The organism is Ectopseudomonas toyotomiensis (genome assembly GCF_017167985.1).
Taxonomy (GTDB): domain Bacteria; phylum Pseudomonadota; class Gammaproteobacteria; order Pseudomonadales; family Pseudomonadaceae; genus Aquipseudomonas; species Aquipseudomonas toyotomiensis.
Map to the genome: position 1 here is coordinate 4,224,502 of NZ_CP070505.1, position 57,671 is coordinate 4,282,172.

The 57,671-nt window shown below is 62.9% G+C and carries 40 protein-coding genes (2 of these 40 only partly in view); 21 read left to right on the top strand and 19 right to left on the bottom strand.

Annotated features, from left to right (window positions below; genetic code table 11):
- Nucleotides 1-1,197 carry the 3' portion of a hybrid sensor histidine kinase/response regulator gene (locus tag JWV26_RS19660; RefSeq protein ID WP_093049597.1) on the top strand. 552 nt of this gene lie to the left of the window's left edge, so 1,197 of the gene's 1,749 nt are visible here — the last part of the coding sequence; its start codon lies off the left edge, out of view; its stop codon occupies nt 1,195-1,197.
- Here JWV26_RS19660 and JWV26_RS19665 read toward each other — a convergent pair whose 3' ends face one another.
- The 4 genes from JWV26_RS19665 to JWV26_RS19680 all read right to left on the bottom strand — a co-directional run bounded on the left by JWV26_RS19665 (nt 1,198) and on the right by JWV26_RS19680 (nt 4,831).
- Entirely contained in the window at nt 1,198-1,809 is a 612-nt protein-coding gene (locus JWV26_RS19665; RefSeq protein ID WP_206417614.1) for a response regulator transcription factor, read from the bottom strand. It abuts the gene before it with no gap.
- Between the two features lie 63 nt (nt 1,810-1,872).
- Nucleotides 1,873-3,147 carry an OmpP1/FadL family transporter gene (locus JWV26_RS19670; protein ID WP_092374602.1) on the bottom strand — a complete coding sequence of 425 codons (1,275 nt, stop codon included), beginning with the start codon at nt 3,145-3,147 and terminating at the stop codon, nt 1,873-1,875.
- Nucleotides 3,148-3,297: 150 nt separating this feature from the next.
- On the bottom strand, nt 3,298-3,777 hold the full coding sequence (locus JWV26_RS19675; protein ID WP_072424630.1) for a hypothetical protein: 480 nt from the start codon (nt 3,775-3,777) through the stop codon (nt 3,298-3,300).
- Nucleotides 3,778-3,976: 199 nt separating this feature from the next.
- Nucleotides 3,977-4,831: a sulfurtransferase gene (locus tag JWV26_RS19680; protein WP_093049604.1), complete on the bottom strand. Its 855-nt coding sequence runs from the start codon at nt 4,829-4,831 to the stop codon at nt 3,977-3,979.
- A gap of 320 nt (nt 4,832-5,151) precedes the next feature.
- Here JWV26_RS19680 and gdhA point away from each other — a divergent pair, with 320 nt between their 5' ends.
- On the top strand, nt 5,152-6,489 hold the full coding sequence (gene gdhA / locus JWV26_RS19685) for an NADP-specific glutamate dehydrogenase (protein WP_206417615.1): 1,338 nt from the start codon (nt 5,152-5,154) through the stop codon (nt 6,487-6,489).
- A 129-nt stretch (nt 6,490-6,618) separates the two neighbouring features.
- A complete protein-coding gene (locus JWV26_RS19690; RefSeq protein ID WP_206417616.1) occupies nt 6,619-7,299 on the top strand; it encodes a spermidine synthase in 681 nt (226 codons plus the stop codon).
- Nucleotides 7,300-7,437: 138 nt separating this feature from the next.
- Here the strand turns inward: JWV26_RS19690 and JWV26_RS19695 are convergent, their stop codons facing one another.
- Complete coding sequence (locus JWV26_RS19695) at nt 7,438-8,499, bottom strand: SMP-30/gluconolactonase/LRE family protein (protein WP_093049912.1); 1,062 nt, start codon at nt 8,497-8,499, stop codon at nt 7,438-7,440.
- A 131-nt stretch (nt 8,500-8,630) separates the two neighbouring features.
- On the opposite strand from JWV26_RS19695, the gene rnd reads away from it, so the two are divergent.
- The 5 genes from rnd (at nt 8,631) to JWV26_RS19720 (ending at nt 12,904) form a co-directional block, all read left to right on the top strand.
- Nucleotides 8,631-9,764: a ribonuclease D gene (rnd, locus tag JWV26_RS19700; RefSeq protein ID WP_206417617.1), complete on the top strand. Its 1,134-nt coding sequence runs from the start codon at nt 8,631-8,633 to the stop codon at nt 9,762-9,764.
- A complete protein-coding gene (locus tag JWV26_RS19705; RefSeq protein ID WP_072424636.1) occupies nt 9,761-10,054 on the top strand; it encodes a YcgL domain-containing protein in 294 nt (97 codons plus the stop codon). The genes rnd and JWV26_RS19705 overlap by 4 nt, the downstream gene beginning before the upstream one ends.
- 3 nt (nt 10,055-10,057) lie before the next feature.
- Nucleotides 10,058-10,990: a D-2-hydroxyacid dehydrogenase gene (locus tag JWV26_RS19710; RefSeq protein ID WP_206417618.1), complete on the top strand. Its 933-nt coding sequence runs from the start codon at nt 10,058-10,060 to the stop codon at nt 10,988-10,990.
- Nucleotides 10,991-11,126: 136 nt separating this feature from the next.
- Nucleotides 11,127-11,576 (top strand): YcgN family cysteine cluster protein, encoded by a 450-nt coding sequence (locus JWV26_RS19715; RefSeq protein WP_206417619.1) that lies wholly within the window; start codon nt 11,127-11,129, stop codon nt 11,574-11,576.
- Between the two features lie 101 nt (nt 11,577-11,677).
- Complete coding sequence (locus JWV26_RS19720) at nt 11,678-12,904, top strand: gluzincin family metallopeptidase (protein ID WP_206417620.1); 1,227 nt, start codon at nt 11,678-11,680, stop codon at nt 12,902-12,904.
- 35 nt (nt 12,905-12,939) lie between these two features.
- Here the strand turns inward: JWV26_RS19720 and JWV26_RS19725 are convergent, their stop codons facing one another.
- Both JWV26_RS19725 and JWV26_RS19730 read right to left on the bottom strand, forming a co-directional pair.
- On the bottom strand, nt 12,940-13,410 hold the full coding sequence (locus tag JWV26_RS19725; RefSeq protein ID WP_003461669.1) for an RNA methyltransferase: 471 nt from the start codon (nt 13,408-13,410) through the stop codon (nt 12,940-12,942).
- Between the two features lie 47 nt (nt 13,411-13,457).
- A complete protein-coding gene (locus JWV26_RS19730) occupies nt 13,458-13,799 on the bottom strand; it encodes a YajD family HNH nuclease (RefSeq protein ID WP_003461667.1) in 342 nt (113 codons plus the stop codon).
- An 84-nt stretch (nt 13,800-13,883) separates the two neighbouring features.
- Here JWV26_RS19730 and JWV26_RS19735 point away from each other — a divergent pair, with 84 nt between their 5' ends.
- Entirely contained in the window at nt 13,884-14,198 is a 315-nt protein-coding gene (locus tag JWV26_RS19735; RefSeq protein ID WP_064494547.1) for a hypothetical protein, read from the top strand.
- Between the two features lie 71 nt (nt 14,199-14,269).
- Here the strand turns inward: JWV26_RS19735 and JWV26_RS19740 are convergent, their stop codons facing one another.
- The gene (locus JWV26_RS19740; protein WP_206417621.1) at nt 14,270-16,312 is read right to left on the bottom strand and encodes a S9 family peptidase; all 2,043 of its coding nucleotides are present in this window, start codon (nt 16,310-16,312) and stop codon (nt 14,270-14,272) included.
- 105 nt (nt 16,313-16,417) lie between these two features.
- Between JWV26_RS19740 and JWV26_RS19745 the strand changes: the two genes are divergently transcribed.
- From JWV26_RS19745 to JWV26_RS19760, 4 genes are all read left to right on the top strand, one after another.
- Nucleotides 16,418-16,891, top strand: coding sequence for an MFS transporter (locus JWV26_RS19745; RefSeq protein ID WP_206417622.1), 474 nt, complete (start codon nt 16,418-16,420; stop codon nt 16,889-16,891).
- A gap of 63 nt (nt 16,892-16,954) precedes the next feature.
- A complete protein-coding gene (locus JWV26_RS19750; protein ID WP_206417623.1) occupies nt 16,955-17,401 on the top strand; it encodes an HIT family protein in 447 nt (148 codons plus the stop codon).
- A gap of 4 nt (nt 17,402-17,405) precedes the next feature.
- Entirely contained in the window at nt 17,406-18,179 is a 774-nt protein-coding gene (locus JWV26_RS19755) for a class II glutamine amidotransferase (protein ID WP_003461657.1), read from the top strand.
- A gap of 4 nt (nt 18,180-18,183) precedes the next feature.
- Nucleotides 18,184-18,708, top strand: coding sequence for a DUF2937 family protein (locus JWV26_RS19760; protein WP_206417624.1), 525 nt, complete (start codon nt 18,184-18,186; stop codon nt 18,706-18,708).
- A gap of 33 nt (nt 18,709-18,741) precedes the next feature.
- Here JWV26_RS19760 and JWV26_RS19765 read toward each other — a convergent pair whose 3' ends face one another.
- From JWV26_RS19765 to JWV26_RS19775, 3 genes are read right to left on the bottom strand one after another with little or no spacing between them, the layout of a single operon-like run.
- On the bottom strand, nt 18,742-20,085 hold the full coding sequence (locus JWV26_RS19765; RefSeq protein ID WP_074914328.1) for a TolC family outer membrane protein: 1,344 nt from the start codon (nt 20,083-20,085) through the stop codon (nt 18,742-18,744).
- 1 nt (nt 20,086) lies between these two features.
- Nucleotides 20,087-21,433 carry an HlyD family type I secretion periplasmic adaptor subunit gene (locus JWV26_RS19770; RefSeq protein WP_072424646.1) on the bottom strand — a complete coding sequence of 449 codons (1,347 nt, stop codon included), beginning with the start codon at nt 21,431-21,433 and terminating at the stop codon, nt 20,087-20,089.
- A 6-nt stretch (nt 21,434-21,439) separates the two neighbouring features.
- Complete coding sequence (locus JWV26_RS19775) at nt 21,440-23,179, bottom strand: type I secretion system permease/ATPase (RefSeq protein ID WP_074914331.1); 1,740 nt, start codon at nt 23,177-23,179, stop codon at nt 21,440-21,442.
- A gap of 666 nt (nt 23,180-23,845) precedes the next feature.
- Here JWV26_RS19775 and JWV26_RS19780 point away from each other — a divergent pair.
- Together JWV26_RS19780 and JWV26_RS19785 are read left to right on the top strand one after the other, a co-directional pair.
- Nucleotides 23,846-36,151, top strand: a complete 12,306-nt coding sequence (locus JWV26_RS19780; RefSeq protein ID WP_206417625.1) for a peroxidase family protein — start codon at nt 23,846-23,848, stop codon at nt 36,149-36,151.
- Between the two features lie 74 nt (nt 36,152-36,225).
- Nucleotides 36,226-36,894: a response regulator gene (locus JWV26_RS19785; protein ID WP_206417626.1), complete on the top strand. Its 669-nt coding sequence runs from the start codon at nt 36,226-36,228 to the stop codon at nt 36,892-36,894.
- An 11-nt stretch (nt 36,895-36,905) separates the two neighbouring features.
- On the opposite strand, the gene JWV26_RS19790 is transcribed toward JWV26_RS19785, so the two are convergent.
- Nucleotides 36,906-38,369, bottom strand: coding sequence for a sensor histidine kinase (locus tag JWV26_RS19790; protein WP_206417627.1), 1,464 nt, complete (start codon nt 38,367-38,369; stop codon nt 36,906-36,908).
- Between the two features lie 563 nt (nt 38,370-38,932).
- Here JWV26_RS19790 and JWV26_RS19795 point away from each other — a divergent pair.
- The 3 genes from JWV26_RS19795 to JWV26_RS19805 all read left to right on the top strand — a co-directional run bounded on the left by JWV26_RS19795 (nt 38,933) and on the right by JWV26_RS19805 (nt 46,802).
- Nucleotides 38,933-45,112, top strand: coding sequence for a peroxidase family protein (locus JWV26_RS19795; protein ID WP_206417628.1), 6,180 nt, complete (start codon nt 38,933-38,935; stop codon nt 45,110-45,112).
- 214 nt (nt 45,113-45,326) lie between these two features.
- Nucleotides 45,327-46,394 (top strand): DUF2167 domain-containing protein, encoded by a 1,068-nt coding sequence (locus tag JWV26_RS19800; protein WP_206417629.1) that lies wholly within the window; start codon nt 45,327-45,329, stop codon nt 46,392-46,394.
- 21 nt (nt 46,395-46,415) lie between these two features.
- A complete protein-coding gene (locus tag JWV26_RS19805) occupies nt 46,416-46,802 on the top strand; it encodes a hypothetical protein (protein WP_241201233.1) in 387 nt (128 codons plus the stop codon).
- 57 nt (nt 46,803-46,859) lie between these two features.
- Here JWV26_RS19805 and JWV26_RS19810 read toward each other — a convergent pair whose 3' ends face one another.
- The 3 genes from JWV26_RS19810 to JWV26_RS19820 form a co-directional block, all read right to left on the bottom strand.
- On the bottom strand, nt 46,860-48,038 hold the full coding sequence (locus JWV26_RS19810; RefSeq protein WP_072424652.1) for a vWA domain-containing protein: 1,179 nt from the start codon (nt 48,036-48,038) through the stop codon (nt 46,860-46,862).
- A 173-nt stretch (nt 48,039-48,211) separates the two neighbouring features.
- Nucleotides 48,212-49,057, bottom strand: coding sequence for an AAA family ATPase (locus JWV26_RS19815; protein WP_072424653.1), 846 nt, complete (start codon nt 49,055-49,057; stop codon nt 48,212-48,214).
- 144 nt (nt 49,058-49,201) lie between these two features.
- Nucleotides 49,202-50,284 carry a DUF748 domain-containing protein gene (locus JWV26_RS19820; RefSeq protein ID WP_206417631.1) on the bottom strand — a complete coding sequence of 361 codons (1,083 nt, stop codon included), beginning with the start codon at nt 50,282-50,284 and terminating at the stop codon, nt 49,202-49,204.
- 127 nt (nt 50,285-50,411) lie between these two features.
- Here JWV26_RS19820 and cysK point away from each other — a divergent pair, with 127 nt between their 5' ends.
- Complete coding sequence (cysK, locus tag JWV26_RS19825; protein ID WP_206417632.1) at nt 50,412-51,383, top strand: cysteine synthase A; 972 nt, start codon at nt 50,412-50,414, stop codon at nt 51,381-51,383.
- Between the two features lie 217 nt (nt 51,384-51,600).
- Here the strand turns inward: cysK and JWV26_RS19830 are convergent, their stop codons facing one another.
- Nucleotides 51,601-52,491, bottom strand: coding sequence for a DMT family transporter (locus tag JWV26_RS19830; RefSeq protein WP_206417633.1), 891 nt, complete (start codon nt 52,489-52,491; stop codon nt 51,601-51,603).
- Between the two features lie 223 nt (nt 52,492-52,714).
- Here JWV26_RS19830 and aceK point away from each other — a divergent pair, with 223 nt between their 5' ends.
- Entirely contained in the window at nt 52,715-54,433 is a 1,719-nt protein-coding gene (gene aceK / locus JWV26_RS19835) for a bifunctional isocitrate dehydrogenase kinase/phosphatase (RefSeq protein ID WP_206417634.1), read from the top strand.
- Between the two features lie 87 nt (nt 54,434-54,520).
- On the top strand, nt 54,521-54,649 hold the full coding sequence (locus JWV26_RS24565) for a PA1414 family protein (protein WP_017677423.1): 129 nt from the start codon (nt 54,521-54,523) through the stop codon (nt 54,647-54,649).
- A gap of 6 nt (nt 54,650-54,655) precedes the next feature.
- On the opposite strand, the gene JWV26_RS19840 is transcribed toward JWV26_RS24565, so the two are convergent.
- The 3 genes from JWV26_RS19840 to JWV26_RS19850 all read right to left on the bottom strand — a co-directional run.
- Nucleotides 54,656-55,387, bottom strand: coding sequence for an MBL fold metallo-hydrolase (locus JWV26_RS19840; protein ID WP_072424658.1), 732 nt, complete (start codon nt 55,385-55,387; stop codon nt 54,656-54,658).
- 96 nt (nt 55,388-55,483) lie between these two features.
- The gene (locus JWV26_RS19845; protein ID WP_206417635.1) at nt 55,484-56,824 is read right to left on the bottom strand and encodes a purine-cytosine permease family protein; all 1,341 of its coding nucleotides are present in this window, start codon (nt 56,822-56,824) and stop codon (nt 55,484-55,486) included.
- Between the two features lie 155 nt (nt 56,825-56,979).
- Nucleotides 56,980-57,671: the 3' portion of a 5-guanidino-2-oxopentanoate decarboxylase gene (locus JWV26_RS19850; protein WP_206417636.1), read on the bottom strand. It continues 910 nt past the right edge of the window; the window shows 692 of its 1,602 coding nt (coding positions 911-1,602); its start codon lies off the right edge, out of view — the gene reads right to left on this strand; the stop codon is at nt 56,980-56,982.

Consider the following 57,671-nt stretch of genomic DNA (forward strand, 5'->3'; position numbering starts at 1 on the left):
AACCTGATCGGCAGCGTCGGTGTTTATATGCAGGAGCATGGTCAGCGTGGCGCCTGGCTGAACCTGCGCCTGCTCGACCTGGCGCGCCAGCGCGCCGAAGCCGATGACGCGCGCAAGCTGCGTCTGTTGGCTGCTGCCAGTCACGATCTGCGCCAGCCGCTCAACGCCATGGGGTTGTACGCCGAACACCTAGTGGAGCAGGGCGGCGATCAGCAAACCCGGCGCATCAGCGCGCGTCTGGCCGCTTCGGTAGAGCAGTTGGGGCGTCTGCTGCAATCGTTGCTCGACTACACCCGCCTGACCTTGCCCGGTGGCGTGCAGGCCAGGCCACATGTGTTCGCCCTGCGCCCATTGCTCGAGCGGCTGATTGCCGAAGTGCTTCCGGAGGCGCAGCAACAAGGGCTGCAACTAGAGCTGCATTGTGACGAGTGCGGGGTGTACAGCGATCCGCTGTTGCTGGAGCGACTGCTGCGCAATCTGCTCAACAATGCGCTGCTGCACGCACAGGCGCAGCACCTGAAGCTGAGTGCGCGGCATGACGGCGACGCAATCGTGTTGGAGGTGGCGGACGATGGCCGCGGTCTCAGCGAGGCGGAACAAGCGTTGGTGTTCGAGGAGTTTCGTCAGTTGGACAATCCCGGGCGCAATGCCGAGCGCGGACTCGGTCTCGGCCTGGCCATCGTGCAACAGCTGGCCGAGGTGCTGGAGCACCCCTTGCAGTTGCACTCCCAGCCAGGTGCTGGCACACGCTTCGCCCTGCAGTTGCCGCTTGCTGAGGTGCCGGTACAAGCGCCACGTGTCGATGCTGCGCTGGCATTGCGCGGGCGCATCCTGTTGCTCGAAGACGACGCCACTGGGCGCGAAGCCCTGGCCGGCTTGCTGCGTCGCTGGGGTTGCCAGGTGCAGGCTTGCGCCGATCTGGCCGGTGCGCTGCAGGCCTTGCGTCAGGAGGCGCCGCAGCTACTGATCAGCGACTATCGGTTAGCCGAGCGGGGCGACGGGCTGCAGGCCATCGAGCGATTGCGCGAGGCGGCAGGGCAGATGTTGCCGGCGTTGCTGATCACTGCTGATCTGAGCCCAGAACTGCATGAACGCTGCCTGCCGGCGCACGTCATTCCTCTGGGCAAGCCCCTGTTGCCGGCGCGTTTGCGCCAGGTGCTGGCCACTCAGTTGCAGGCACGCCAGGCACTCACCTGATCACAGCCAGCCGCGCTGACGGGCGGCGCTGACGCAGGCGGTGCGTGTATGCACGGCGAAGGTTTCGAACAGCGCCTTGAGGTGCGTTTTCACCGTGTCTTCGGCCAGACCCAGTTCGCGGCTGATGGCTTTGTTCGGCAGGCCTTCTGCCAATAACTGGAGAATCTCCAACTGCCTGGGTGTCAGGGGTGATGAGCTGCTTGGCGCAGGCAGGGTTTCGCCCAGCAAGATGCGGGTCACCGCCTGGCGCAGGGCGTTGCCATCGGAGCTCTTGGGGATGAAGCCGAGTGCGCCGGCGGCCAGCGCCGCCTGCGCCTCCAGCGCGGAATCACTGGCGCTGAGAATCGCCACCGGCGTGTTCTCGCCGCGCACCAGCCAGCGCTGCAACAGCTCGATGCCGGGCTCGTCAGGCAGGCGCAGGTCGAGCAGGATCAGGTCATAGTCATGCTGACGCAAGCACTGCTCCGCTTCTGCAGCGCTGTGCGCGGTATGGATCTGCAGGTTCTGGCTCAGTGGCGACAAGGCCAGGGAGAGGCCGTCGAGAAAGATGCGATGGTCGTCGACCAGCAGCAGGCGAAGATTGTCGGGCAGGGTGGTGCAGAGGGCAGTCATGATGTTCTCACGCGGCTTTTATTGTTGTTCTGCCGCGTGAGTTTAGCCAAAGCCGAGCCTCGATTAGAAGCGGTAGCTGAGTGAAGCCCCCAGGCCATGAGCGCTGTTCTTGTAGCGCGCACTGTAGGTGCCACGGGTAGCGCTGACGTGGTTCACGTCCACCGACTCTTCCTGCAGGTAGGAGTAGGCCACGTCGATGGTCATGTCCTGGTTGGGGCTCCAGCCGGCGCCGACGCTGAAGATGGTGCGGTCACCGGAGGGCACGCGCGGCGAGCGGTCGACGTTGTTGGTCGGCGATTGGTCGATGGCGATACCGGTGCGCAGCGTCCACTGCGGGCTGACCTTGTACGACAGACCGACTGCATGGGCCCAGGTGTCGTGCCAGTTCTGCTCTTCGACGATGGTGGAGAGGTTGGCTGGCAGCGTCGCGGAGTCGTTCTCCACGCGGATTTCCTTGAAGCGGCTCCAGCGCGTCCAGGTGCTGCCGACATACAGCGTCAGCGCATCGCTCAGGTCGTGAGTGATGGACATATCCACCGACTCGGGCGTGGTCAGGTCCAGATTGGCGTCGTACTTGCCGGCGATACCGGCCAGCGCGCCGCTACCGGAAACGCGAGTATCGCCCTCCAGTTCGTACTTCACGCGCGAATGGTAGGTCACGCCTGCGCGGGTGTTCGGGGTGAACTCGTAGAGCACACCGACGTTGAAACCGACGGCGGTGTCGTCACCCTTGACCTTCACCTTGCCGTCATTGCTACCGGGGCTCAGCGGGTTGAGCACGGAGGAAGTGAGTTCGCCTTCGATGTGGTTGAAGGTCGGGCCGAAACCCACCGACAGCTTGTCATTGAAGCGATAGCTCAAGGTCGGCTGTACGGTGATCACCCGCACGTAGCTCTTGTCGGCGTAGTAGCGGCCCTGGAAGCTGCTCTCGTAATCGGTCATCAGGCCAAAGGGCACGTATACGCCCAGACCGAAGGCGACCTTGTCGTCCAGCGGTTTGACGTAATAGCCCATGGGCACCCCAGTGGTCGGCACCATATCGCCGTCGTTGCTACCTGACAGCGCCAGGGGGCCTGCGTTGGCGCTGGCGTGGCTGATATCGCTCTTGGCGTGAATCGCCGCCGCCCCTACATACACTTCGTCGCGCTTGAGGCGCGCCATGCCGGCCGGGTTGCCGAACACGGTGCTGGCGTCATCGGCGGACGATGAGCGTCCGGCGAAGGAGGTGCCCATGCCGGAAATGCTTTGTTCGTTGAGGGCGAAGCCACTGGCGAAACCATGGCTCGAGGTGGCGGTGATGGCGACGGCAAGACCGGTCTTGAGAAGACGTTTGCTCACGGGGAAGCTCCTGTGGTGAGGCGGGGGGGCGCACGCTACAGTTTTTCCTGACCCCTGCCAAGACGCTGAAGTTCCCTAAATAGAGCGTATTGTCGGACAATTGGTTTGATAATGTACGGATTTTCTAAATTAGATTTTCTGACTATTTGATCAGGCTACCTGGCTGACGGGCTCGATGCAGCGTTGCCAGGCATCGAGAAAATCATGTTGCCGAGCCTGGGGCTGAAAAACCTTGCACCATATTCGGCCCAAGGCCGGCAGATCATCGGCGGCTGGCATCTCGAGTTTCTCGCTTTCGACCAGCAGCCAGGCAATGGCCGTGGCGTAACGCAGATTGACCGTCAGCTCCACGTGTGGTGCTTCAAGGAAGGCGTGCTGGCTGGCGAGGCCACGTACACGGCTGGCAAGCTCGGGGTCGAAGGCCAGATGCCGGTCCCAGAGTATCTGGTGGCGCTGTTCACTGATGCGATACAGGCCGTGACCTTGCGGGGTGTCCAGCGCGCTGCCCAGTGCCGACTGACAGGCGGCAGCTCCCAGCAGCAGCGCTTCGGCCGTGGCGCTATGGCGTTCGAGATAGAGAAGGGTAGGGCGGATCACATGCTGGCTGAGATCGCAGGCGGCAATTCCCATGGCATCCTCGCGGAGGGTGCCGGTGGGGCCGGGCGCGTGGCAGCTTTTCTAGTGGCTCTTCGATAAAGGCCCCACCGGGAGCGGGGTTAGCCGCTCATTTTCAAGTCTAGTGCGATATTTAAGCTGTAAAGGTCTGTTTTTAAATTGATTCTTGATCTGAGTTATTGGGCATATTTCGATTGGTGCTTAAAACCTTCGATCAATCGCCCGTGGCTATCGGGCGTGTCGGATCGGTGATCCATTCGCTCCAGGACCCCGCATAGAGCGGTGCCAGTGGGTAACCAGCGAGGCTCATGGCGAACAGGTTGTGGCAGGCAGTGACGCCGGAGCCGCAATAGGCCACCAGGTTTTCCAGGGGACGTTCTCCGCGCAGCTTGTCGAAGCGCTCGCGCAAGGCGTTCGGCGCAAGGAAGCGGCCATCGTTACCCAGGTTGTCGGTGAACACGGCGCATTGCGCGCCGGGAATGTGCCCGGCGATTGGGTCGAGTGGCTCGACCTCGCCACGAAAGCGCGGCAGTGCTCGCGCATCGAGCAGGGTCAGGTCCGGGTTGCCCAGGCGCTGGGCCAGTTGATCGGCAGTCAGCAGCAGGCTGTTATCGGGCTGCGCCGTGAAATCACCGGGGGCATTGCTCGGTGCCGCTGTGGTCAGCTCCTGGCCGACTTCACGCCAGGCTTTCAGGCCGCCATCTAGCAGGTACAGGCCATCACGTTTGCCCAGCCACAGCAGCAACCACCAGGCGTGCGCGGCGAAGGCGCCGGGGCCATCGTCATACAGCACCACCTGGCTGTCCGCCCGCAGGCCGCAGCTGCGCAGGCGTTCGACCAGCGCGCTCGGGTCGGGAAGTGGGTGGCGGCCGGTGACGCCCTTGACCACCGGAGCGGACAGATCCTGTTCGAGATCGAGGAAGTGGGCGCCCGGTATATGCCCATCAAGGTAGCTGCGGCGGCCGTAGGCCGGGTCTTCGAGGGCGAAGCGGCAGTCCAGGATCAGCAGGTTTTCCTGTCCCAGACGTTGTTGAAGGTGTTCCGTGCTGATCAGTTGAGCGAGTGGCATGGTGTCTCCTGTGTCATAGCAGGGTTTGCGGCATCATACCGCCTAGCCTGCTATCCGATCCCCACGAAGAACCAGCCTGTTCAGCTTCATTCGGCAAAGCTGTGGCTCCAGCGGCGCAAGTCGTGGTCGATATTCGTGCGCTTTTGGCCCTTATTCGGTGCGTAATTAAATTGGGAAAACTCTGCTGTAGAGGCTTTTCAATCTTTTCTCACTGGGTGATGCACTAAAAAGTTTCATCAAGGCGACATTTTGATCTGTTTTGGTGCTTTGCTGCCTGCTAGAGTGCCGGCCACTTTGTCTCTGTGGTGTCGAGGTGCCGCATGTCGTTGTCCGTCGATTCTTTCCTGACGCGCCTGAAACAGCGCGATCCCGATCAGCCGGAATTCCACCAGGCGGTGGAAGAGGTGGTGCGCAGCCTGTGGCCCTTCCTCGAAGCCAACCCGCGCTATCGCGAGGCTGGCATTCTCGAGCGTATGGTCGAGCCGGAACGGGCCATCCTGTTTCGCGTGCCCTGGGTCGACGACCGTGGCCAGGTGCAGGTCAACCGCGGCTACCGTATCCAGATGAGTAGTGCCATTGGTCCGTACAAGGGCGGTCTGCGTTTCCACCCCTCGGTGAACCTGGGTGTACTCAAGTTTCTCGCCTTCGAGCAGGTATTCAAGAACTCGCTGACTTCGCTGCCCATGGGCGGCGGCAAGGGCGGTGCGGACTTCGATCCCAAGGGCAAGAGCGAAGGCGAGGTGATGCGCTTCTGCCAGTCGTTCATGAGTGAGCTGTACCGCCATATCGGTGCCGATCTGGACGTGCCGGCCGGTGACATCGGTGTCGGTGGTCGCGAGATCGGTTATCTGTTCGGCCAGTACAAGCGCCTGTCCAACCAGTTCACCTCGGTGCTGACCGGCAAGGGCCTGAGCTACGGTGGCAGCCTGATCCGCCCGGAAGCCACTGGCTATGGCTGTGTGTATTTCGCCGAGGAGATGCTCAAGCGTATCGACCAGGGCTTCGAAGACAAGCGCGTGGCCATTTCTGGCTCCGGCAACGTCGCCCAGTACGCGGCGCAGAAGGTCATGGAACTGGGCGGGCGGGTGATTTCGATGTCCGACTCCGAAGGCACGCTGTATGCCGAGGGCGGCCTCAACGACGAACAGTGGCAGTACCTGATGGAGCTGAAGAACGTGCGTCGTGGTCGTCTGCGCGAGATGGCTGAGCATTACGGTTTGCAGTTTCTCGCCGGGCAGCGTCCGTGGGGCCTGGCCTGCGACATCGCCTTGCCCTGCGCGACGCAGAACGAGCTGGACGGTGAGGATGCCCGCGTGCTGCTTAAGAACGGCTGCATCTGCGTGGCCGAAGGCGCCAACATGCCCTCGACCCTGGAGGCAGTGGATCTGTTCGTCGAGGCCGGCATCTGCTACGCGCCAGGCAAGGCCTCCAACGCCGGTGGCGTGGCCACCAGTGGCCTGGAAATGAGCCAGAACGCCATGCGCCTGCACTGGAGTGCTGGCGAGGTGGACGAGCGTCTGCACGGCATCATGCAGAACATCCACCATGCCTGCGTCCATCACGGTGAAGAGAACGGCCGCATCAACTACGTCAAGGGCGCCAATATCGCCGGCTTCGTCAAGGTCGCCGATGCGATGCTGGCGCAAGGCGTGGTCTGAGCTCATCGCTGTAGACTCGAGGCCCCGCGTGAGAACGCGGGGCCTCGTCGTTTCTGGCGGGGCTGTGCTGCTCGGCCGATTCAGGCATGCTGCCTGCCCTCACGCTCGCTACACAGGTCTTGGTTCTGCATGAAACGTTTTGTCTTGCTCGACAGCGCTCCGATCCCGGGTACGAATGGTGCGCTGAACCTGTTTGAGTATGGGGAAGACTTCGTCATCAAGATCGCCGGTGGTGATGGCGGGCAGCTGATGAATACACGCATGCACGGCTCGGAAGATGCCCTGGCCGCGATTCCCTGCAAGCAGATCGCTGGCCGTCCACAGGTGCGGGTACTGATCGGAGGTCTGGGCATGGGCTTTACCCTGGCCTCGGCGCTACAGCACCTTGGGGCTGACGCCGAGGTGGCGGTGGCCGAGCTGGTGCCTGGCGTGGTCGAGTGGAACCGTGGCCCGCTGGGGGCGAAGTCTGGTTATCCGTTGAATGACCCGCGTGCGGTGATCATTCAGGAGGACGTCGCCAAGGTGCTGCAGGTCGCCGAGCAGTGCTACGACGCGATCATGCTGGACGTCGACAACGGCCCCGAAGGGTTGACCCAAAAGGGTAATGACTGGCTGTACAGCATGGACGGCCTGCGTCAGTGCGCCAAGGCGCTGAGGCCCAAAGGCATGCTGGCGGTGTGGTCGTCCAGCGCCGACCGGGCCTTTTCGGAGAAAGTACGCAAGGCGGGCTTCAAGGGCGAGGCGGTGCAGGTGTATGCCCATGGCAACAGGGGCACGCGACATACCATCTGGATTGCCCAGAAGGTCTGAGCCTGCAGCCTTTCGATTTGCCTTGCCGTAGGGTGGGCCGGGCGGCGATCCGCTTCAGCCCACCAACTTGACGCGCTATCGCACCACCGTGAATGACCGCTCCGCCTTTTCGCTGTCATTCGCCGGTGGAATCTCGTCTCAGTGAATCTGCAGTTTGCCGATGCGATCGTTATCCAGGCTGCCGAAGTACAGGTAGTCGCCCACCGGTTTCACCGAGGTGACCATGCGCAGGTGCGTACCGCTGGTGTCATGCAGGCTACGGACGATCTCGCCGTTCTCGTTGAGGGCAATGGCGAAGCCGTAAGGGATCGCTTTCGGCCACAGCGCGCGCGGCAGTTTGGCCAGTTGCGCCTTGAGCCATGGGTGGCGATGGAGGAAGTCGGCGTCGGCCTTGCGCGGGGTCGGCAGTGCTACCCAGAAGGTGCCATTGCGGTCGCCCTGCAGGTTGTCCGGCAGGCCCGGCAGGTTGTCGATGAAGATGTCGTGCTGGCCGGCCTTGTCGCCCTTGAGCCAGTAGCGGGTGATGCGATAGCGATAGGTCTCGTTGACCAGTACGAAGTCCTCGTTCGCCGACAGGGCTACGCCGTTGGCGAAATACAGGTCTTTCAGCAATACGCGGGTTTCGCCGCTGGTCGGGTCATAGCTGAGCAGGCGACCGTGGGGGCGGGCCTCGAGCAGGTCGAGCAGGTAGTCCGGCTGTTCGAAGCGCGATGAGGCGTCGCTGAAGTAGATGGTGCCGTCGCTGGCGATGTCCAGGTCGTCGGTGAAGGCGAAACGCAGGCCTTCAGCCTCGGTGGTCAGCACCTTGATCGCGCCCTGCGGGTCGATGCTCAGCAGGCCCTTGTAGGCATCGGCGACGATCAGGTTGCCACTGGCGTCGAAGTTCATGCCCAGCGGGCGGCCGCCGGTGTCAGCGAAGGTTTCCAGGCTATCGTCTGCCAAAACGCGAACGATGCGGCCGTCATGCAGGCCGGCGTAGACCCGGCCCTGGCTGTCGACGGCGGTGTCTTCCGGACCATGCACCTGGCCGCGTGCCAATAGCTCGGCTTTCATCAGGGTGTCGTTGGGCTCCAGAGCGCCCGTCATCGCCGGGGCGGGCGCGGCGTCCCAGGGCAGTGGATCGATCGGGCTGGGGGTCAGGGCCAGGTAACTGGCCGCTGCGGCCAGCAGCATGACGATCAGGGCAAGCAGTTTCTTCAGCATTGTTGTTCTTCCGTGTCGGAGGTGGTGCGCGGCACAGATTACACAGTTCCGGTTATCGGCGGCAGGCTGCTGCCCCGTGCGCTGGCCTGGGCATATATACTGCGCGGCATTCTAGACGGGAGAGCCGCGTGGCTAACGACATTCACTGGATTCTTGACGACGCCAGCCTGGCTGAGCATTGCGCTGTCTGGCAGGCGCTGCCCTTCGTCGCGTTGGACACCGAGTTCATGCGCGTCGACACCTTCTATCCCATCGCTGGGTTGCTGCAGGTCAGCGGTGGCGACGGCGCCTATCTGATTGACCCCTTGCGTATCAGCGACTGGCGGCCGTTCGCCGCGCTGCTCGAAGCGCCGGGCGTGGTCAAGGTACTGCATTCGTGCAGTGAGGATCTGGAGGTCTTCCTGCGCCTGACCGGCAGCTTGCCGGCGCCGCTGTTCGATACGCAATTGGCGGCTGGTTACCTCAATCTCGGTTTCTCCATGGGCTACTCGCGCCTGGTACAGGCGCTGCTCGATATCGAGCTGCCCAAGGGCGAAACCCGCTCCGATTGGCTGCAGCGGCCACTGTCCGAACTCCAGGTGCGTTACGCCGCCGAGGACGTCTCGCACCTTGTCGAGGTGTACCGCGCCCTGATGGCCCGCCTGGCGCCGCAGAAGGTCGAGTGGATTCTGGAGGACGGTGCCGAGCTGGTCGCCAATCTCGGTCGTGAGATCGCCCCGGAAGATGCCTGGCGCGATGCCAAGCTGGCCTGGAAACTATCGCGCCAGCAGCAGGCCGTGCTCCGCGCGCTGTGCGCCTGGCGCGAGCGCGAGGCGCGCGCGCGCAACCAGCCACGCAATCGCATCCTGCGTGAGCATTCGTTGTGGCCGCTGGCCCGTACCCAGCCAGATAACCTGGTGGCGCTGGCGCGCATCGAGGACATGCACCCGAAAACCGTGCGTCAGGACGGGGAGACACTGCTGCAGCTGATTCGTGATGCCGCGGCGCTGCCGCCCGAGCAGTGGCCCGAAGCCTTGCCCGAGCCGTTGCCAGTCGAAGCCTCCGCGCTGTTGAAGAAGCTACGCGCCGTCGGCCAGCGCGAGGGCGAGCGCCTGGATATCGTGCCCGAGCTGATGCTGCGCAAGAAAACCCTGGAGGCCCTGCTGAAAAGCGGCTATCCCAATGGTCCTTATCAATTGCCCGACTCCCTGCGTGGCTGGCGCCGGGAGCTGATGGGCCAGGCGCTGCTTGACTGCCTGGCCGCTGAAGGAGAATCCGCGTGAAACGCATCTGTTCCATCTACAAAAGCCCGCGCAAGAACGAGATGTATCTCTACGTGCTCAAGGCCGAGGCTCTGACACGTGTACCCGAGGGGCTACTCGCGGTGTTCGGCCCGCCCGCGCATGCCTTCGATCTGGTGCTCAGCCCGGAGCGCCAGTTGGCTCGCGAGGACATCGCCCAGGTGCTGGAGAACCTCGACAAGCAAGGCTATCACCTGCAGATGCCGCCCCCCGAGGAGGAGTACATTCAGCATCTGCCCGATGAACTGCTGCGCCGTAACGATCCGGTGTAAGCCATGCGCCTGCTGATCGCCGAAGAAGAGCATGCGTTCTACGCCGAGCGTATTCGTAGCGCCTGCCCTGAACTGCAACTGGTCGCCGGCGCACAGCTCGAACAACTGCGTGTGGTCGCCCGTGGCTGCGACCTCTGGCTGGGACAGCCCGACCTGCTCGCGCCCTTGCTGCGCGACGGCGTGCGCCCGCAGTGGCTGCAATCGACCTGGGCCGGCATCACGCCGCTGCTGGCGGAGGGATTACCGCGCGACTACCGCCTGACCCGCGCTGTCGGCATCTTCGGTCAGGTGATGGCCGAATACGTGCTCGGTCATCTGCTGGCCCATGAACGGCGCCTGTTCGCCCGCCTTGCGGCGCAGGTCGAGCAGCGTTGGGATCACCGCCTGCCGCGCAGCCTGCGCGGGCGCCGCGTGTTGGTGGTCGGTTGCGGTGATATCGGTCAGGCCGTCGCCGAGTTTCTCCAGCCTTTCGGCGTGGAACTGCGTGGCGTCGCCAGTCAGGCGCGTGAGCAGGAGCCGTTTCTCGACGTGGCGGCGATGGATCAACTGCCTCATCTGGTCACTTGGGCCGATTACGTGGTCAACCTGCTGCCGGACACGCCGGCCACGCGCGATCTGTACGATGCGCGGTTGCTTGCCCATTTCCGCCCAGAAGCGGTGCTGATCAATGCCGGGCGCGGTGTCGCCGTGGTCGATGCCGATCTGGTCGCCGCGCTCGAGCGCAACCAGTTGGCCGGCGCGGTGATCGACGTCTGTCGCGAAGAGCCGCTGCCGTCCGCTCATGTGTTCTGGAATGCACCGCGCCTGCTGCTCACCGGTCACAGCTCGGCGCCCACCGACCCGGCGCTGATGAGTGAGCTTTTCATCGACAACCTGGCGCGCTGGCAAGCGGGAGAGCCGTTACGTGGTGAAGTGGATTTCGCTCGCGGTTACTGAACATCGAGGCGGTGTGCATGGCGCACCTTACTTCTGGTGGCTCCCCATGACCCGCCATTCGGCATGCGCCGCTTGGCCAGGGCTGGGGCTCAAGCTAGACTGCCGCGCTTTTTTCGCCTGAGTCCATACCGCTGCCATGGCCGCCAACCTCGAACCCTTCTGGAAACGCAAGACCCTCCCCCAGCTCGATCCGGGGGAGTGGGAGTCGCTATGCGACGGCTGTGGCCTGTGCTGCTTGCAGAAGCTCGAGGACGAGGACGATGGCGCCGTCTACTACACGCGCATCGCCTGCAAATTGCTGGACTTGCAGACGTGCCGCTGCAGCGATTATCCCAACCGGGTCAAGCATGTGCCTGACTGCATTCAGCTCACCCCGGCGCAGGCCGATCAGTTCCAGTGGCTGCCGCCGACCTGTGCTTATCGCCTGGTCAGCGAAGGCAAGGACCTGCCACATTGGCACCATCTGGTCTCAGGCGACCCGGACGCCGTGCACGCCGAGCGCATTTCCCAATCAGGACGCATGCTCAGTGAAAACAGCGTGGCCGAAGACGACTGGGAAGATCATCTGATTTTCCGCGCGGGTTGATTGCAGCGCGGCTTCGTGGCAAATCTGTCTCCCGTTAATGGAATTTGCCCTGTGACGCCGCTGTCATATGCCGTCACATCCCGCATCAGGAGTTTTGCTCGATGTCCCTTCGCTTGCCGTTGTACGCGTCTCTGCTGCTTCTGAGTCTGCCGGCCTTCGCTGCCACGCAGAAGGTCGATCTGGATTACCGGGTGCGCTTTCTGCCCGAGAGCAATCAGGCCGAAGTCAGCATCACTCTGGAGAAGGGCGAGTACGTGCGCAGCCTCGACTTCAATCTTGGCGAAGAGGGGCGTTTCAGCGATTTCCAGGCCGATGGCCAGTGGTCGCAGGAGGTTGCCGGGCGCGGCAAGTGGCAGCCGGGCGAGGGCAAGAGCGTACTGAGCTACCGCGTGCTGATCGACAGCGAACGCAAGCCGGGTCGCTACGACGCCAGGATGACTGACGACTGGGCATTGTTCAGGGGGGACGACCTGATTCCGGCGGCCAAGCTCGATCAGCAGAACAAGACCGAGCTGGTGGCGCGCCTGCAGTTCGATCTGCCCAAGGGCTGGAAGAGCGTGGAAACCGGTTGGCCGCGCATCGGCAAGAACCGCTTTCGTATCGACAACCCGCAGCGCAAGTTCGACCGCCCGACCGGCTGGATGCTGGCCGGCAAGCTGGGTACCCGTCGCACTCGCCTGGGTGATACCGAAATCGCCATCTCCGCGCCGGTCGGCGAGGGCATGCGGCGCATGGATATCATGACCTTCCTCACCTTCGTCTGGCCGCAGATGCAGCAGGTGTTCCCGCGCGACCCGGACAAGCTGCTGATCGTCGGCGCTGGGGATCCGATGTGGCGCGGCGGCCTGTCGGCGGCCAATTCCTACTTCATGCATGCTGACAGGCCCTTGGTCAGCGAGAACGGCACCAGCTCGCTGGTGCACGAACTGGTGCACGTATTCGGCCGCATCTATGGCCGCGAGCGCAGTGACTGGATCGCCGAAGGCCTGGCCGAGTACTACGCCATCGAATTGATGCGCCGCGCCGGGGGTATCAGCGAAGACCGTTACCAGAAGATCCGCGAGCAGCTGATTCGCTGGAGCAAACCGGTCAACAGCCTGCGTACCGACAATGCCAGCGGTGCTGTCACTGCGCGTGCGGTGCTGCTGTTGCAGGAACTGGACCGGGAAATCCGCCAGAAGACCAAGGACAAGGGCAACCTGTCGCTGGATGACGTGACCCGTGGTCTGATGCGTCTGGACAAGGTCAGCACCAAGGACTTCATCGACATCACCGAAAACGTCATCGGTGGGCCGTCGAAGACGCTGGATACGCGGTTGCTGCGTTGAGTGTTACCGCTTCGCTCCCTGTCTGCTGGTTCGAGTCAGAACAAGGGGCCGGAGCGGGTATTGTTACCTTTGGCCAGGCGGTCGTAGAGCACCACGTTGACCGTCGCGGCCAGGTTCATGCAGCCCTGAGTAGGGATGTACACGACTTCAGCGCCACACCAGTCGAGAATCTCCTGCTGCAGTGAGCCGTCCTCTGGGCCGAAGATGTACAGCGCCCGGTCGGGATGGGTATAGGCGGGCAGGGCGCGTGCATCATCGACCAGTTCCACTGCCACCGGGGTGCAACCCAGCGGCAGGATCTTGCGCAAATCGTCGATGTTGATCAGCGGGATATCCTGATGAACCTTCTTGGTGTCGGTGATGAAATCCTTGGCGCGGTCGTAGCGGGTGCCGGTGTAGAACACCGAGCTGACGTCATAGCAGCCCGCCGCACGCATGATGGAACCGACGTTTTCCGGTGATTTCGGGTTGAACAGGCCGATGCAGGCGTATCTCTTGTTGGCCACGGTGGCACTCGCAAAAGCGCCGATTATACGGTGCCGAGTGCCACGCCCTAGTCCTTTTTCAACAGGCTGGCCAGATCGCCAAAGGCCTTGTAGGTCGATTTGGCAGCCTGAGGGCTGGCAGTGGAGCCTTCGGCGAAATACTGCTGGTCGGTGTAGCGCGAGTGTTCGTTGTCATGACAGAACAGGCACAGCAGCTCCCAGTTGGAACCATCGGCCGGGTTGTTGTGGTGGTTGTGATCACGGTGATGCACGGTCAGTTCGCTCAGGCGCTTGCCAGAGAACTCGCGGGCGCAGCGGCCGCAGACATGGGGATACATTTTCAGCGCTTTCTGCCGGTAGCCTTCTTCGGCCTGGGCGGACAGGTAGTAGCGGTTGTTATTGGTGCTCATGGCAGAACCTGTTATCGGGAGGTGAACGCTTGACTGGATATGTTGCCAGAATAGAACGAAAGCCAGCTGCACAGGAGATATGTCATGCGCTTGCCTATGTTCGCCGTGATGATTCTGGCCTCCAGCCTTGGCGGCTTGGCCTGGGCTCAGGAACCGATGCGCATGCCGTCCGCGCCTGGGGCAGGTGCGCCGGGCACTGCGACGCCACAGCCTTACGGCCAGCCTTCCACGCCCACTACGATCAAGCGCCAGGGATCGGCGCCCCTCTTACCGCCGCCCCAGGGACAAACGCCCCCAGGGACTGCGCCGAAATCCACTGGCGATCAATCGATTCCGCAGCTCGATGAGCAACTGCGCCGCAATAGCCAGGGGCTGGACGGGCAGCGCAAGGCGGAGTGATCGGCGTAGGAGCGGCTTCAGCCAGCGATGCTGGGGAGTCGCTGCTGAAGCGGAATGCCGCCCAACCGCTCCTACGGGTGTGCTATCCCTAGCACACGGAACAGGAAGGCGTACTCCAGCGCCACATCCTTGATGCCCTGATAACGCCCACTCATGCCGCCATGGCCAGCGCCGAGGTCGGTCTTGAGCAGCAGCAGATTGCTGTCGGTCTTGTCGCGGCGAAGTTTGGCCACCCATTTCGCAGCTTCCCAGTACTGCACACGGCTGTCGTTGTAACCGGCGACAGCGAGGATGGGAGGATAAGCCTGGGCGCGCACATTCTCGTAGGGCGCGTACGCCTTGATGCGCTCGAAGACCTCGGGCTGATTCGGGTCGCCCCATTCGTCGTATTCAGTGACGGTCAGCGGCAGTTCCGGGTTGAGCATGGTGTTGAGCACGTCGACGAAGGGAACTTCTGCGATGGCAGCAGCGAACAGGTCGGGGCGCTGGTTGAGCACGGCGCCGATCAGCAGGCCGCCGGCGCTGCCGCCGCTGATTGCCAGTTGCGCGGGGGTGGTCAGGCCCTCGGCAATCAGGCGTTCGGCGCTGGCGATGAAATCGCCGAAGCTGTTCTGTTTGTGCTCGAGCTTGCCGGCACGGTACCAGGCTTCGCCCATCTCGCCGCCACCGCGGATATGCGCGATGGCGAAGACGAAACCGCGATCCAGCAGGCTCAGGCGGGCGTGGGAGAACCAGGGGTCGAGGCTCGCGCCATAGGCGCCGTAACCATAGAGATAGAGCGGTGCAGGTTTCCCTGCGGCGAATACCTCGCGCCTCGCCACCAGGCTGATCGGTATCTGCGTGCCGTCGGCCGCAGTGGCCCAGAGACGCCGACTTTCATAGGCATCGGCATCGAACGGACCTTCTACCGGTGTCTGCTTGAGGACCTGCTGAGCGCCCGTGGCCAGTTCCAGTTGGCGCACTTGCGCGGGGCGGTTCAGCGCTTCGTAGCGCAGACGGATCACCGTGCTGTGAAACTCCAGGCTGTCCTGCACGTAGAGGCTGTAAGCGGCGTCCGGTAGTTGCACGCGATAGGCTTCGGCGCCCTGCGGCTGCACTTCGAGAATCGGCAGGCCGCCTTCACGCAGGGCGAGGACGATAGCGCGCTGTTTCAGCGTGGCGCCTTCGAGCATCACCTGCGGGTCATGGGCGCGAATCTGTTGCCAGTGCGAACGTTGCGGCTGCGCCTCACTGGCGCGGTAAAGCGCGAAGTTGATGCCAATCTGATTGCTGCGAATCAGCCAGCACCACTGGCCATCCAGCATGCCGTGATCGACATCGTATTCGTGGCCTTCCTCACGCGGTGCCAGGCAACTGAAGTCGCCCTGCGGCTGCTGCGCGTCGAGCACCCAGACCTCGCTGGTGGTCTTGCTGCCCAGTTGCAGTATCAACTGGCGCTCGGAGCTGGAGCGGTAGCAGTGCAGGAAGAAGCGGCCATCAGCTTCCTCGAATACGGCTTGCGCAGCGGTGTCGCCGAGGCGGTGACGGTAGAGCTTGTAGGGGCGATGGGTATCGTCCAGTTCGGTGAAGAACAGCGTCTGGCTGTCGTTCGCCCAGGTCATGCTGCCGTCGCAGTCGTCGAAGGGCAGTTCGCTGATCTGGCCGCTTCCCAGCTCCTTGACGAACAGGCGGTAGATTTCCTCGCCGCTGCTGTCGAGGCTGTAGGCCAGGCGCTGCTGGTCGGGGCTGATGCTGAACGCACCGACGGAAAGAAAGCCGCCACCGGCCAGTTCGTTGGGGTCGAGCAGCAGCGCTTCACTGGCCGCGTCGACATCCAGCGAACCATCGGCAGGGCGACGGCAACGATAGTGCCGCGGATATTCGTCTCCGGCGGTGGTGCGCTGGTAGTAGAGGTAGTCGCCCCAGGGCGTCGGCAGCGACAGATCGGTCTCGCGAATGCGCCCCTTGATCTCCTCGAACAGCTGCTCGCGCAGGGCCTGTTGCGGTTCCAGCACGGCATCCAGGTAGGCATTTTCTGCCTGCAGGTGCGCCAGCACCTCGTCGCTGTCGCGGTTTTCCAGCCAGTGATAAGGGTCGTTGCCGGCTTCCTGGCGGGCGATGGGGGCAGAGGACATGGCGTGGCTCCAGAGAACGAGAGGGCGACGGCAGGGGCGCCGCGCTGGGCAAAAGCCGCTATCATAAGCGCCCCTTTGCCAGACCTGCCACGCCGGCGCCTGCTTATGATGAATGAAAACGACTACCTCCTGGCCTGGGCGGCCTACGGGATTGCTGCCCTGGGTTGCCTGTTGGTGTGGATGCGCCTGACCAGCTGGATGTGGCGTTACCTGCGCGAGCCGCTGCGGGTGTTGATGGCCGTGCTGCTGTTCAGCCCGACCATCGTCGACCCGGCGCGCGAACTGTTCGCGCCCGCCCTCGCGGTTACCGCCATGGATATATTGCTCAAGGTTGGCAACAACGCCTGGCGCGCGGTCGCTGATCTGGCGCTCTATAGCCTGATCGCGCTTGCCGTGTATCTAGTGTTCGTCGCTGTTCGCTGGCCCATCGAGCGTTGGTGGAAAGGGCGTCAGAGCGAGCATGTAACCGAGCCCGACGAAGACCCGCGCACCTTGCGCGAGCGCATGGAAGAGGACGACGACCTGCCAATTCGTGACTACGGGCGTGATCGCTCGGGGCGTATGGAACCGCGTATTTGATCTGACCCCTTGCGCCTGCCGGCCCAGGCGTTCAGCATGATGGCCTTGTGCAAGGGAGGCCCGATGGATTGTGTGTTCTGTGCCATTGCCGAGCGACGGCTACCCGCTCATCGTCTGTATGAAGATGAAGATTTCATCGTATTGCTGGACATCTTCCCGATGCGTCCGGCCCATGTGCTGATCGTCAGCCATGTGCATGCGCCCTTTCTACGTGATCTGCCGCCACCGGTACGTGAGCGTCTGTTGACGCTGGCCGAGCGTATCGCTGCTGCGCTGCGCGAGGCTGGCTTTGGTAAGAACGGCATCAACCTGCTGATCAATGACGGCCCGGATTCCAATCAGCACGTGCCCCATCTCCATTTACACCTGATTCCACGTCGGCCGGGTGACCTGCCGGCGCTGCTCTGGCGATTGCTGGTGCGTTTTCTGCCAATGGGCCGCAAGCGAATCGAAGCGCGTCTGCAAGATGAAGCCGAGCGCCTGCGCCTGATCCTCGGCAAGGAGAATTGATTCGATGTGCGAATTGCTCGGCATGAGCGCCAATGTACCCACCGATATCGTGTTCAGCTTTACCGGGTTGATGCAACGTGGTGGCCGCACCGGGCCGCACCGTGATGGTTGGGGGATCGGCTTCTACGAAGGGCGCGGTTTGCGTCTGTTCCAGGACCCGCGGGCGAGCAGCGAATCCGAGGTGGCGCAGCTGGTGCAGCGCTACCCGATCAAGAGCGAAGTGGTGATCGGCCATATCCGCCAGGCCAACGTCGGCAAGGTCTGCCTGGTCAACACCCATCCCTTCAGCCGTGAGTTGTGGGGGCGTAACTGGTGTTTCGCCCATAACGGGCAGCTGGCGGGCCTGGAAGGCTCCACTACCTTCTACCGACCGGTCGGCGAGACCGACAGCGAGGCGGCGTTCTGCGATCTGCTCAACCGCGTGCGTCGCGCCTTTCCCGAACCGGTATCGGTGGAAATGCTCCTGCCGGTGCTGGTGGCGTCCTGTGCCAGTTACCGCAAGCTCGGCGTGTTCAACTGCCTGCTCAGCGATGGCGACTGGCTGTTCAGCTTCTGCTCGACCAAGCTCGCGCATATCACCCGCCGCGCGCCGTTCGGCCCTGCGCAGCTCAAGGACGCGGATCTGAAGGTGGATTTCCAGTCAGAGACCACGCCCAACGACGTGGTGACCGTCATCGCCACTGAACCTTTGACCGACAACGAACAATGGTCGCTGTACCAGCCGGGCGAATGGCGCCTGTGGCGCCGCGGCGAATGCATTACTCACGGCAAGGCCTGAACTCATGCTTAGAAGCTACCTGCGCCTGACGCTGTTCGCTTTCGGTCTGTTGCTCGGCGTGCAGGTGCCGGGCTTCGTCGATGACTACGCCAAGCGGGTCGAGGCTCATCGCCTGGAGTCGCAGCAGAGTCTCAAAGGCTTTCAGGAAACGGCGCGCAATTTCTTCAAGGGCGATATGGACGCGCTGGTGGCGCACTACCGCGTCAGCGATGACCCGGTGATGCGCAGCGATGCCAAGAGCGTCGGGCACCTGGTGCAGCGCTCCGCCTTGCTCGAACGCGAATGGCAGGCCATGCAGGGGCCCTGGTACTCCCAGGCCTGGCACCTGGCGACTGGCGCGGATCACGAGCTGTTCGAGGAAACCCTGCAGGCTTACCGTTATCAGGTGCTGTTTACCCCGGATGCGATTCTCTGGGGTGTGATCAGCGCGCTGCTGCTGGCCTGGATGGCGGAGGTGCTGGTGGTGCTGTGCGGCTGGATGTTCGGCGCAGGGCAGACCAGGCGCGCTCAGCAGCGCCACTGGCGCTGAATACCAGGCCAGGGAATCGGGCAGAACGCCGGCTCAGTAGCCGAGTGCCAACTCCGGTCCCAGGTAGGCATTGACCTGGAGAATATCGTCCTCGCCGAGCAGGCCGACCGCAGCGGCCAGTTGCAGGCGTGCGAGCAGATAGCGAAGTTTGGCTTCGAGCAGATCTCGGCGGGCGATGAACACCTGTTCCTCGGCGTTGAGGATATCGACATTGGTACTGGAGCCCGCGAGAAACCCCTTGCGCGCCGAATCCTGTGCCCGCTCGCTGGAAATGACGGCCTGCTGCAGGGCGCGAATACGCGCCTGGCCGCTCTGCACGCCGCGGAACTCACGGGTTGTGGCGGAGAACACTTCCTCGCGGCTGGCATTGACTTCTTCCCCGGCCTGTTCACGGCTCGCGGTGGCCTGGCGCACCCGCGCGCTGACGCCGCCGCCGGAGTAAAGCGGCATGGTGAACTCCAGGCCGATGGAGCTGTAGCGGTTGGTCTGGTTGATGGTGGAGAGCGAATCGCTCTCGCTGTCGGTATAGCCCAGTACCAGGTCAAGAGTGGGCCAGTGGGCGCTGCTGGCGCGTTTGACCTCCTCTTCGGCGAGGCCATGATTGAGCTGGCGTGCGCGCAGCGAAGGGTTGTTCAATTGCGCCTTCTGTAGCCAGTCCTGGAGGTTGTCCGGTTGCAGGGGCGGGGTAGGAAATTCCGCGTGCAGGGTGGCGAGTTGATCCGGGTTGTTGCCGAGCAACTCCTGCAGCAGGCGCAGGGCGACCACCAGATTGTCTTCGGCTTCGATCACGCCGGCCTGCGCCAGATCACGTCGGGCGGTGGCCTGGTCGACGTCGGTGATGGTGCCGTCGCCCAGATCGAAGCGGCGCTTGGCAGCCGCAACCTGCTGCTCGAAAGCCTTGAGCTTGGCGCGCGAAAGGTCGATGGTCTCGCGCGTCAGCAACACGTCGAAGTAGCGGCTGGCCAGGCGCACGGCAACGTTCTGCGTCTTGGCATCGAATACCGCTTCGCTATAGCTGGCGCGCTGCTTGCCCTGGCGGTACTCGACCATTTTCTGGCGGTTGTACAGCGGTTGACGCAATTGCAGGCTGAGGTTTTCCGAGTCGTAGTCCAGATCGTTCTCGATGCGCTGGCCAAAGGCATTCTGTTGCTCCTGGGTGCCGTCGACCTGGCTTTTGCTGGCTCTGGCAGTGATCTGCGGCAGCAGCCCGGCCCTGCCGATAGCGGGGTTTTCCAGACCAGCGGCACGCTCGTGGACGGCGGCGCGATAGGTCGGGCCCTGCAGTTGCAGCAATTCCCAGGCCTGTAACAGGTCCATGGCGTGGGCGGGCAGGCAGGCCAGGCAGCAGAGGCCTGACAGTATCTGGCGTACGAGCATGTCATTGCTCCTTGAAGGCCCCGTCGATACGGTCGAGCATGGGCTTCATCAGATAGCTCATCAGGTTGCGTTCACCGGTCTTGATCGTCACGGTGGCCGGCATGCCGGGGCGAATGCGATTGCTGCCCAGCTTGTCCATGCCATCGGCGGTGACCTCGATCTCGGCCAGGTAGTAGGGCTGCTTGTTGGTCTCGTCGATAAGGCGATCGGCGGAAATCGTCAGTACGCGGCCGGGGATGTTCGGCGTCTGCGCGTGATTGAACGCGGGGAAGGCGATGTCCACCGGCAGTCCCGGTTGCATCTTGTCGATGGCTTGTACCGGCACCATGGCATCGACCTGCAGCGGCTCATTGGCCGGCACCACGTCCATGATTCGCGAGCCGGCCTGGATCACCCCGCCTATGGTGGAGGCGGACAGTCCCAGTACCACGCCATCGATGGGCGAGCGGATCACCGTGTTGCTGACTTCGTAGTCCAGCGCCCGCAGGCGGTCGGCGAGGGCGGCGGCCTCTTTCTGCATATCGCTGAGCTGTGATTGCACTTCCTGCTGGTAATTCTGTTCAAGTTGGAGAATGCGCAGTTTGAGCTCGGCGATCTGGTTGCGCGTACGCCCTGTGTCGGCGATGTTCTGCGCCAGCGAGGCGCTCAGTTCGGCGGCGTTGCGTTCCAGTTCGAGCATGCGGTTGCGCGTCACATAACCTTCCGCCGCCAGGCTGCGCACCCCGTCGAGTTCCTGGTTGAGCAACCTGATCTGCGCGCTGCGCGAGTGCTGTACCTGGCGCAGGCCCTTGAGCTGTTCCTCGGCGCCGAGGATGTTCTCGCGGAGAATCTCGGCTTCGCCGGTCAACGCGGTGCGGCGGGTAGTGAACAGACGTTGTTGCAGGGCGACGGAGGCATGCAGGCGTGGGTCGTTGGCGAATCGGCTGAGCAACTCGGGATCGAACTCGACCTGTGTGGCGCCGTCACGCTCGGCCTGCAAGCGACTTTTCACCGTGCTGACCACTATGTATTGCGCGCTGACCATGCCCTGCTCGGCGATGGCACGGGTGGCGTCCAGCTCGATCAGTGGCTGGTTGCGTTGCACCAGATCCCCCTCGCGCACCAGGATGGCGCCGACCGAGCCGCCGGTCAGGTGCTGGATGGTCTTGCGGTTGTCGGTGACGTTGACCGTGGCATTGGCCACCACCCCGGCATCCAGCGGCGCGAGAATGGCCCAGAGAATGAATCCACCGAAGCCTGCGAGCACCAGCGACAAGCCCCAGCGACTCGGTTTGCCGTCGTCCATGTCAACCGTGCAGGGGCTATCCGTCAGTATCAGCCCCTTGCTTTCGAACTGCAGATCGGACATGGCATGTCACTCCTTGGCCCTTACCGAGGCCAGGGTCGGCGACCCCTTGCCGGTGGGGATCACGTTGGCCTGGCGCAACGCAGCGAATACCTCATCGCGGCTGCCGAACATCTGCACAGCGCCTTCGCGCAGTACCAGCACCTTGTCCACCATGTTCAGCACGGTGGGGCGGTGGGAGATCAGCACCAGGGTCTTGCCGCGTTGCTTGAGGTCGAGCAGCGCTTGCAGCAACGCCGCTTCGCCGACGTCGTCGAGGCTGGCGTTGGGCTCGTCGAGGACGATCAGCGATGGCTCGCCGTAGAGTGCACGGGCCAGGCCGATACGTTGCTTCTGCCCGCCGGACAACGAGCCGCCGTCGGCGCTCAGGTGGGTGTCGTAGCCTTGTGGCAGGTGCAGGATCATCTCGTGCACACCGGCCTGCCTGGCGGCAAGGATCACCGCCTCGCCGTCGATTGCGCCGAAGCGCGCGATGTTCTCGGCGACGCTACCCTCGAACAACTCGACGTCCTGTGGCAGGTAGCCGAGCCAGGGACCCAGTTCGGCCTTGTTCCATTGATAGATGTCGGCGCCGTCCAGGCGCACCTTGCCGCCTTGTGCCGGCCAGACGCCAACCAGCAGACGTGCCAGGGTGGATTTGCCTGAGGCCGAGGGGCCGATGATGCCCAGGGCCTCGCCGGGTGCCAGATTGAAGCTGACGCCGCGCAGTATCGGCGTGGGCGAGCCCGGTGCACTGGCGAAGGCGTTCTCCACGTGGAGCATGCCCAGCGGCTTGGGTAGCGGCATGGACGGCTTCTGCGCAGGAAAGTCGGCCAGCAGCCCGGATAGCCGAGCCCAGGCTGCACGGCTGGAGAGCAACTGCTTCCAGGCCGAGATCACCTGCTCCACCGGCGCCAGTGCGCGGCCGGAGAGAATCGAGCAGGCGATCATCATGCCCGGGGTGATGGTGCCCTGAATCGCCAGCAAGGCGCCGGCGCCCAGGATCAGCGACTGCAGGGTGACGCGCACGAAGCGACTGGCCCCGGCGATGTAGGCCGCGCGGTCTGAGGCCAGGGTTTGCAGCTCGAGAATTTTCAGGTGGTTGCCGAACCAGCGCTGGCGAATCGCCGGCAGCATGCCCATGGCCTCGATCACTTCGGCGTTGCGCAGGTTGTTGTTGGCGAAACTGCCGGATACCAGCGAGGCCTGGTTGGCCTCGGCCAGCGGCTTGCGGGTGCTGACTTCGGTGAGCCAGGCCAGGCTCACCAGCAGTAAAGAGCCGATCAGGGTAATCAGGCCAAGCAGTGGGTGTACCAGGTAGATCACCAGCAGGAAGATCGGGGTCCAGGGGGCGTCGAAGAAGGCGAACAAGCCGTTACCGGTGAGAAACTGGCGAACCTGTGAGAGATCCTGCAGCGCCTGTGCCGGGTTGCCGCCGGCGCGGCGCAGGTTGCGCTCGAAGGCGGCGCCGAAGATGCGCTTGTTGAGCATCATGTCGAGGCGGTTGCCGACGCGGATCAGCACGCTCGAGCGCACCACCTCCAACAGCGCCATCAGCACATACAGGCCGATCACCAGCACGGTGAGCATCAGCAGGGTGGTGACATTGCTGCTGACCAGGGCACGGTCGTAGACCTGCAGCATATAGACAGCCGGGGTCAGCATCAGCAGGTTGATCACCCCGCTGAAGGCGGCCAGGGCGTAGAAGGTGCGGCGCAGGCGAAACAGCACCTCAGCCAGCTCGGAACGCGGGGACTGCGGGACGTCCATGGGACCCTCCGGCACTGCATGTTCGCTGGGCGTCCTGCATGGGGTGACGGCATTTCGACGATTGGCGTGCAGGACCGTCTACTGGAGACATTTTCTTGTCTCTTTGGGTGTCGCCCTCTAGGTATAGATGGGGTTTTCGTCGCTGCGCAAGGGATTACAGCGTCTTATTTTTTCGATGTTTCGTTTTGTTTCATTAAAAAAATCTTTATTCAATAAAAGCTTATAGGAATGGTTGGTAATTGATTAGGCGACTGACGGTATCTTGACAATCCTATTGGCTAGGACTTAAGTCTAGGCGTGTGATCCAAGCCAAGAAGTCGACACGGCTCTGGTTGGCAAGCTCCTGTATGGGGTGATCACCATCGGAATCATGTTTTACCGGACGCCTGAGGCGTCTTTGCCAGGGCATTTCGCCGACCCGCAATTGCACGGGTCTAATACTGCCTGATTTCTGACGCTAGGCTTCGTGCCAGCTTCAGCATAGGGACATACCAAATACTGATTGCACGCCGATTAGCCCAGCATATCGGTGTGGCAGCGTTTGGCCTCTATCCCGGGAACGCTCTGACGATTGCGTGATGCGCAACGGACGGGGTGGGCTGCTTCTGTGCCAGGGATTCCTCCGACTTTGCGCATTCAGCTGCTGGGCATCAGAGGTGGAAGGAAATGGCCAATTTCATCAAATCCGATCTCGAGTTCATCCTGCAGCAGATTTTCATTGCTGAGGCGCATGCCGCCGGACAGAGCCTGAGCGAGTTGCTGCCCAACTCCCAGGTGCCCTGGGGGCTGCGTACAGTGGATGGCAGCTACAACAATCTGGTGGAGGGCCGTACCTTCTGGGGCGCCGCCGACCAGGAGTTCCTCCTGTTACTGGACCAACAGTTCCGCAACGACCAGGACGGCGACACCTTCGATATGAACGGTCCGGCGCCGGGTGGGCTGGTGACCAACACCGACTACGGCGCCGCTGGTAACGTGGCCGATGCCGACCCACGGATTATCTCCAACCTGATCGTCGACCAGACCATCAGCAACCCGGCGGCGGTACAGGTTTTCATTGATGCCGGGATGGGCCTGCTTGCCGACGGTAGCCAGCTGGACCCGGATGGCAATCCCTATCCCGTTGGCACCGTGCTGGACCTCGACGGGGTGGCGATTCCTGCCGGCCAGTCGTTATTTATCCCCAATACTGCGCCGGACGAAGGGCTTTCGGCCGGCTTCAACACCTGGTTCACCTTCTTCGGCCAGTTCTTCGACCATGGTCTGGACCTGGTCAACAAGGGCGGCAACGGCTTTGTCTTCATTGCGTTGCTGCCGGACGACCCGCTGTACAACCCGGCCACGCCACAGACCAACTTCATGGTCATCACCCGCGCCAGCGTCGAGGTGGACGCGGACGGCAACCGCGTGCACGTCAACCAGACCACGCCGTTCGTCGATCAGAATCAGACCTATAGCTCGCACGCTTCGCATCAGGTGTTCCTGCGCGCCTATGTGCTGGTGGACGGCCAACCCATGGCCACCGGCAAGCTGCTGACCAACCGCGACCTGGGGGCAGACGGCATCTTCGGCACCGAGGACGACGTGGAACTGGGCGGCATGGCCACCTGGGGCGTGCTCAAGGCCCAGGCTCGCGACGTGCTGGGCATCGTGCTGGACGATCAAGACGTCGGCCGGGTGCCGTTGCTGGCCACCGACCAGTACGGCAACTTCATCCCGGGCGCCAATGGCCTGCCGCAACTGGTTACCGCCGGCGGCCTGGTCGAGGCCAGCCTGGATGCACCAGTGGACGCCTCCCTGGCGCTGACCACCGGTCATGGCTTCCTAGATGACATCGCTCATTCGGCCAACCCGTTCAACAGCCAGACCGGCGCGCCGCTGGTAGCCGATGCCGATGCTGTGGCCGGGGTCAATGACGGCCTGGCGGGCACCTACGATGATGAACTGCTCGACGCCCACTTCATGGCCGGCGATGGCCGGGTCAACGAGAACATCGGCCTGACCGCCGTGCACCATGTGTTCCACGCCGAGCACAACCGCCTGGTCGAGCACACCAAGGACGTGGCCCTGCAGGCCGCCGCCGACGGTGATATCGCCTTCCTCAATCAGTGGCTGCTGCAGCCGGTCGGCTCGATTCCGGCCGATCTGTCGACCCTGGTATGGAACGGCGAACGCCTGTTCCAGGCCGCCAAGTTCGGTACCGAGATGCAGTACCAGCACCTGGTGTTCGAGGAATTCGCGCGCAAGGTGCAGCCGCTGGTGGACGAGTTCCTTATCCCCAATGGTTACGACGCCACGATCAACCCGGCGATCATGGCCGAGTTCGCCCACACCGTGTATCGCTTCGGTCACTCGATGCTGACCGAGACCGTGGATCGCTTCGATCCGAGCTTCCAGAACGACAGCAGCATGGGGCTGATCGAGGCCTTCCTCAACCCGCTGGCGTTCAATGACAACGGCACGCTAACACCCGAAGAAGCTGCCGGCGCCATCGTTCGTGGGCTGACCCGGCAACTGGGTAACGAGATCGACGAGTTCGTCACCGGTGCCCTGCGCAGCAACCTGCTCGGCCTGCCGCTGGACCTGGCGGCGATCAATATCGCCCGCGGTCGCGACACCGGCGTGCCGTCGCTGAACGAGGCACGCGCCGAGTTCTATGCCATGACCGGCGACAGCCAGCTCAAGCCCTACACCAGCTGGCTGGATTTCGCCCTGCACCTGAAACATCCGGAGTCGCTGATCAACTTCATTGCCGCCTACGGTACTCATATCAGCATCACCAGCGCCGTAGGTCTGGCTGCCAAGCGCACCGCAGCCATGGATATCGTGTTCGGCGGCGGGGCGATTTCCGACGACGCGCGCATGGCCTTTCTCAACGGGCCGGCGGCCAGCACCGGGGTCAACGACATCGATTTCTGGATCGGCGGCCTGGCCGAACGGATCATGCCCTTCGGCGGCATGCTCGGTTCCAGCTTCAACTTCGTCTTCGAGACGCAGATGGAGGCGCTGCAGAACGGCGATCGCTTCTACTACCTGGCGCGCCTGGATGGCCTCAACTTCCTCACCGAGATGGAGGACAATTCCTTCGCCAAGCTGGTGATGCGCCATACCGATGCGGTGCACCTGCCAGCGGACATCTTCTCCAGACCGGGGCTGATCCTCGAGGTGAATCAGTCGGCGCAGTTCAACGACGGACTCGGTAGCGCCGATCCGGTTGGCGACAATCCGCTGATCCCCCTGGTGATCCGCGACAACCTGGAGACGCCGGCGGTCGAAACCAACTACCTGCGTTATACCGGCGACGAGCACGTTGTGCTTGGCGGCACCGCAGGCGACGACGTGATGATCGGCAGCATCGGTGACGACACCCTGTGGGGCGACGGCGGCAACGACCGCCTGGAAGGCGGCGACGGCAACGACGTGATCGAAGGCGGGGCCGGCGACGATATCATCACCGACAAGGGTGGCGACGATGTGCTCAAGGGTGGCGACGGCAACGACGTCATCCACGGCGGCAACGGCTTCAACCTGATCCTCGGCGGCCATGGCAACGACTTCATCATCACCGGTGAGGACGTTTCCGAGGTCTTTGCCGGCACCGGTAACGACTTCATTCTGGGCGCCAAGGGCAACCTGCAGACCGCCGGTAACGAGGGCGACGACTGGATCGAGATCGGCACCCAGGACGGTGCCCCCGGCGACAACCTGGAGCCGTTCTCCACCGATACCGTGAATGGCCATGACGTGTTCATCGGCGGCCCCGGCTTCGACGAGGTGATAGGCGAGGGCGGCGACGACATCATGGTCGGCTCCGAAGGCGCCGACCACTTCGACGGTAACTCCGGCTTCGACTGGGCGGTGTACAAGGACGACCCTGTTGGGGTGAAGGTCGACCTGATCGTCGACGACTTCGTCGAGCCGCCGGTGGCGCCATCCAATGCCGGTATCCTCGACCGCTTCGCCGAGGTGGAAGGCCTGTCCGGCTCGGCCCATGGCGACATCCTGCGCGGCGACAACGCCGATGCTGCGTTGATCGCCCAGGCCGGTGCCCAGGGCAGTCTGCTGACTGCCGAGGGCATCGCCCGCATCACCAACCTGCAGCAGATGCTCACCGAGTTCTTCGGGGCGCCGCAGAGCTCCTTCGGTAGCGGCAATATCATCCTCGGCGGTGGCGGCAGCGACGTGCTGGAAGGTCGCGGCGGCGACGACCTGATCGACGGTGATCGCTGGCTCAATGTGCGTATCAGCGTGCGCGAGAACAACGACGGTACGGGCAATGAGATCGCGTCCTTCAACAGCATGAAAGACATGATCACGCTGATGCTCGACGGCGTTTACAACCCTGGGCAACTGGTGATCCAGCGCGAGATCCTCGATAGCGCCGATAGCTTCGACACCGCGCTGTACGGCGGGCCGCGCGAGAACTACACCGTGACCACGCTGGCCGGCATGACCATCGTCACCGACAACGTTGGCGACGAAGGTACCGACCGCCTGCTCAATATCGAGCGCATCCAGTTCGCCGACAGCGCCTTGGTGCTGGTCGGCGGCCAGTTCGTCGAGGAAGTGGCCGGTACCCAGCAGGGCGGCAACTTCTCGCCCACGGGCACGCTGCAGATTCTCGACGTCAATGGCGACCCTGTCGATGCACCGGCCATGGGCCAACTGCTGCGGGTTTCCGCCGCAGGCGTCGGCGACGAGGACAATGCCAACGGTCTGATCAATGGCCGGCCGGTCAGCTATGTCTGGCAGTTCGAGGCGGATCCAGGCTCGGGCATTTTCCAGGATATCGTCGTCGAGGGCGGCGCGCGGCCGTCCACCCAGGATGGCGTGTCCTACCGTGTCACTCCCGATCTGGATGGCCTGGCGATCCGAGTGATCGCCATTTACCAGGACGATAACGGCGTGATGGAGCGGGTGGCCTCGGCTGCCACCGATCCGGTGGCGGGCGGTGAACTGCCGCTGCCACCGGCTCCGCTGCCGACGGAAAGCGATGTGGTCAGCCCCGGTAATGGCCTGCGGATGATCCGCTCCGACCTGCAGTTCATCCTTGACCAGATCATCATTGCCGAGCGCCATGCCGCCGGCGAGGACCTGATGGACATCATCCCCAACTCACGCCTGCCCTGGGGGCTGCGCACGGTGGATGGCTCGTTCAACAACCTGGTGCCGGGGCAGCAGTACTTCGGCGCGGCGGATCAGCCGTTCCCGACCTCGACGACGCAGCACTTCATCAACGATGGCGATGGCGACAGCATCGATCTTAATGGCCCGGCGCCGGGCGGTGTGTTCGTCAATGGCAACTATGCCTACGATCCGGCCGATGTGACCAATCCGAACGATCCCACCGCGCCCTGGAACGTGGTGGATGCCGATCCGCGGACCATCTCCAACCTGATCGTCGACCAGACCATCACCAACCTGGCGGCGGTGCAGGCCTATGTCGATGCCGGCCTGGGTACTCTGGACGAAAACGGCGTGCTGCTGGATCTCAACGGCCAGCCGATCCCGGGTGGGGTGCCGCTGTTCATTCCCAACAGCGCGCCGGACGAGGGGCTGTCGGCGGGCTTCAACTCCTGGTTCACCCTGTTCGGCCAGTTCTTCGATCACGGCCTGGACCTGGTCAACAAGGGCGGCAACGGCACGGTGTTCATCCCGCTGCAGCCTGATGATCCGCTCTATGTCGAGGGTGGCTCGGCCAACTTCATGGTACTGACGCGCGCCACCAACCAGGCGGTGCTGGCCGGTACGGACGGTGTGCTTGGCACCTCCGATGACGTGCATGTGCATGTCAACCAGACCACGCCTTTCGTCGACCAGAACCAGACCTACACCTCGCATGCCTCGCACCAGGTGTTCCTGCGCGAGTACGCCATGACCGACGACGGCCCGGTGGCTACCGGGCGCCTGCTCAATGGCGCCGATGGCGGCCTGCCGACCTGGGCCGAAATCAAGGCCCAGGCGCTCGATATGCTGGGCATCGTGCTGAGCGATGCCGATGTGGTGAACGTGCCGCTGCTGGCCACCGACCAGTACGGCAAGTTCATCCCGGGTGGCAACGGCTATCCGCAGTTCGTCACCGGTGGTGGTCTGGTTTCCGCCGGGCCGGGTGGGGTGGAGGTGCCCAACGATGTGATTCGCACCAATCACGCCTTCCTCGACGATATTGCGCATAACGCCAATCCCTTCAACAGCCAGACTGGCGCGTTGAAGACCGCCGACGGCGACGATGCCGTGGGGCTGACCCTCGGCGGCGGGCAGAGCAGCGGCAATACCTACGACGATGAGCTGCTCGATGCCCACTTCATTACCGGCGACGGCCGCGGCAACGAGAATATCGGCCTGACCGCCATTCACCATGTGTTCCACGCCGAGCACAACCGCGTGGTCGCGCATACCAAGGACGTGGTGCTGGCCTCCAACGATATCGACTTCATCAACCAGTGGTTGCTGGAGCCGGTGAGCAGCCTGCCGGGCAGCCCGGACGGCCTGGTGTGGAACGGCGAGCGGCTGTTTCAGGCCGCGCGTTTCGCCACCGAGATGCAGTATCAGCACCTGGTGTTCGAGGAGTTCGCGCGCAAGGTGCAGCCGCAGGTGGACGTGTTCTTCAACGCCACCCAGGTCTACGACAGCACCCTCAACCCGGCGATCCTCGCCGAGTTCGCCCACGTGGTGTACCGCTTCGGTCACTCGATGCTGACCGAGACAGTGGATCGCTTCGACCCGAACTTCGTCTCCAGCGAGCTGGGACTGATCGAGGCCTTCCTCAATCCACTGATGTTCAACCAGCTGAGAAATCCGGACTTCGATCCGCTCCAGCCAGTGGGACCGGGCAATCCGGAATACATCACCGTCTCGGCGGAAGAAGCCGCTGGCGCCCTGGCACGCGGCATGACCCGGCAGCTCGGCAACGAGATCGACGAGTTCGTCACCGAGGCCCTGCGCAATAACCTGCTTGGCCTGCCGCTGGACCTGGCGGCGATCAACCTGGCCCGTGGTCGCGATACCGGGGTGCCGTCGCTCAACGCGGCGCGTCAGGAGTTCTACAACATGACCGGCGATAGCCAGCTCAAGCCGTACACCAGCTGGGTCGACTTCGCCATGAACCTCAAGCACCAGACCTCGCTGGTCAACTTCATCGCCGCCTATGGTACGCATGAGGCGTTGCTGGCTCTCGACGTCAATACCCTGGCCGAGAAACGGGCGGTGGCCTTCGCCCTGGTATTCGGCGGCACGGCGTTGATCAACGAGGGAACCGCCGAGGAGCGCTTGTTCGATGCCGATGGTGCTGGCGTCAACCGTGCCGCCTTCCTTTACGGTCCGGCGGCCACTACCGGGGTCAACGCCATCGACTTCTGGATCGGCGGCCTGGCCGAGAAGATCATGCCCTTCGGCGGCATGCTCGGCTCCACCTTCAACTTCGTCTTCGAGACGCAGATGGAGGCTTTGCAGGATGCCGACCGCTTCTACTATCTGGAGCGCCTGGCCGGCCTGAACATGCTCACCGAGATGGAGAACAACTTCTTCTCGCGCATCGTCATGGCCAACACCGATGCCACCCACCTGCCGGGGGATATCTTCTCCACCCCGGGCTTTATCCTCGAGGTGGATCAGAGCAAGCAGTACACCGGCCTGGGCGATGATGGCCGCGCCGATCCGGAAGGCGACAACCCGTTGCTGCCAGAGGTGATGCGCGGGCCGAACTTCCTGCAGTACAACGGCGGCGAGCACGTGGTGCTCGGCGGCACGGACGGCAATGACACCTTGGTGGGCGGCATCGGCGACGACACCCTGTGGGGCGACGCTGGCAACGACCGCCTGGAGGGCGGCTTCGGCAACGACTTCATCATGGGCGGGGCCGGCGACGACATCATCACCGACATGGGCGGCGACGATGTGATCCGCGCGGGTGAAGGCAACGACGTGATCCATACGGGCAACGGCTTCGACCTGGTGATGGCCGGCCATGGCAAGGACTTCGTCATATCAGGTGAGGACGGCACGGAGATCTTCGGTGGCCCGGGCGACGACTTCATTCTCGGCACCCGCGGCAACGAGGCGCAGTTCGGTAACGAAGGCAACGACTGGCTGGAACTGGGCGGTCCCGACGGCAACGGCGGCGACAACTTCAATGAGTTCGGCCTGGACGACGTGAGCGGCCATGACGTGTTCATCGGCGAGTTCGGCATCATCGACCGCATGGACGGCGAGGGCGGTGACGACATCATGTTCGGCAACGGCGGCGAGGGTGATCGCTACGTCGGTGGCTCCGGCTTCGACTGGGCGGGCTTCCGCGACGATCCGTTCGGGGTCAACGTCGACTTCCGCCTGCGCGCCTTCGACGAAACACCGGTGGCGCCGTCCGATGTGTCGGTGCTGGCGCGCTTCGAGTTCATGGAAGGGCTGTCCGGCTCGCACCATGCCGATATCCTCAACGGCGACGACCGCGACGCCACGGCCATTGCCATGTCCGGTGCCTACGGCAGCGTGCTGAGCGACGACTATATGGACATGGTCGACGGCTTGCGGGCGTTCATCAATCAACTGGCCGATCCACTGACCACCTCCGGCGAGGTCACCTCCTTTGGCGCGGGCAATATCATCCTCGGCGGCAATGGCAGCGATTTGATCGCCGGTAACGGCGGCGACGACCTGATCGACGGCGACATGTGGCTCAACGTGCGCATCAGCGTGCGGCAGAACCTCGACGGCACGGGCCCGGAAATCGCCACCTTCAACAGCATGGTGCCGATGATCCCGCTGATGCTCAACGGCACCTACAACCCGGGGCAACTGGTCATCGTCCGCGAGCTGATGTCCGGCATGGTCGACTCGAACAACCTTGGGCACTCCTTCGACACGGCGGTCTACTCGGGGCTGATGTCCGAGTATGAAGTGATCGAGTGGGGCGACGGCCTGTGGGGCGTGCGTCATATCGGCCCGGCGCCCGTGGACAACGATGGCGACGGCCAGTTCGATGCGGTCGGCGCCGATGGCGCGGACATGATCCGCAATATCGAGCGCATCCAGTTCAATGACCAGGCCATGGTGCTGGTCGAAGGACGCAATGCCGAGGTGGAAGGCGTGCTGCGTATCAGCGACGGCTCGCCCAGTGTCGGCCAGGTGCTCAGCGTCTCGGCAGCCTGGGTAACTGATGGCGATAACGTCAGCGCCAGTAACCTGGGTGGTTCGCTAACCGGGCCCATCAGCTACTACTGGCAGGTGGATCCTGAGGGCGACGGTACCTTCGAAGATATCGTGACGGAAAACATCGGCGGCGAGGCCGCCCGTGCCACCGGCCCGAACTTCACCGTGACCCCCGAACTCGAGGGCCTGGCCCTGCGCGTCAAGGCGATCTACAAGGACGCTCATGGCGTGCTGGAAACCGTGTTCTCGGCGCCGACCAGTCTGGTCGTGCAAGGTGGCGATCCGAACGATCTGCCGCTGGGAACCGTACTGCTCAGCAATCTGGAGCCTATCACCGGTCAGCAGATTGAAGCGACTCCTGCGTTTACTGATGCGGATGGGCTCGATGGCGTCGAGTTCCACTATCAATGGCAAGCTGGCGATGGTCAGAGCTTCGCCAATATCCCTGGGGCCAACAGTGCGACCTTCCTTCCCGGTCAGGCGCTGGCCGGTCAGATGCTCCGCGTCGTTGTCAGCTACACCGACAACGGCAATACGTTGGAGTTCGTCACCTCGTCCGCAGTCATTCTCGGCCTCGGTGCAGTAGGTACCGAAGGCAACGATGTGATGATCGGTACGCCGGGTGTCGATCTGCTCGAAGGGCTGGGCGGTAATGACAGCATCTTCGGGCTGGCCAGCAACGACATCCTCGATGGTGGCGCTGGCGATGACCTGATCAATGGCGGCGAGGGCGATGACCAGATGATCGGCGGTGCCGGCAACGACACCTTTGTGGTCGATAGCCTGGGCGATCAGGTGATCGAAGAGCTGGGTGGCGGTACGGATACCGTGCTCACTACTCTGAACAGCTACAGCTTGGGTGACAACCTGGAAAATCTGGCGTTCGTTGGAGAAGGGGATTTCAACGGCAGTGGCAACGATCTGGACAACCAGATAGCAGGCGGAGCCGGCAATGACAGCCTGAGTGGCGGTGGCGGAAACGACATGCTCCAGGGTGGTGCCGGGAATGATCTGCTCGATGGGGGCGTGGGTGCAGATAGCATGAGCGGTGGTGGCGGCGACGATACCTATATGGTGGATAATTTCGCCGATCAGGTTATCGAGGCGGCCAATGTAGGCAACGATACCGTGCTCACCACTCTGGCCAGTTACGTGCTGGGCGCCAACGTGGAGAATCTCAGCTACATCGGGGCAGGCGCGTTCGTCGGAACCGGTAACGCCCTGGCCAACGTCATCGTCGGTGGCGGCAGTAACGACACGCTCAACGCCGGGGCGGGTAATGACACCCTGATCGGTGGCGCGGGCGCCGACATCATGATCGGGGGTGCTGGCAACGACACCTATGAGATCGACGAAGTCGGTGATCAGGTCGTGGAAGGTGCGGGCGGTGGTACGGATCTGGTTCGCACCACGCTGGCCAGCTACACCCTGGGCGCCAATGTCGAGCACCTGACCTATCTCGGCACGGATGCCTTCACTGGTACCGGTAACGGATTGGCCAACACCATCATCGGTGGGGTTGGCGATGATGTGCTCAGCGGTGGCGCCGGCAACGATACCTTGCAGGGTGGCGATGGCAGCGACCTGCTCGATGGCGGTATCGGCAACGACACCATGGTCGGTGGCGCCGGAGACGACAGCTATGTGGTCAATGCCGCTGGCGATCAGGTAGTCGAGGAGGTAGATGGTGGGACCGATACGGTCAGCACGACGCTGGCCAGCTACACCCTGGGAGCCAATGTCGAGAACCTGTTCAAGATCAATGGCGGCAACTTCACCGGTACCGGCAACGCTTTGGCCAACCATATCGTCGGCGGCAGCGGTAACGACACGCTCAATGGTTTGGCCGGGGATGACGTGCTGGAGGGCGGTGTCGGTAATGACACCCTCAATGGTGGCGAAGGTGACGACCTGATGATCGGGGGTGCTGGCAACGACACCTACGTGGTCGACAGCCTCGGCGACCAGCTGATCGAGGAGGAGGGAGGCGGCACCGACACTGTGCGCACAACGCTGAACAACTACACCCTGGCTACATTCCTCGAACACCTGACCTTCATCGGTGCAGGCAATTTCGTCGGAACCGGCAATGCGCTGGCCAACACCATCACTGGTGGCGCAGGCAACGATGTGCTCGATGGTGGGGCGGGCGCAGACCGCATGGTCGGTGGCGCCGGTAACGACTTCTACTACGTCGACGATGCCGGCGATGTGGTGGTGGAAGCGGCAGGCGCTGGCGCCGACACGGTGTACTCGACCCTGGCCAATTACACCCTGAGTGCCAATGTCGAGAACCTGATTCATGGCGGGGCTGGCAGCACTGTGGCCAACGGTAATGCGCTGGCCAACGTGATGCAGGGCAATGTGGGCAACGACGTGCTCAATGGCCTGGGAGGCAACGATACCCTGCAGGGCATGGACGGCGACGATACCCTTGATGGTGGCGCCGGCAATGACCTGCTCGAGGGGGGCGATGGCGATGACATCCTTCTCGGCGGGGCCGGCAATGACACCCTGATCGGAGGCAGCGGCAACGACTTCCTCGATGGTGGCGCGGGCAATGACCTCATGCGTGGGGGAAGCGGCAATGACATCTACGTGGTCAATGCAGTTGGCGATCAGGTGATCGAAGAGGCCGATGAGGGCATCGATACGGTACGCACTACCCTGGCCACCTACACCCTGGGGGCCAACGTCGAGAATCTGGTCAAGATCAACGGCGGAGCGTTCACCGGCAACGGCAACGAGCTGGCCAACCAGATCGTCGGCGGAGGCGGTAACGACGTGCTCAACGGCCTGGCCGGTGACGATGTGCTGGAAGGCGGTGCCGGTAACGACACGCTCAACGGCGGCGAGGGCGACGACCTCATGACCGGCGGTGTCGGCAACGACACCTATGTGGTCGACAGTGTGGGCGACCAGGTTGTGGAGGGCATTGGTGCAGGAACCGACACGGTGCGCACCACGCTGTCCAGTTACACCCTGGGCGACAACGTGGAGCATCTCACCTTCATCGGCGTCGGCAACTTCAGCGGTACCGGTAATGCCCTCAATAACACCATCACCGGTGGCGCAGGAAATGACACGTTGGACGGTGGCGTTGGCGTCGATCGCTTGGTAGGTGGCGCGGGTAACGACAGTTATTACGTCGATGTTGCGGGAGATGTAACGGTCGAAGCTGCCAGCGGAGGCATCGATACGGTGTACTCCAGCAGCGCTACCTATACCCTTGGAGCCAATGTGGAAATTCTGGTGCATGTCGGAGCCAACGGTGCCAATGCCAACGGCAATGGCCTGGCCAATATGATGTTCGGTGGTATCGGCAATGACACGCTCAACGGTGCAGGTGGCAACGATGTGCTGTATGGCGGTGAAGGTAACGACACCCTGATAGGGGGCGTCGGTATCGATCAGCTGCACGGCGAGGCCGGCAATGACACCCTGCTGGGTGGTGACGGCAACGACCTGCTGGACGGTGACGATGGCAACGATGTGCTGATCGGTGGCCTGGGCAACGATGTTATGACCGGTGGCGCTGGTGATGACTTCATGGATGCCAGTCAGGGCAACGACATCCTGGTGTTTGGCCCGAACTTTGGCAACGACACCGTCATCGGCTTCGATGCTAATCCGGCAGGTGGTCAGGATCTGCTGAACATCGCGGCCTTCGGCCTGACGCTGGACACCTTCGCCAGTCGGGTCGCCATCGGCGATGCCGGAAATGACACGGTCGTGACCATCAATGGCGTCGATGGCGGCACCATCACCCTGGTTGGAGTCGCCAATCACACCACGGTGACGGTAGCGGACTTCCAGTTGAGTTGAGTCGGGAAGCATGGTGCCGGGCTTTGCCCGGCACCATGGCGACAAGGGTATAAACCTTGAGGGGAGCATATTCGATGAGCGACAAGATCAAAGTGGGCATAGTCGATGACCATCCACTGCTACGGCAGGGGGTCGCCGCAACCCTGGGCCGGGTCAAGGACTTCGAGGTGGTGGAGCAGGGCGGTTGTGCCGACGAAGCGCGGGAAATTTCCGCGCGCTGTCAGCCTGATGTGCTGCTGATGGATGTCAACATGCCGGGCGATACCTTCGCCGCGGTACGTGCCATCAGCAAGGCGCAGCCGAAGGTCAAGGTGTTGATGCTGACGGTATCGGAGTCCGAGGACGACGCCTATTCGGCTCTGGAGGGCGGTGCCCAGGGCTACGTGCTAAAGGGGGTCAGTGGTCCCGAGCTGATTGAGGCGATTCGCACCGTGGCCAAGGGTGAAACCTTTATCACCCCGGCGTTGGCGACGCGCCTGCTGAGCAACTTCCGCAAGCACCAGACCGAGCAGCGTGGGGTAGATCTCACCCACCGCGAAGAACAGATCATTCGCGAGGTCGCCAACGGTCTGACCAATCGCGAGGTGGCGGCCAAGCTGGGCTTGAGCGAGAAGACGGTGAAGTACTACATGACCAACGTGATGCAGAAGCTGCATGCGCGCAATCGTGTCGAGGCGGTGGCGGCAGTGCGCCGCTATTGGGAAAGCCACAAGACCTGGACGGTAGGCATCGGTGCGCCGTGACGGCACAGGTGTTACTGGCAGTTTTCGTCATCGTGTAAATCGAATCTGGCCGTGACCCGGGTGCCTTGCCCGGGGGCCGATTCGAGCTCGAACGTTCCGCCCAGAGACTCCACCCGATAGCGCATGCCCACCAGTCCCAGGCGCGAGCGATTTGACCCTGTCGCGGCCTGAAGACCCTGATCGATGCCGGCGCCGGCGTCCGCCACCTGGACTTCCAGTACGCCCTGCCTGCACTCGGCGCTGACCCGCTGTCCCTGGCCGCCGGCATGGTGGAAGGCGTTGTTCAACGCCTCCTGTACCAGCCGGTAGACGCAGATCTTGTAGGGAAGACTCAGCGCCTCGGGTAACTCGCCGAGATCTAGCTGCACCTTGGTTTCGCTGCGCTGCTCATGGCGTTGCACCACCAGTTTGAGCAGCTCATCCAGATTCAGTTCGTTGATTTCCGGCAGGGCCAGGCCACGGGAAATACCGCGAATCTCGCGCAGGCTTTCCTGCGCGGCGTTGCGGATGGTCTCCAATGGCTCGCTGGTCGTGCTGGTCGACAATGCCGCCAGCTCATCCAGGCGCAGCAGGATCAGGGTCAGGAGCTGCGCCGGACCATCGTGCAGGTCGGCGCCCAGACGTCTGTGGGTGAGTTCATTGATCGTGGCGAACTCCTGGCTGGCGGTGGCAATGCGTCGCTGCAGGGTGGCATTTTGCTCATGCAGCGCCAGTTGTGCATGTATCTGCTGGCGCAGGGCCGTCTGCTGTTTGCCGATGATGCGATCACCGTGGCGGACAATGAGAAACAGCAGCACCAGCATGGCCAGGGTAGCGGCGGCGATGATTGCCCAGACCTGCTGGTGGATGCTGCCGATCTCGTGCTCCATCTCGTAGAACTCGCCGATGGCGATGATCTTCCCGCTACCGAACTCGCGCAGTGGCACGTAGGTTTCGTACAGTGGCCGGTCGAAGCTGCGCTCGTAGGCGTGCTCGTCATGATCCAGCGGGCTCAGGCGGGTGACCACCTTGCCCTGCATGGCCTCGGCGATGGGGCCGGCCGGGTGATAATAGAAGACCGGGCGCTTGCTGGTGCTGTAGACGTTGCTGCCGTCGGGAAGCCAGATCTTCACCGAAAAGATGTGGCTGTTGAGCGAGGTTTGCTGCATCAGTGCATCGATGGCCTGCGTGCTCTCGGGTTTGAGGTTGCGTGCGCTGGCCAGCTCCTGCACGTACTCGTCGAGAAATGCCTCCATGTAGATGGCCGCGCCTTCTCCTGCACTCTGCGCTGCGGCCAGCCTGATTTGCTGGCTGACCAGGCTGCCGACGAAGGTCATGCTTACGCCGAGAATCAGTGCAGCCGCGAGAACGAACTGCACCGAGCGGTTCGCCGGCCCCAGTCGGCGCCAGCCGGATGAAGTGGGTTCGACCAAAGTCCCATCACCATTCTCGACCAAGGTCGTTGAAATGGATTCGACCTTTGCATCTATGGCCATTGCCGTTACTCCCCGATGCTTGAAGCCAAGTGCTGAAAAGACCTTTTGCTGGCTGCAACGTGCCGAGGTCTATCAACAAGCTAGTTCAGGATTGGCCTTGCCGGGTCGCCGAGCGCAGATCACCAACTCCGCAGAGGTTGGCGTGTGCTTCAGGCGACAGGTGAGGTGGTAGTTACAGCTGTAGCTTGATAGGACGCATGGAGTGGGTCTTGAGCATTTTCAAGCGTGGTGTTGGCGATGGCATGTGGTGCAAGAGAGGGCGCCACGGCCGTCGTTCAGGCCACCGGTGATGGAGCGCAATAACATGGACAGCAGTCCACGCCGTCCCGTAGCGGCGAGCTTATGTGGTACCGGTCTGTGGCATGGTCACGGGCCGCCTTAGTCCCATCCCACGGCCCAGTTGCCGCCGGGGCAAATGATCGCCAAGTGCGGTTCGAGCCCTATTCCATCTGCCTAGACACACTTCTGCCTGCGCTGCGCCACGCCGTTGCAATGTTGCCGTATGCATGTGGTTTCACTGACGTCTCCGTCAGTCGCGCTCACATCGAAGGGAGCACAACAAAATGGCTGTCAAGACAACCCAATCCGACCTGGAATTCATTCTTCTGCAAATCAAGATCGCCGAAGCTCATGCGGCCGGCGAGTCGTTGTATGACCTAGTCAGCAACCCTTTGCTGCCCTATGGTCTGCGTACGGTCGACGGTACCTACAACAATCTCGTACCTGGCCAGGAGCAATACGGCTCGGCCGACCAGGTCATGCCGCGGCTGCTGGAACCCGAGTTTCGCGATGCGGAAAATGGTATCGATGGTGCCGGCGCCCCTCCTGGTTTTCCCGGTTCAGGCACTCAGACCAGCTATGAACAAACCAGTGGCTATGTGGTGGATTCTCAGCCGCGGATCATCAGCAACCTGATCGTCGACCAGAGCCTGAACAACCCGGCGGCGGTGATGGCCGCGCTGGAGTACGCCGGTTCCAGCGACGTCTTCGGCGATGCACAGTTGGTGGCAGATGCTCTGGCCGCGTTGAAAGCCGCCGAGGCGGCTGCGCAGGGCAATAGTGCGCTGGTCGAGGCTAGCGCCGCGCTGCTGGCCGCCTCTGCTGCTGCTGCCCAGGCTGCAGCAATAGAGGCGGCGCAGGTGCAGGCGCAGGCCGATGCCGACGCCCTGGCGCACAGCGAGGCGCTGGCGCTGGTAACAGCTGCGCAGGCCGCGGAAGGGGCTGCCTTGGCGGCGTTGATTTTCGCCCTGAACAACGGTGGTGATGTTGTCGGCACTTTAGCCACATACAACGCGGCAGCGGCTGCGACTACCGCAGCTCAGGAGCAAGCTGGCTCGGCTGGCGAAAGTGCTGCCGCATCGGCTGCGCTTGCTATGGAAGCTCAGATCGTTGCTCAGGCAGCGGCCACACAGTTGGCCAGCGATACGGCCGCCCACGAACTGGTGCTGGCCGAGGTTGCCGAAAACAGCGCCGAGGTCGCAGCTGCGCAAACCGCGCTGGATGGATTGTTGGACGATATGGGCATCGTCATGGACAACGGCAGTGTGCTGGTGCCCAACGTGTCGCCGGACGAGGGCTTGAGTGCGCCGTTCAACGCCTGGATGAGTCTGTTCGGCCAGTTCTTCGACCATGGCCTGGACCTAGTCAACAAGGGCGGCAGCGGTACCGTGTATATCCCCCTGCAGCCAGATGACCCATTGTATGTCGAGGGCTCGCACAGCAACTTCATGATCCTCACCCGCGCCACCAACCAGCCCGGGCCGGATGGCATCCTCGGCACGGCCGACGACGTGCGCGAGCATGTCAACCAGACCACCCCCTTCGTCGACCAGAACCAGACCTACACCTCGCATGCATCGCACCAGGTGTTCCTGCGCGAGTACGTGCTGGTCAATGGCAAGCCGGTGGCCACCGGGCATATGCTTGACGGGCCCAACGGCGGCCTGGCTACCTGGGCCGATATCAAGGCGCAGGCGCGCGAGATGCTCGGCATCGACCTCACCGATGCCGATGTCGGCAACGTGCCGCTGCTGGCCACCGACCAATACGGTCAGTTCATCCGTGGCGAGAACGGTTTCGCCATGCTGATCATGCCCGGCAATCCGCCGGTTCAGGTGGAGGGCGATCCGGACAGTCCCATCAGCACCCAGGGGGCCGTACGCACCGGCCATGCCTTCCTCGACGATATCGCTCATAACGCGGTGCCGGTGATAGTCGGCGGGCAGCTGATGGCTGATGGCGACAGCGACGTGGGCAATGCCGTAGCCGTCAACCCCATGACCGGGCGCAACCTCGAGTACGACAACGAACTGCTCGATGCCCACTACATCACCGGCGACGGTCGAGGCAACGAGAATATCGGCCTGACCGCGGTGCACCATGTGTTCCACTCCGAGCACAATCGTCTGGTCGAGGCCAACAAGCAGACGATCCTCGCCAGCGGCGATCTGGCCTTTATCAACGAGTGGCTGTTGGTACCGGTGAATGAGGTGCCGGAGAGTGCCGACGGGCTGATCTGGAACGGTGAGCGCTTGTTCCAGGCCGCGCGCTTCGTCAACGAGATGCAGTACCAGCACCTGGTATTCGAGGAGTTTGTGCGCAAGGTCCAGCCGTTCACCGATATCTTCCTGGTACAGCCGGATATCGAGATCGACGCGGCCATCGTCGCCGAGTTCGCCCATGTGGTGTACCGCTTCGGCCACTCCATGCTCAACGAAACCGTGGACCGGCTGAGCTTCGACATGCAGTCCAGCGATATCGGCCTGATCGAGGCCTTTCTCAATCCGGTCGAGTTCGCCAGCGCCGATGCTGATGTCATGGCTGGCTCGATCATCCGCGGCATGACCCGGCAGACCGGCAACGAGATCGACGAGTTCGTCACCGGCGCCTTGCGCAACAACCTGGTGGGGCTGCCGCTGGATCTGGCGGCGATCAATATCGCCCGCGGCCGCGACACCGGCGTGCCGTCACTCAACAGCGCGCGCGAGCAGTTCTTCGCCGCCACCGGCGACAGCAACCTCAAACCCTACGTCAGCTGGGTCGATTTCGCGCTGAACATCAAGAACCCGGCGTCGATCATCAATTTCATCGCCGCCTACGGTCAGCACGAGAGCATCCTCGCGGCCGATACCGCCGAGGCCAAGCGCGCCGCCGCCACCCTGCTGGTGATGGGCGGTAGCGGCAGCCCCGGCGATCGCACCGACTTCCTCAACAGCAGCGGCACCTGGGCCGAGCGCGAGTCCGGCCTGAATCTGGTGGACTTCTGGATCGGCGGGCTGGCCGAGCGCAAGATGCCTTTCGGCGGCATGCTCGGCTCGACCTTCAACTTCGTCTTCGAAGTGCAGATGGAAAAACTGCAGGACGGCGACCGCTTCTACTACCTGTCGCGCACCCAGGGGCTCGACCTGTTGGGGGCACTGGAGGCCAACTCCTTCGCCTCGCTGGTGATGGCCAATACCGACCTCGGCCAGCCGGGCTCCTCGCACCTGCCGGGCGATCTGTTCGCCTCGGTGGACCATATCCTCGAGCTGAACCAGGCGCTGCAGATCGGCGACGACCCGGTATGGGACAGTCCCATCATGCAGGCGCTTACGCCCATGGTGGAACGTGGCGAGGGCTACCTGCGCTACAACGGTGAAGCCCATGTGGTGCTGGGTGGCACCGAAGGCAACGACACTCTGGTCGGCGGCGTCGGCGACGATACCCTGTGGGGCGATGGCGGCAACGACCGTCTGGAGGGTGGCTACGGCAACGACATCATCCAGGGCGGTGACGGCGACGACATCATCACCGACATCGGCGGCGATGACATCATCAAGGCCGGCGATGGCAACGATGTGATTCACGGCGGCAATGGCCTCGACCTGATCTTCGCTGGCGACGGCCATGACTTCGTTATCGGCGGGACCGACGGCAAGGAGATTCTGGGCGGCACGGGCAACGATTTCATCCACGGCGGTGATGGTATCGATTCCCTGTTCGGTGGTTCCGGCGACGACTGGATTGAAGGCGGTGGTCGCTTCGACTACATCGCTGGCGACAACGGCGACATCTTCTTCGAGAGTCCGATCATTGGCCACGACGTGCTCAACGGTGGTCAGGGCGACACCGACTACGACGCCGACTCCGGTGATGACATCATGTTCGCCGGCGCCGGTATCCAGAAGAACATTGGCATGTGGGGCTTCGACTGGGTGATCCACAAGGACAGCACGGTGTCCGCCTACTCTGATCTCAACCAGTTGGTGTTCGACACCGAGCCGCTGAAGGTACTGCGAGACCGCTTCAGCGATGTCGAGGCGCTGTCGGGCTGGGACCTGGACGACGTGCTGCGCGGCGACGATCGCAGCAACGACCCGGATGCTGGCGAGGAAGATCAGCTGGACATCAACAACGCTCTCAGCCAGGCCGGTGTGGACCGTATCAATGGTCTGCGCGAGATGCTCGACTATCTGGTGGAACTGCCCCCCGAGGAGGGCGACCTCGAGGCCGCGATAGCCTTCAATGCCGGTAATATTCTGCTCGGCGGCGGCGGCAGCGACGTGATCGAGGGCCGCGGTGGTGACGACTACATCGACGGTGCGGCCTGGCTCAACGTTCGCATCAGCATCCGCGACGACGCCGGCAACGAGATTGGCACGGCCGATGGTATGACCAAGGTGATCACCGGCAAGAGTGGGGTGCTGGCCGGCACTGCGGAGAGCCTGACCCTGGATCAGGCGATGTTCAGCCGCCTGCTCAATCCCGGCCAGTTACATATCGTGCGTGAGATTCTCTACAGCAAGGACGAAAACGACATCGACACCGCGGTGTACTTCGGTCTGGCCGATGAGTACGACATCTTCGAGAACTTCGATGGTACCTGGACGGTCAGCCATACCCGCTTCGCCGGTGGCGGCGGCACCGTGACCACCTTCGACCCGCTCGATCCGGACGGCCTCAGCACCACACGCAAGATCGTCTCCGACGGTACCGATACCCTGCGTAATATAGACCGCGTGCAGTTTGCCGACCAGGTGGTCTGGTTGGTGCCCAGGCCGGCCGAGGGTAGCGTAACCATCAGCAACATGGCGCCGGCCGAGGACGAGGTGCTGCTGGCTGCCGCCACCGTCAGCGATCCCAATGGCACCGAATTCGCTGTGCTCAGCTACGCCTGGCAGGCGCTGGTGGCCGGCGAGTGGGTGCAGGTCGGCACCGGGCAGAGCTTCCAGCCCGGCGACGCACAGGTCGGGCTGGCGCTACGCGTAGTGGTCAGCTTCAACGACGACTGGGGCAACCCGGAGAGCCTGGTGTCCGCGGTCACCGCGCCGGTGCTCAACGTCAACGATGCGCCGACCGGCTTGCCGCAACTCAACAATGCTTCGCCCAGTGTCGGTCAGGTGCTGATCGCCTCCACGGCGATGATCGCCGATGCCGACGGTATGGTCGGTGTGACCTTCGCCTACCAGTGGCAGGTCGGCAGTGGCGATAGCTTCAGCAATATCGCCGGTGCTACCGCGCAGTCCTTCACCCTGACGGCGGCTCAGGCCGGCCAACAGGTGCGGGTGCAGGTCAGCTACACCGATAATCGCGGCACCTTCGAGTCGCTGACCTCGGCGGCCACCGCGGTGGTAGCCAGTGCGGTGATCATGGGCACCAACGCGGCCAATACGCTCAACGGCACGGCGCTGGACGACCATATCCTCGGTCTGGGCGGCAACGACGTGCTCAACGGCTTGGCCGGTAACGACATCCTCGACGGCGGCGCGGGCAACGACACCCTGGATGGCGGCCTCGGCGCCGATGTCATGCTCGGTGGTCTGGGTAACGACATCTATATCGTCGATAACGTGGGCGACCAAGTGATAGAGGCGGCAGGTGGCGGCACCGATACCGTGCGCACCACCCTGCAGGAATACGGCCTGGGGGCTAACGTCGAGCACCTGACCTTTATCGGCACGGGCAACTTCACCGGCTATGGTAACGAGCTGGCCAATACCATCACCGGCGGTGCAGGCAACGATGTACTCGATGGTGGGACTGGCGCCGACCGCCTGGTTGGTGGGGGGGGCAACGACAGCTACTACGTCGACAACTCCGGCGATGTGGTGGTCGAGGCTGCTGGCGCAGGGGTCGATACCGTGTATTCCACTGCCTCCAGTTACACCCTGGGTGCCAACGTGGAGATGTTCGTCCAAGTTGGCAGCAACGCCGTGGTCGCCAGTGGTAATGGCCTGGCCAACATGATGGTGGGGGGCGTGGGCAACGATACCCTCAGAGGGTTGGGAGGTAACGATGTGCTCAACGGCATGGAGGGGGATGATCTGTTGTATGGCGGTGCTGGTGCTGACAGCCTGAGTGGGGGAAGCGGGGCCGATACCCTGTTCGGCGAGGGTGGCAACGACATCCTCGACGGTGGCGACGGTGACGACATCCTCGATGGTGGTGCGGGTAACGACATCATGATCGGCGGTGTCGGCAACGACACCCTGTACGCCAATCAGGGTAACGACATCCTCGTATTCGGCCCCAACTTCGGCAACGACACCATCATTGGTTTCGACGCCAACCCGGCTGGAGGGCAGGACCTGCTCAACATTGCGGCGTTCAATCTGACGGCGGCGACTTTCGCCAGTCGGGTGTCAATCGCCGATGCTGGTAGCGATGTATTGGTGACGGTCAACGGTGCAGATGGCGGCAGTATCCGCCTGGTCGGTGTGACCGACCACACCAGCGTGACCATCACCGACTTCCAGTTGGCATGAGGGGGCGTGATTCCTGGCGTTCGGATCACGCACGGTAGCCACGGTCGGCGCCAGGTTGGCTGCGGAGCATCGCCTGCGGGGGCGGTGCTCCGTGGTCTTCTTTGCAGGGGGGCGGAAAATCGCAAAAAGTTGCGGTATGACGCATGTCGAGTTCCATGCGCGTGGTAACGTAATAAGCAGTTACATTTACCTACCCCGTGTCTATGGAGTTCCCATGTCGATCAAGGATTCGATCCTGGCAGCCGCGCTGGCTGCTGTCCTGCCGTTCACCTGTGTTGCATACGCCAATCCCGAGACCGAGTCAGAAAACGCTGCGGTCGACGCCGAGGTCATCGAGACCGAGGATGCGGCGCAATACATCAGTCCTGAAGAATTCGTCGCCAGTCTGGAGTTCAAGAGTGGCCGCGTCGTCCTGGGCAACGATCTGGCGACCCTCAACCTGCCCGATACCCTGGTGTTTCTCGACGGTGAGAACGCCCAGCGCCTGCTGGTCGATGGCTGGGGCAATCCGCCAGATGACGTCCCGCCGCTAGGCATGATCCTGCCGGCTGGCGTGTCGCCGCTAGCCGATGAATCCTGGGGTGTGACCGTCGAATATGAAGACAGCGGCTACGTGTCCGATGAGGACGCCGCCGATATCGACTACGGCGACATGCTCAAGGACATGCAGGCCGACATGCAGGAGGCCAACACCTGGCGTGAAGAGAATGGCTACGAGGCCGTGCAACTGGTCGGCTGGGCCGCCGAGCCGCACTACGATGCCGAAGGCAAGAAGCTGTACTGGGCCAAGGAACTGAAGTTCGGCGATAGCGACGCCAATACGCTGAATTACAACATTCGCGTGTTGGGCCGTAAGGGTGTGCTGGTGCTGAATTTCGTCGCCAATATGGATCAACTGGCAGAAATCGAGGCCAGCGTGCCGGCCGTGCTGGCTGCGACCGAGTTCAACCCGGGCCAGCGCTATGCCGAGTTCGATCCGGATCTGGATACCGTGGCCGCATACGGCCTCGGCGCGCTGGTAGCTGGCAAGGTCGCCGCCAAGACCGGTTTGCTGGCCATGTTGCTGGTACTGCTGAAGAAGTTCTGGTTCATCCCGGTGGTGCTGGGCGGCTGGCTGTTCAAACGTATCGGTCTGCGCAAGAAGGACACTGCGAGCGAAGAGGCGAGTGCACCGGCTGCTCCTGTTGCAGCGCCAGCCGAGGCCAAGGCCGAGGAGCCGGTACAGGCGCCGGCGCAGACGGTCATGGATCTGAACAAACCGAACGATGCGGACAAGCGTTGAGTTCGAAGCGTGGGTAGCGTCATGCTCAAGGATGTACTGCGCGGCTCCTTTCTTGCGGTTGTGCTGTTGCTGGGCGCCGGTTGCGGCGAAGCGGATCGCTTCGCCGAGGGATGGGATCAGGGCGGTACGCTGCATGAGGCGACCATGCGGGACTGGGCTTTTGCCGTCGATGGCAATCGACTGGCCACCAGTGCCGATTTCGTCCGCGAACGCATCCCCGACATGCCAGAAGAGGGGTTGCCTATCAGCAGCGCCCTGGTCGAGAAATGCCTGAGCGACATGTCGCTCAGGTTCGCCGTGGACTATGTGAAAGCGCACGAGAAGCTGGATTACTGTTTCGACTATACCGAGAGGATGCTCGGCCGGTTGGAGCAGGAATATGCAAGTCAGGCGCGTGCAACCGAATAGCAAAACGCCGCGAATTCTTTACTGGATTCGCGGCGTTTTTCATTGCGGCTTGAAGTCTTACTTGGACAGGTACTTCATGCCGTCCTCCAGCCCCTGCAGGGTCAGCGGGTACATGCGATCTTCGATCAGCTCGCGCACCAGGCCAGTGGAGGCGGTGTAGTTCCAGGTGTCCTTGGGGTAGGGGTTGATCCAGATGATCTTCTTGAACTTCTCGGTGAAGCGCTTCATCCAGACGTAGCCGGCTTCCTCGTTCCAGTGTTCGACGCTGCCGCCGGCCTGGGTGATCTCGTAGGGCGCCATGGCCGCATCGCCGACGAACACCACCTTGTAGTCGGCGCCGTACTTGTGCAGCAGGTCCATCGTCGAGGTGCGCTCGCTGGTGCGGCGCATGTTGTTCTTCCACACGCTCTCGTAGATGAAATTGTGGAAGTAGAAATATTCAAGATGCTTGAATTCGGTCTTGCAGGCCGAGAACAGCTCCTCGCAGACCTTGACGTGGGCGTCCATCGAGCCGCCGATGTCCAGCAACAGCAGGAGCTTGACCGTATTGCGCCGTTCCGGGCGCATCTGGATGTTGAGCAGGCCGCCGTCCTTCGCGGTGTGGTCGATGGTGCCGTCCAGATCCAGCTCTTCGGCTGCGCCCTGACGGGCGAACTTGCGCAGGCGGCGCAGTGCCACCTTTATGTTGCGCGTGCCCAGTTCGACCTGATCGTCGAGGTTCTTGTACTCGCGCTGGTCCCATACCTTGGCGGCCTTGCCCTGGCGCTTGCCGGCATCGCCGACGCGAATGCCTTCCGGGTTGTAGCCACCGGAGCCGAACGGGCTGGTGCCGCCGGTGCCGATCCACTTGTTGCCGCCGGCGTGCTTTTCCTTCTGCTCCTCGAGGCGCTTCTTGAACTCCTCGATCAGCTTGTCCAGGCCGCCGAGGCTCTGGATCTGCGCCTTTTCCTCGTCGGTCAGCAGGCGCTCGAACTCCTTGCGCAGCCACTCCTCGGGGATCATCGCCTCGATGTGTTCGTTGAGGTTTTCCAGGCCCTTGAAGTAGGCGCCGAAGGCCCGGTCGAACTTGTCGAAGTGGCGTTCATCCTTCACCAGGATCGCGCGCGCCAGGTAGTAGAACTCGTCCATGTCGGCGAACACGACGTTGTGCTTGAGCGCATTGATCAGGTCGAGCAGCTCGCGCACCGACACCGGCACCTTGGCCGCGCGCATTTCGTTGAATAGGTTGAGCAGCATGCTATGCCCTCATGAAGGTCTGTGACTGCCTGTGGCCACTGCTCACGCCGGAGCAAGGGCGAGCGAGCTAGAGCCAGGCAAGGCGAGAGCAGGCGAGCAAGCGCAGTGTACTTTTGTACATGAGCATTGCGAGCCTGCTCTCAACACAGCCTGGCCGACGCGCAGCCGCCCGTTTATCGGGATGCTCGGCGGGTCATGAAGGCCAGGCGCTCGAGTAGCTGCACATCCTGCTCGTTCTTCACCAGAGCGCCGGCCAGCGGCGGGATGGCCTTGGTCGGGTCGCGCTCGCGCAACACCGCTTCGCCGATATTGTCGGCCATCAGCAGCTTGAGCCAGTCCACCAGTTCGCTGGTCGAAGGCTTCTTCTTCAGGCCCGGTACCTTGCGCACGTCGAAGAACACGTCCAGCGCCTCGGCCACCAGCTCGCCGCTGATGTTGGGGTAGTGCACATCGACGATCTTCTTCAGGGTGTCGCGATCGGGGAAGGCGATATAGTGGAAGAAGCAGCGGCGCAGGAAGGCGTCCGGCAGTTCCTTCTCGTTATTCGAGGTGATGATGATGATCGGGCGCTGCTTGGCCTTGATCGTCTCGTTGGTCTCGTAAACGTAGAACTCCATCTTGTCGAGTTCCTGCAACAGGTCGTTGGGGAACTCGATGTCGGCCTTGTCGATCTCGTCGATCAGCAGGATCACGCGCTCGTCGGATTCGAACGCCTCCCACAGCTTGCCTTTCTTGATGTAGTTGCGAACGTCGTGAACCTTGTCGGAATCGAGCTGCGAATCGCGCAGGCGGCTGACCGCATCGTATTCGTACAGGCCCTGGTGCGCCTTGGTGGTGGATTTGATGTGCCAGGTGATCAGGCGGGCAGAGAAGGCGTCGGCCAATTGCTCGGCGAGCATGGTCTTGCCGGTGCCCGGTTCACCCTTGACCAGCAGCGGGCGCTGCAGGGTGATGGCGGCGTTGACCGCGAGTTTGAGGTCGTCGGTGGCGACGTAGGACTGGGTGCCTTCGAACTTCATCGGAAAATCCTCGGAACGGTAACGCGCGGGCCGGCCCGCAGCAGAAATTCAGAGTGCGACTATAACGCGCAGCTCCGGTGGCTGTGAACGCAGACGCAGTATTCAGTCACTGAATGGGCGGTCACCGCTGCTTACGACTACAGCTCAGCTGCCGTCCTGCTGAGGTGGCGGGCGTTCGTAGCGGGGCGTGAAGGCCTCGACGAAACCATTGCGCAGGATGGCGATGAAGGCCTGGAAGGCGCTGGTCTGCTGGTCGTGCACGCTGCCGCTGAGTTCGACACGGGTGGCGAACTGGTCGCGGCGCTGGTTCTTCAGCAGTGTCTCGCTGCCGCCGACGATGGCCTCCCAGAGTGAGCGCAGTACGCCTTTATCTTCGTCCTCAACGTCCTGCTCCCAGTCGAACACCTCGACGTCGCGCAGCAGGGGTTTGATGTAACCGTTGAGCTGGGCGTTTTCGGCTTGCGCTTCGATTACCAGGTCGCCGTTGCCGCGCTTGAAGTCGAAGCGGCCGTAGGCGCGGGCGAAGTCGTTGAAGCGCGTCAGGTCGATGTCCTTCGCGCGCAGGCGCAGCTCGAAATCTTCGAACTGCTCGAATGGATCGAAGGTTGCCTCGGCCTCCAGTGGCGCATGCTCCAGCAACAGCGCGCGACCTTCGAAGTGCGCGACCCGGTCGCCCGGTTCGTCGCCGACGTTGGTGAGGTTGTAGAGGCTGGCGTTGACCTCGTCTGCGCTCAGTTCCACCTTCGGGTCGGTGGTGAAGTTGTGAAAGCTGATGCGGCCGTCGATCACCCGCAGTTTGTTGAGCGTGATCGGTAGCAGTTTGTTCAACTGGTCGCGCCAGTCGGTGCCGGCACCGGTCTGGGTGCCCTGGTCATTTTCGCCGCCATCGACGAAGTTCAACTGCGGCCGCTCGAAGAACACCTCGGCTACCACCGCGTGCTCGCGCCATAGCGCCGGCCAGCTTACCGAAAGGTCGATCAATGGGGCATCGAGCAGCGGTACCGGCACATCGCCCGTCACCTTGACGATGGTCAGCTCGTTGATGCGGTAGGCGCCGCGCCACCAGGCCAGGTCGATATCAGCGATATGCCCACGGTAGTCGCCCATCTCGGCGAGCTTGTCGTTGAGATAGTCACGGATCAGCCACGGCAGCGCGAGCTGTGCGGCCAGTAGCAGCAGAACCAGGATGAGCAGGGCCTTGAGGGGCCAGCTGTAGCGTCGTTTCATGGCGGCGTCTGTCGGAGCAGTTATCTTCGATGGACTACGTTCGCGCCGATCTGTTCGGCTGGACTGCATCCGCACCTGGGCATAGGCTGGTGCCCTTATTCATCATCCATCTGCTTAGGAAGGAATCATGAGCCGCATTTTCGCTGACAACTCCCAGGCCATCGGCAATACGCCGCTGGTGATGGTCAACCGCCTGGGGCCGAAAGGCGTGACCATCCTCGCCAAGATCGAGGGCCGCAACCCGGCCTATTCGGTCAAGTGCCGCATTGGCGCCAGCATGATCTGGGATGCCGAGGAGCGCGGCGTGCTCAAGCCGGGCATGACCATCGTCGAGCCGACCTCCGGCAATACCGGCATCGGCCTGGCCTTCGTCGCTGCAGCGCGCGGGTACAAGCTGGTGCTGACCATGCCGGCCTCGATGAGCCTGGAGCGGCGCAAGGTGCTCAAGGCCCTGGGCGCCGAGCTGGTGCTGACCGAGCCGGCCAAGGGCATGAAGGGCGCGATCGAGAAGGCCAACGAGCTGGTGGCCGCCAATCCTGACTACTATCTGCCGCAGCAGTTCGAGAATCCTGCCAACCCGGCCATTCACGAGAAGACCACCGGCCCGGAAATCTGGCGCGACACCGAAGGCGCCATCGACGTGCTGGTCTCCGGCGTCGGCACTGGCGGCACCATCACCGGCGTTTCCCGTTACATCAAGCAGACCCAGGGCAAGCCGATTCTGTCGGTAGCGGTGGAGCCGGTGGGCTCGCCAGTGATCAGCCAGACCCTGGCTGGTGAAGAGGTCAAGCCGGCTCCGCACAAGATTCAAGGCATCGGCGCCGGTTTCGTGCCGAAGAACCTCGACCTGGCGATGGTCGATCAGGTCGAGCAGGTCACTGACGACGAAGCCAAGGCCATGGCCCTGCGTCTGATGCGCGAAGAGGGCATTCTCTGTGGTATCTCCTGCGGCGCGGCGATGGCGGTGGCGGTGCGTCTGGCAGAGAAGCCGGAGATGCAGGGCAAGACCATCGTGGTGATACTGCCGGACTCCGGCGAGCGCTACCTATCGAGCATGCTGTTCAGTGATATGTTCACCGAGCAGGAACTGCAGCAGTAAGAGCAGCTACAGGCTCCAAACCGCAGGCTAAAAGCTACAAGCGGAGCCATGCCTAGGGTAGGTGTCGTTTTTCATGTCCACCGTTTTGGTGGAACGATGAAGCGCGATCCATCCCACGTCTAACTCTCGCGAAAACCGCCTTCGGGCGGTTTTTTCGTAGGGAGCGCCTTGCGCACCGCGGGACAATTTACGGTGGCCTTGGTACGCGTAGCGCACCCTACGTTCTGGCCACGCTTGGCCTGACCACCAGCCACAGCGCCAACCCGATCAGTACGCAGCCAGGCAGGTAGGCCCAACTGAGCGGCTCACCCAGTAGCAAAGCGCCCCATAGCACGCCGAACGGCGGGATCAGGAAGGTGGTGGTGCTGGCCTTGATCGGCCCGATATCGGCCAGCAAACGGAAATACAGGACATAGGCGAACGCCGTGCAGACCAGGCCAAGGCCGGCCAGCGACAGCCATACCTCGATGCCACCCCAGCTTGGCGGTGGTTGCAGCGCGAGGCTGCCCGCGAACAGCGGCAGCAGGAACAGGCTGGCCCCCGCCAGGCTGGCGAAGGCGGTCAGACGGTTGTCCAGGCCGCCTTGCTGGCCGATCCAGCGTCGGGTGAGGAAACCGGCGAAGCCGTAGCAGGTGGTGGCCACCAGGCAGGCGCCGGCGCCCAGCAGCAGTTGCAGGTCGAAGGCCACCGGGCCGGTGCGGGTCAGCACCGCTACGCCGAGCAGGCCGAGAAACACGCCCGCCGCCTTGCTCGGGGTGATGCCCTCATGGAAGAACAGTGCGCCGATCAGCACGCCCATCAGTGGGGTGGTAGCGTTGAAAATCGCCGAATAACCGGCCGGCAGGATCAGCGCCGCCAGGCAATACATGGCTGAAGGCAGGCCGGCGTTGATCACGCCCAGGCCGAGGCAGATGCGCAGTTTGCCGCGAAAGTCCCAGGCACTGCGCAGCAGCAGGAGCAACGCCAGCAGCCCCAGCGCGCCGAAGCTGGCGCGAAAGAACGCGGTCGGCATGCTGCCCAGCACTGGTGCGGCAACGCGCATGAACAGGAAGCTGGCGCCCCAGATGGCGGCGAGCAGCAGCAGACGAAGTAGATCGGCGGTACGCAAGGCGAAGTATCCGGCAGGGTGGGGCCGAGAGTGTTGCCGCTGGGCAGGCTTCTGGCAATCCGCATTGCACTTTCGAATGTTTGGCATGGGCGCTGCTGCAGGGAAGGTGTGGGAGGGGCTTTAGCCGCGACGTGCAATCGTGGAGGATTTGGCGATTCCCGGTTGTATCCACGCCGGCGTTGTCGGCTAAGCTCGGCTGATCACTGCGGATGAGGCATGCGTAATGGGGCAACAATGGCCGGCCGGCGAGATCGCTCGCCTGATCCTCGATGGCTTCGACGATTACCGCGAGCGTTTTCGCCAGATCACCGATGGCGCGCGGGTACGCTTCGAGCAGGCGCAGTGGCAGGAGGCGCAGCAAGCGTCGGCGGCGCGCATCAACCTCTATGAAGATAAGGTCGCAGAAACCCGCGAGCGTCTGCTGCAAGGGTTCGATGCTTCGCTGCTGGAAGTCGGGCAGTGGCCGCTGGTCAAGAGCGCCTATATCGCCCTGATCGACCTGCGGTTTGATGACGAACTGGCGGAAACCTGGTTCAACTCGATCTTCTGCAGCCTGTTCAGCCATGACCAGATTAGCGATGGCTGCATGTTCATCCATACCACCCGGCCGTCGCTACGCAACCAGCCCAGCGCCGCGCAGACGCGCAGCTATCGGCCGGCAGGCGAGCTGCACCTGGCGCTGCAGGCGATCTTCGACGATTACCGTTTCGATGCCCCTTACGAGGATCTGTCGCGCGACCTGCAGCGGCTGGAAGAGCAACTGCGCGCGAGCCTACCGGATTGGGTCTGCAAGGATCCTGAGTTGTGCATCGAGCTGTTTTCCTCGGTGCTGTATCGCAACAAGGGCGCCTACCTGATCGGGCGCATCTACACCCGCGAGGAGCAGTGGCCGCTGGCGATCCCCTTGCTGCACCGCGAAGGGCAGGGCATCCAGGCCGATGCGGCGATCACCGACGAGGCGGAGGTGTCGATCATCTTCTCCTTCACCCGCAGCTACTTCATGGTGGCCGTGGCGATTCCGGCCGAGTTCGTCGGCTTTCTCAAGCGCATCCTGCCGGGCAAGCACATCGCCGAGCTGTACACCTCGATCGGCTTCTACAAGCACGGCAAATCCGAGTTCTACCGAGCCCTGATCGGCCACCTGGCCAGCACTGATGATCGCTTCATCATGGCGCCCGGTGTGCGTGGCATGGTGATGAGTGTGTTCACCCTGCCGGGTTTCAATACCGTGTTCAAGATCATCAAGGACCGTTTCGCCCACGCCAAGACGGTGGATCGCAACACGGTGATCGAGAAGTACCGCCTGGTGAAAAGCGTCGACCGGGTAGGGCGCATGGCCGATACCCAGGAGTTTGCCGATTTCCGTTTCCCCAAGGCCAAGTTCGAGCCCGAGTGCCTGGCCGAGTTGCTGGAAGTTGCGCCGTCCACTGTGGCCGTGGAAGGTGATACCGTGCTGGTGCGCCACTGCTGGACCGAGCGGCGCATGACGCCGCTCAACCTCTACCTGGAAAGCGCCAACGAGGCGCAGGTGCGTGAGGCGCTGGATGACTACGGCCTGGCCATCAAACAGTTGGCCGCGGCCAATATCTTTCCCGGTGACATGTTGCTGAAGAACTTCGGCGTCACTCGCCATGGCCGCGTGGTGTTCTACGACTACGACGAGATCTGCTTTCTCACTGAAGTGAACTTCCGGCGCATCCCGCCGCCGCGTTTCCCCGAGGACGAGATGAGTTCCGAGCCCTGGTATTCGGTGGGGCCGATGGACGTGTTTCCCGAGGAGTTTCCGCCGTTCCTGTTCGCCGATATCAAGCAGCGCCAGCTATTCAGCAAGCTGCATGGCAATCTCTATGAGGCCGATTACTGGAAACAATTGCAGGAGGCGATTCGCGCGGGCAAGGTGATCGACGTGTTCCCGTATCGACGCAAGAGTCCGGTGATTTGACGGAGGCTGGTTGAAATCCGTTTGGCCCGGCCTAATCTTAGAGGTGAGCCGCTGGCTCTTCCCTTTACTTGGCAGGAGGTCGTACCCATGCTCGCCAAGCTGCAAGAACAACTGCAAGCCCTGCTGCAGGCCCTTGGCCTCGCCCCGCAACCTCAGCCGATTCGTATCAGTGAAGCCGAGCAGCAACGCCTGCGCCGCGAGCGTCAGCGTCGCTGAAACTCGTCAGTTGAGCCGATGGGCGTCGAACCAGGCGTCTATCAGCTCGCGCATCCGCTCTCCCGAGAAACTCGCGAAATGCCCGCCGTGCACGGTGCGTACGGGTAGCTCGCGCAGGCGCGCGAGGCTGCGCGCGTAATCTTCCAGATTCGAGTGGTAGGCGTCTTCGATCAGCGGGCCATCGTAGAGGATGTCGCCGGAAAACAGCGTGTGCGTCTGCGCTTCCCACAGGCTGATGCCGCCGGGTGAATGGCCGGGCGTGTGCAGCACCTGCAATACCCGATTCCCCAGATCCAGTACGTCGCCATCTTCGACCAAGCGCGTGGCTGGGGCCGCCCGTACGCGGTATTCGGCGTAGCACAGCGGGCAGTCCGGATGCGCTTCGAACATGTCGTCACCGACGAAGTCGGTGGCCAGGGTATTGGCGCCGTCCGGCGCGGCGAGAATATCGGCCTCGGCCGGATGCACCAGACGCTCATCGAATTCGTGATGCCCGGCGATGTGGTCGAAGTGGCAGTGGCTGGCCACCGCCAGCAGCGGCTTTTCGGTCAGCCACGGCAGTTGCTCGCGCAGGCTGACCAAGCCGGAGCCGGAGTCGATCAGCACGTCATGTTCGCGCCCCTGCACATGCCACATGTTGCAGCGATAGAAGGGGCGCACGTAGGGCTCGTGGATGAGGCAGATGCCGTCGTGGTGGTGCTCCACCTCGAACCAGCGGTCACGGCTGACGATTTTCATGACTTCTCTCGCAGCAATCGATTGACCTATTGTAGGAGCCAGCTTGCTGGCGATCAGCAGGGAATCGCTAGCAAGTTGGCTCCTGCAGGTGGTGCGTCAGGCCAACTGCGCCCGTGGCACCAGAACCCAGCGGCGCAGCACCGCGTAGCTGGCAGCGGTGATCAGGAACACCGGCAGCGAAGCGCCCCAGGCCAGCGGCGAGACCCAGCCCCAGTAGTAGGCCAGCACCGCGCCCAGGCCGTAGGCAATGAACGCGGCCGGGTTGAAGCCGTTCAGGTAGCGGTAGCGACCGCCGTCTTCACTGAGCAGCTCATCCACCGCGTAGTCGCCCTTGTGGATCAGGAAGTAATCGGCGATCAGCACGGCGAAGGCGGGAATGAACACACTGCCGATCACCAGCAGGAAACTCTGGAAGTTGTCGAGGATGCCGGGAATCTGCGAGCCGAGGATAGACAGCACGCCGATGCACAGTGCCGGCTTCCAGAACGGAGTTTTCGGGCTGACGTTCAGGTACGACAGCGAGGCGCTGTAGACGCACATGACGTTGGTGGTCATCACCGAGAGGAACACCACGATGGCCGCCGGCAGGCCGAAACCGAAACCGGCCAGCAGCACCGCCGGGTCGTAGGTCTGCTCCATGCCGGTCAGCACCGAGAAGCCCGAGACCGTGGCGCCCAGACCCATGGCCAGCAGAGTGGCGGCGACATAGCCGACCCAGGTGCCGACTCCCGCCACGCCTTGGCTGCGGCAGTTGCGGTTGTAGTCGGCGGCCAGTGGAATCCATGAAAAAGCAGTGGCGATGACAATATCGAAGGCGATACCCGGGGTGATCTCGTTGCGTGGTTCGGTGGGCATGGCCAGCAGGCTGGCGAACTCGAACTTCTGCCCCATCACGTAGAACACCGCGCCGGCCAGCAGGAGCATGCCGATGGCGGCCCAGCGTTCGACCCGCTCGATGCCCAGGTGGCCGCGCAGGGCTATCAGCAGCACCAGGGTCTCGCAGAGGATGGTGAACAGCGGCAGGTTGGAGTAGCCGGTCAGGTGCTCCACTGCGTAGTTCAGGCTCATGCCCGCCAGCAGCGCCTGGATCCAGCTCCAGGCCAGCAGGGTCAGCAGGTTGACCAGCGACGGCAGCTTGGCGCCGTGTACACCGTAGCTGCCGCGTGCCAGCACCATGGTGGTCAGGCCCGAGCGTTGGCCCATCAGGCCGACCAGTACCAGCGGCAGGATGCCGATGCCCGAACCGATCAGCACGATGAGCATGGCCTGGGTGAATTTCAGATCCGGCACCAGCAGCATGCCGGTGAGGATGGTAGTGACCACCACGTTGGCGCCCAGCCACAGGGCGATGGTGCCACCAAGACCGAGGCTGCGATGCGCCTTGTCGGTTGGGGCCAGGCCGTCCTGGCCGAAGTGCTGGCTGAGATTCTTGAACATGGAACGACTCCCCGATGCTTGATTATTGGTATTGGTGGGCGGCAGTCAGTGGTACAGCTGAATCTTGTGGTTATGGTCACGCGGGATCGCGGCTAAAGCCCCTCCCACGGGGTACTCCGTTCTTGTGGGAGCGGCTTCAGCCGCGATCAATAGGTTCAGGGATGAAAGGGCGCGGCCTCCTGCACTTCGATGATCAAGGGGCGATCCTGCGGCGCGCTGCGCAGCAGCTCGGTCAGATGCGCATGGTCACGCGCACGCTCGGCGGCGCAGCCAAAGCCACGGGCGATGGCCAGCAGATCCGGGGTGTAGATGTCGACGGCAATCGGGGTGATGTCGCGGCGCTGCATGTAGCGCTTGATCTCGCCGTAACCGGCGTTGTTCCAGAGCAGGACGATGATACCGACCCTTGCCTCTACGGCACTGGCCAGCTCGGCGATGGTGAACTGAATACCGCCATCGCCCATCAGGCTGATCACCGGCCGCTGCGGCTCGGCCAGCTTGGCGCCGATGGCCGCCGGTAAACCGTAGCCGAGCGTGCCGTAGCCGGTGGAGGCGTTGAACCAGCGCCGCGCACCGTCCAGTTCGACCAGATGATTGCCGCTGTACACGGTCTGCGTCGAATCGCCGACGAAGCGGGCATCCGGCAGAGCATCGAGGATGCAGTCGAACAGCTGGCGGTAATGCCCCCAGCCGCTGAAGTCCTCGTTCAGGCGCGCCTGCACGGCTGCGGTACGCCGGGCGCCGGGGCTGCCTGCGTTGGCCTCGCGCGGGTCGAGCTCGGCCAGCAGCATGCGCATGGCCACGCGCGCATCGCCCTGGATCGCCAGATGCGGGGTGAAGTTACGCT

What these genes read in the sequence shown, in the direction of transcription:
- JWV26_RS19665 (WP_206417614.1), bottom strand. Translation starts at nt 1,809, where the DNA reads ATGACTGCCCTCTGCACCACCCTGCCCGACAATCTTCGCCTGCTGCTG.
- JWV26_RS19675 (WP_072424630.1), bottom strand. Translation starts at nt 3,777, where the DNA reads ATGGGAATTGCCGCCTGCGATCTCAGCCAGCATGTGATCCGCCCTACC.
- JWV26_RS19680 (WP_093049604.1), bottom strand. Translation starts at nt 4,831, where the DNA reads ATGCCACTCGCTCAACTGATCAGCACGGAACACCTTCAACAACGTCTG.
- gdhA (WP_206417615.1), top strand. Translation starts at nt 5,152, where the DNA reads ATGTCGTTGTCCGTCGATTCTTTCCTGACGCGCCTGAAACAGCGCGAT.
- JWV26_RS19690 (WP_206417616.1), top strand. Translation starts at nt 6,619, where the DNA reads ATGAAACGTTTTGTCTTGCTCGACAGCGCTCCGATCCCGGGTACGAAT.
- JWV26_RS19710 (WP_206417618.1), top strand. Translation starts at nt 10,058, where the DNA reads ATGCGCCTGCTGATCGCCGAAGAAGAGCATGCGTTCTACGCCGAGCGT.
- JWV26_RS19715 (WP_206417619.1), top strand. Translation starts at nt 11,127, where the DNA reads ATGGCCGCCAACCTCGAACCCTTCTGGAAACGCAAGACCCTCCCCCAG.
- JWV26_RS19720 (WP_206417620.1), top strand. Translation starts at nt 11,678, where the DNA reads ATGTCCCTTCGCTTGCCGTTGTACGCGTCTCTGCTGCTTCTGAGTCTG.
- JWV26_RS19730 (WP_003461667.1), bottom strand. Translation starts at nt 13,799, where the DNA reads ATGAGCACCAATAACAACCGCTACTACCTGTCCGCCCAGGCCGAAGAA.
- JWV26_RS19735 (WP_064494547.1), top strand. Translation starts at nt 13,884, where the DNA reads ATGCGCTTGCCTATGTTCGCCGTGATGATTCTGGCCTCCAGCCTTGGC.
- JWV26_RS19740 (WP_206417621.1), bottom strand. Translation starts at nt 16,312, where the DNA reads ATGTCCTCTGCCCCCATCGCCCGCCAGGAAGCCGGCAACGACCCTTAT.
- JWV26_RS19745 (WP_206417622.1), top strand. Translation starts at nt 16,418, where the DNA reads ATGATGAATGAAAACGACTACCTCCTGGCCTGGGCGGCCTACGGGATT.
- JWV26_RS19750 (WP_206417623.1), top strand. Translation starts at nt 16,955, where the DNA reads ATGGATTGTGTGTTCTGTGCCATTGCCGAGCGACGGCTACCCGCTCAT.
- JWV26_RS19755 (WP_003461657.1), top strand. Translation starts at nt 17,406, where the DNA reads ATGTGCGAATTGCTCGGCATGAGCGCCAATGTACCCACCGATATCGTG.
- JWV26_RS19760 (WP_206417624.1), top strand. Translation starts at nt 18,184, where the DNA reads ATGCTTAGAAGCTACCTGCGCCTGACGCTGTTCGCTTTCGGTCTGTTG.
- JWV26_RS19765 (WP_074914328.1), bottom strand. Translation starts at nt 20,085, where the DNA reads ATGCTCGTACGCCAGATACTGTCAGGCCTCTGCTGCCTGGCCTGCCTG.
- JWV26_RS19770 (WP_072424646.1), bottom strand. Translation starts at nt 21,433, where the DNA reads ATGTCCGATCTGCAGTTCGAAAGCAAGGGGCTGATACTGACGGATAGC.
- JWV26_RS19775 (WP_074914331.1), bottom strand. Translation starts at nt 23,179, where the DNA reads ATGGACGTCCCGCAGTCCCCGCGTTCCGAGCTGGCTGAGGTGCTGTTT.
- JWV26_RS19780 (WP_206417625.1), top strand. Translation starts at nt 23,846, where the DNA reads ATGGCCAATTTCATCAAATCCGATCTCGAGTTCATCCTGCAGCAGATT.
- JWV26_RS19785 (WP_206417626.1), top strand. Translation starts at nt 36,226, where the DNA reads ATGAGCGACAAGATCAAAGTGGGCATAGTCGATGACCATCCACTGCTA.
- JWV26_RS19790 (WP_206417627.1), bottom strand. Translation starts at nt 38,369, where the DNA reads ATGGCCATAGATGCAAAGGTCGAATCCATTTCAACGACCTTGGTCGAG.
- JWV26_RS19795 (WP_206417628.1), top strand. Translation starts at nt 38,933, where the DNA reads ATGGCTGTCAAGACAACCCAATCCGACCTGGAATTCATTCTTCTGCAA.
- JWV26_RS19800 (WP_206417629.1), top strand. Translation starts at nt 45,327, where the DNA reads ATGTCGATCAAGGATTCGATCCTGGCAGCCGCGCTGGCTGCTGTCCTG.
- JWV26_RS19805 (WP_241201233.1), top strand. Translation starts at nt 46,416, where the DNA reads ATGCTCAAGGATGTACTGCGCGGCTCCTTTCTTGCGGTTGTGCTGTTG.
- JWV26_RS19810 (WP_072424652.1), bottom strand. Translation starts at nt 48,038, where the DNA reads ATGCTGCTCAACCTATTCAACGAAATGCGCGCGGCCAAGGTGCCGGTG.
- JWV26_RS19815 (WP_072424653.1), bottom strand. Translation starts at nt 49,057, where the DNA reads ATGAAGTTCGAAGGCACCCAGTCCTACGTCGCCACCGACGACCTCAAA.
- JWV26_RS19820 (WP_206417631.1), bottom strand. Translation starts at nt 50,284, where the DNA reads ATGAAACGACGCTACAGCTGGCCCCTCAAGGCCCTGCTCATCCTGGTT.
- cysK (WP_206417632.1), top strand. Translation starts at nt 50,412, where the DNA reads ATGAGCCGCATTTTCGCTGACAACTCCCAGGCCATCGGCAATACGCCG.
- aceK (WP_206417634.1), top strand. Translation starts at nt 52,715, where the DNA reads ATGGGGCAACAATGGCCGGCCGGCGAGATCGCTCGCCTGATCCTCGAT.
- JWV26_RS24565 (WP_017677423.1), top strand. Translation starts at nt 54,521, where the DNA reads ATGCTCGCCAAGCTGCAAGAACAACTGCAAGCCCTGCTGCAGGCCCTT.
- JWV26_RS19840 (WP_072424658.1), bottom strand. Translation starts at nt 55,387, where the DNA reads ATGAAAATCGTCAGCCGTGACCGCTGGTTCGAGGTGGAGCACCACCAC.
- JWV26_RS19845 (WP_206417635.1), bottom strand. Translation starts at nt 56,824, where the DNA reads ATGTTCAAGAATCTCAGCCAGCACTTCGGCCAGGACGGCCTGGCCCCA.